The 53,406-nt window shown below is 68.0% G+C and carries 64 protein-coding genes and 1 tRNA gene (2 of these 65 running past the window's edge); 31 read left to right on the top strand and 34 right to left on the bottom strand.

The genetic code is table 11. The features are described from left to right. Nucleotides 1-229 carry the beginning of a purine-cytosine permease family protein gene (locus ACIBQX_RS32335; protein WP_397011196.1) on the bottom strand. Its footprint begins 1,181 nt before the window's first position, so the window shows 229 of its 1,410 coding nt (coding positions 1-229); its start codon is at nt 227-229; the stop codon falls past the left edge of the window. Nucleotides 230-462: 233 nt separating this feature from the next. Here ACIBQX_RS32335 and ACIBQX_RS32330 point away from each other — a divergent pair, with 233 nt between their 5' ends. Then, a complete protein-coding gene (locus ACIBQX_RS32330; protein ID WP_397011194.1) occupies nt 463-1,998 on the top strand; it encodes an MFS transporter in 1,536 nt (511 codons plus the stop codon). A gap of 108 nt (nt 1,999-2,106) precedes the next feature. Here ACIBQX_RS32330 and ACIBQX_RS32325 read toward each other — a convergent pair whose 3' ends face one another. Continuing rightward, nucleotides 2,107-3,090, bottom strand: a complete 984-nt coding sequence (locus tag ACIBQX_RS32325) for an NAD-dependent epimerase/dehydratase family protein (RefSeq protein ID WP_397011192.1) — start codon at nt 3,088-3,090, stop codon at nt 2,107-2,109. Nucleotides 3,091-3,301: 211 nt separating this feature from the next. Continuing rightward, nucleotides 3,302-4,351: an aldo/keto reductase gene (locus tag ACIBQX_RS32320; protein WP_397011190.1), complete on the bottom strand. Its 1,050-nt coding sequence runs from the start codon at nt 4,349-4,351 to the stop codon at nt 3,302-3,304. Nucleotides 4,352-4,503: 152 nt separating this feature from the next. On the opposite strand from ACIBQX_RS32320, the gene ACIBQX_RS32315 reads away from it, so the two are divergent. Beyond that, the gene (locus ACIBQX_RS32315; protein ID WP_397011188.1) at nt 4,504-5,079 is read left to right on the top strand and encodes a TetR/AcrR family transcriptional regulator; all 576 of its coding nucleotides are present in this window, start codon (nt 4,504-4,506) and stop codon (nt 5,077-5,079) included. A 204-nt stretch (nt 5,080-5,283) separates the two neighbouring features. On the opposite strand, the gene ACIBQX_RS32310 is transcribed toward ACIBQX_RS32315, so the two are convergent. Then, the gene (locus tag ACIBQX_RS32310) at nt 5,284-7,065 is read right to left on the bottom strand and encodes a bifunctional metallophosphatase/5'-nucleotidase (protein WP_397011186.1); all 1,782 of its coding nucleotides are present in this window, start codon (nt 7,063-7,065) and stop codon (nt 5,284-5,286) included. Nucleotides 7,066-7,173: 108 nt separating this feature from the next. On the opposite strand from ACIBQX_RS32310, the gene mshD reads away from it, so the two are divergent. Then, nucleotides 7,174-8,139, top strand: a complete 966-nt coding sequence (mshD, locus tag ACIBQX_RS32305) for a mycothiol synthase (protein WP_397011184.1) — start codon at nt 7,174-7,176, stop codon at nt 8,137-8,139. Here the strand turns inward: mshD and ACIBQX_RS32300 are convergent. From ACIBQX_RS32300 to dcd, 3 genes are all read right to left on the bottom strand, one after another. Continuing rightward, nucleotides 8,072-9,076 (bottom strand): anion permease, encoded by a 1,005-nt coding sequence (locus tag ACIBQX_RS32300; RefSeq protein ID WP_397011182.1) that lies wholly within the window; start codon nt 9,074-9,076, stop codon nt 8,072-8,074. The two genes, mshD and ACIBQX_RS32300, sit on opposite strands and share 68 nt — an antisense overlap. A 4-nt stretch (nt 9,077-9,080) precedes the next feature. Next, the gene (locus ACIBQX_RS32295) at nt 9,081-9,698 is read right to left on the bottom strand and encodes a DUF47 domain-containing protein (RefSeq protein WP_049567507.1); all 618 of its coding nucleotides are present in this window, start codon (nt 9,696-9,698) and stop codon (nt 9,081-9,083) included. A gap of 231 nt (nt 9,699-9,929) precedes the next feature. After that, nucleotides 9,930-10,505, bottom strand: coding sequence for a dCTP deaminase (gene dcd, locus ACIBQX_RS32290; protein WP_397011180.1), 576 nt, complete (start codon nt 10,503-10,505; stop codon nt 9,930-9,932). 103 nt (nt 10,506-10,608) lie between these two features. On the opposite strand from dcd, the gene ACIBQX_RS32285 reads away from it, so the two are divergent. Together ACIBQX_RS32285 and ACIBQX_RS32280 are read left to right on the top strand one after the other, a co-directional pair. Next, nucleotides 10,609-10,679 (top strand) — tRNA-Gly (locus ACIBQX_RS32285). 440 nt (nt 10,680-11,119) lie between these two features. Beyond that, the gene (locus ACIBQX_RS32280; RefSeq protein WP_397011178.1) at nt 11,120-11,353 is read left to right on the top strand and encodes a hypothetical protein; all 234 of its coding nucleotides are present in this window, start codon (nt 11,120-11,122) and stop codon (nt 11,351-11,353) included. A 20-nt stretch (nt 11,354-11,373) separates the two neighbouring features. On the opposite strand, the gene cutA is transcribed toward ACIBQX_RS32280, so the two are convergent. The 5 genes from cutA to ACIBQX_RS32255 all read right to left on the bottom strand — a co-directional run bounded on the left by cutA (nt 11,374) and on the right by ACIBQX_RS32255 (nt 15,092). Continuing rightward, nucleotides 11,374-11,481 carry a divalent cation tolerance protein CutA gene (gene cutA / locus ACIBQX_RS32275; RefSeq protein ID WP_397011176.1) on the bottom strand — a complete coding sequence of 36 codons (108 nt, stop codon included), beginning with the start codon at nt 11,479-11,481 and terminating at the stop codon, nt 11,374-11,376. A 240-nt stretch (nt 11,482-11,721) separates the two neighbouring features. Further along, nucleotides 11,722-12,048, bottom strand: a complete 327-nt coding sequence (locus ACIBQX_RS32270; protein WP_397011174.1) for a hypothetical protein — start codon at nt 12,046-12,048, stop codon at nt 11,722-11,724. Between the two features lie 182 nt (nt 12,049-12,230). Continuing rightward, complete coding sequence (locus tag ACIBQX_RS32265) at nt 12,231-13,433, bottom strand: Shedu anti-phage system protein SduA domain-containing protein (protein WP_397011172.1); 1,203 nt, start codon at nt 13,431-13,433, stop codon at nt 12,231-12,233. 246 nt (nt 13,434-13,679) lie between these two features. After that, nucleotides 13,680-14,168, bottom strand: a complete 489-nt coding sequence (locus tag ACIBQX_RS32260) for a hypothetical protein (protein ID WP_397011170.1) — start codon at nt 14,166-14,168, stop codon at nt 13,680-13,682. A 510-nt stretch (nt 14,169-14,678) separates the two neighbouring features. After that, nucleotides 14,679-15,092 carry a type II toxin-antitoxin system VapC family toxin gene (locus tag ACIBQX_RS32255; RefSeq protein WP_397011168.1) on the bottom strand — a complete coding sequence of 138 codons (414 nt, stop codon included), beginning with the start codon at nt 15,090-15,092 and terminating at the stop codon, nt 14,679-14,681. A 221-nt stretch (nt 15,093-15,313) separates the two neighbouring features. Between ACIBQX_RS32255 and ACIBQX_RS32250 the strand changes: the two genes are divergently transcribed. From ACIBQX_RS32250 to ACIBQX_RS32205, 10 genes are all read left to right on the top strand, one after another. Further along, the gene (locus ACIBQX_RS32250; RefSeq protein ID WP_397011166.1) at nt 15,314-15,484 is read left to right on the top strand and encodes a DUF5919 domain-containing protein; all 171 of its coding nucleotides are present in this window, start codon (nt 15,314-15,316) and stop codon (nt 15,482-15,484) included. A gap of 111 nt (nt 15,485-15,595) precedes the next feature. Continuing rightward, entirely contained in the window at nt 15,596-16,570 is a 975-nt protein-coding gene (locus ACIBQX_RS32245) for an inositol monophosphatase family protein (protein WP_397011164.1), read from the top strand. 42 nt (nt 16,571-16,612) lie between these two features. After that, entirely contained in the window at nt 16,613-17,143 is a 531-nt protein-coding gene (locus ACIBQX_RS32240) for a DUF4240 domain-containing protein (protein WP_397011162.1), read from the top strand. A gap of 170 nt (nt 17,144-17,313) precedes the next feature. Then, nucleotides 17,314-17,445, top strand: coding sequence for a hypothetical protein (locus tag ACIBQX_RS32235; protein WP_397011160.1), 132 nt, complete (start codon nt 17,314-17,316; stop codon nt 17,443-17,445). 317 nt (nt 17,446-17,762) lie between these two features. Then, on the top strand, nt 17,763-18,155 hold the full coding sequence (locus ACIBQX_RS32230) for a hypothetical protein (RefSeq protein WP_397011158.1): 393 nt from the start codon (nt 17,763-17,765) through the stop codon (nt 18,153-18,155). Between the two features lie 120 nt (nt 18,156-18,275). Next, a complete protein-coding gene (locus ACIBQX_RS32225) occupies nt 18,276-19,031 on the top strand; it encodes a hypothetical protein (protein ID WP_397011156.1) in 756 nt (251 codons plus the stop codon). A 151-nt stretch (nt 19,032-19,182) separates the two neighbouring features. Beyond that, on the top strand, nt 19,183-19,596 hold the full coding sequence (locus ACIBQX_RS32220; RefSeq protein ID WP_397011154.1) for a BCCT family transporter: 414 nt from the start codon (nt 19,183-19,185) through the stop codon (nt 19,594-19,596). Nucleotides 19,597-19,800: 204 nt separating this feature from the next. Further along, nucleotides 19,801-20,112, top strand: a complete 312-nt coding sequence (locus ACIBQX_RS32215; RefSeq protein ID WP_397011152.1) for a hypothetical protein — start codon at nt 19,801-19,803, stop codon at nt 20,110-20,112. 378 nt (nt 20,113-20,490) lie between these two features. Next, the gene (locus ACIBQX_RS32210; protein WP_397011150.1) at nt 20,491-20,982 is read left to right on the top strand and encodes a hypothetical protein; all 492 of its coding nucleotides are present in this window, start codon (nt 20,491-20,493) and stop codon (nt 20,980-20,982) included. A gap of 375 nt (nt 20,983-21,357) precedes the next feature. Further along, nucleotides 21,358-22,515, top strand: a complete 1,158-nt coding sequence (locus ACIBQX_RS32205) for a DUF4041 domain-containing protein (protein ID WP_397011148.1) — start codon at nt 21,358-21,360, stop codon at nt 22,513-22,515. Between the two features lie 34 nt (nt 22,516-22,549). Here ACIBQX_RS32205 and ACIBQX_RS32200 read toward each other — a convergent pair whose 3' ends face one another. Continuing rightward, nucleotides 22,550-22,918, bottom strand: a complete 369-nt coding sequence (locus tag ACIBQX_RS32200) for a DUF4279 domain-containing protein (protein WP_397011146.1) — start codon at nt 22,916-22,918, stop codon at nt 22,550-22,552. A gap of 168 nt (nt 22,919-23,086) precedes the next feature. On the opposite strand from ACIBQX_RS32200, the gene ACIBQX_RS32195 reads away from it, so the two are divergent. Both ACIBQX_RS32195 and ACIBQX_RS32190 read left to right on the top strand, forming a co-directional pair. Continuing rightward, entirely contained in the window at nt 23,087-23,443 is a 357-nt protein-coding gene (locus ACIBQX_RS32195) for a hypothetical protein (RefSeq protein WP_397011144.1), read from the top strand. A 57-nt stretch (nt 23,444-23,500) separates the two neighbouring features. Then, nucleotides 23,501-24,091: a DUF4240 domain-containing protein gene (locus tag ACIBQX_RS32190; RefSeq protein ID WP_397011142.1), complete on the top strand. Its 591-nt coding sequence runs from the start codon at nt 23,501-23,503 to the stop codon at nt 24,089-24,091. Nucleotides 24,092-24,316: 225 nt separating this feature from the next. On the opposite strand, the gene ACIBQX_RS32185 is transcribed toward ACIBQX_RS32190, so the two are convergent. The 3 genes from ACIBQX_RS32185 to ACIBQX_RS32175 form a co-directional block, all read right to left on the bottom strand. Beyond that, entirely contained in the window at nt 24,317-24,973 is a 657-nt protein-coding gene (locus ACIBQX_RS32185; RefSeq protein ID WP_397011140.1) for a cadmium resistance transporter, read from the bottom strand. Nucleotides 24,974-25,050: 77 nt separating this feature from the next. Then, nucleotides 25,051-25,668: a hypothetical protein gene (locus tag ACIBQX_RS32180; RefSeq protein ID WP_397011138.1), complete on the bottom strand. Its 618-nt coding sequence runs from the start codon at nt 25,666-25,668 to the stop codon at nt 25,051-25,053. Nucleotides 25,669-25,738: 70 nt separating this feature from the next. Continuing rightward, a complete protein-coding gene (locus tag ACIBQX_RS32175) occupies nt 25,739-26,326 on the bottom strand; it encodes a PadR family transcriptional regulator (RefSeq protein WP_397011137.1) in 588 nt (195 codons plus the stop codon). A gap of 119 nt (nt 26,327-26,445) precedes the next feature. On the opposite strand from ACIBQX_RS32175, the gene ACIBQX_RS32170 reads away from it, so the two are divergent. Further along, nucleotides 26,446-27,579, top strand: coding sequence for a serine hydrolase domain-containing protein (locus tag ACIBQX_RS32170; protein ID WP_397011135.1), 1,134 nt, complete (start codon nt 26,446-26,448; stop codon nt 27,577-27,579). 62 nt (nt 27,580-27,641) lie between these two features. Then, a complete protein-coding gene (locus ACIBQX_RS32165; protein ID WP_397011133.1) occupies nt 27,642-27,797 on the top strand; it encodes a hypothetical protein in 156 nt (51 codons plus the stop codon). Nucleotides 27,798-28,105: 308 nt separating this feature from the next. On the opposite strand, the gene ACIBQX_RS32160 is transcribed toward ACIBQX_RS32165, so the two are convergent. Beyond that, entirely contained in the window at nt 28,106-28,981 is an 876-nt protein-coding gene (locus ACIBQX_RS32160) for an alpha/beta fold hydrolase (RefSeq protein WP_397011131.1), read from the bottom strand. A gap of 86 nt (nt 28,982-29,067) precedes the next feature. Here ACIBQX_RS32160 and ACIBQX_RS32155 point away from each other — a divergent pair, with 86 nt between their 5' ends. Further along, complete coding sequence (locus ACIBQX_RS32155; RefSeq protein ID WP_397011129.1) at nt 29,068-29,547, top strand: MarR family winged helix-turn-helix transcriptional regulator; 480 nt, start codon at nt 29,068-29,070, stop codon at nt 29,545-29,547. A 62-nt stretch (nt 29,548-29,609) separates the two neighbouring features. Then, nucleotides 29,610-30,761, top strand: a complete 1,152-nt coding sequence (locus tag ACIBQX_RS32150; protein WP_397011127.1) for an epoxide hydrolase family protein — start codon at nt 29,610-29,612, stop codon at nt 30,759-30,761. Between the two features lie 16 nt (nt 30,762-30,777). On the opposite strand, the gene ACIBQX_RS32145 is transcribed toward ACIBQX_RS32150, so the two are convergent. Beyond that, entirely contained in the window at nt 30,778-31,296 is a 519-nt protein-coding gene (locus ACIBQX_RS32145) for a hypothetical protein (RefSeq protein ID WP_397011125.1), read from the bottom strand. Between the two features lie 113 nt (nt 31,297-31,409). On the opposite strand from ACIBQX_RS32145, the gene ACIBQX_RS32140 reads away from it, so the two are divergent. Then, complete coding sequence (locus ACIBQX_RS32140) at nt 31,410-32,120, top strand: hypothetical protein (protein WP_397011123.1); 711 nt, start codon at nt 31,410-31,412, stop codon at nt 32,118-32,120. 53 nt (nt 32,121-32,173) lie between these two features. On the opposite strand, the gene ACIBQX_RS32135 is transcribed toward ACIBQX_RS32140, so the two are convergent. Next, the gene (locus ACIBQX_RS32135) at nt 32,174-33,319 is read right to left on the bottom strand and encodes an FAD-dependent monooxygenase (RefSeq protein WP_397011121.1); all 1,146 of its coding nucleotides are present in this window, start codon (nt 33,317-33,319) and stop codon (nt 32,174-32,176) included. A 62-nt stretch (nt 33,320-33,381) separates the two neighbouring features. Between ACIBQX_RS32135 and ACIBQX_RS32130 the strand changes: the two genes are divergently transcribed. Continuing rightward, the gene (locus ACIBQX_RS32130) at nt 33,382-33,972 is read left to right on the top strand and encodes a TetR/AcrR family transcriptional regulator (RefSeq protein ID WP_397011119.1); all 591 of its coding nucleotides are present in this window, start codon (nt 33,382-33,384) and stop codon (nt 33,970-33,972) included. Nucleotides 33,973-34,093: 121 nt separating this feature from the next. Here the strand turns inward: ACIBQX_RS32130 and ACIBQX_RS32125 are convergent, their stop codons facing one another. Continuing rightward, nucleotides 34,094-34,258 carry a hypothetical protein gene (locus ACIBQX_RS32125; protein WP_397011117.1) on the bottom strand — a complete coding sequence of 55 codons (165 nt, stop codon included), beginning with the start codon at nt 34,256-34,258 and terminating at the stop codon, nt 34,094-34,096. After that, nucleotides 34,259-35,317, bottom strand: a complete 1,059-nt coding sequence (locus tag ACIBQX_RS32120) for a glycosyltransferase family 2 protein (RefSeq protein ID WP_397011115.1) — start codon at nt 35,315-35,317, stop codon at nt 34,259-34,261. It lies immediately after the preceding gene. Nucleotides 35,318-35,651: 334 nt separating this feature from the next. Here ACIBQX_RS32120 and ACIBQX_RS32115 point away from each other — a divergent pair, with 334 nt between their 5' ends. Together ACIBQX_RS32115 and ACIBQX_RS32110 are read left to right on the top strand one after the other, a co-directional pair. After that, nucleotides 35,652-36,158: a class F sortase gene (locus ACIBQX_RS32115; RefSeq protein WP_397011113.1), complete on the top strand. Its 507-nt coding sequence runs from the start codon at nt 35,652-35,654 to the stop codon at nt 36,156-36,158. Between the two features lie 295 nt (nt 36,159-36,453). After that, the gene (locus ACIBQX_RS32110; protein WP_397011111.1) at nt 36,454-36,774 is read left to right on the top strand and encodes a DUF5713 family protein; all 321 of its coding nucleotides are present in this window, start codon (nt 36,454-36,456) and stop codon (nt 36,772-36,774) included. Here ACIBQX_RS32110 and ACIBQX_RS32105 read toward each other — a convergent pair. Beyond that, a complete protein-coding gene (locus ACIBQX_RS32105; protein WP_397011109.1) occupies nt 36,720-37,559 on the bottom strand; it encodes a hypothetical protein in 840 nt (279 codons plus the stop codon). The genes ACIBQX_RS32110 and ACIBQX_RS32105 overlap by 55 nt on opposite strands. A gap of 118 nt (nt 37,560-37,677) precedes the next feature. Between ACIBQX_RS32105 and ACIBQX_RS32100 the strand changes: the two genes are divergently transcribed. From ACIBQX_RS32100 to ACIBQX_RS32090, 3 genes are all read left to right on the top strand, one after another. Further along, entirely contained in the window at nt 37,678-38,193 is a 516-nt protein-coding gene (locus ACIBQX_RS32100; protein WP_397011107.1) for a GNAT family N-acetyltransferase, read from the top strand. Nucleotides 38,194-38,405: 212 nt separating this feature from the next. Beyond that, entirely contained in the window at nt 38,406-39,002 is a 597-nt protein-coding gene (locus ACIBQX_RS32095; RefSeq protein ID WP_397011105.1) for a pyridoxamine 5'-phosphate oxidase family protein, read from the top strand. 110 nt (nt 39,003-39,112) lie between these two features. Continuing rightward, a complete protein-coding gene (locus tag ACIBQX_RS32090; protein ID WP_397011103.1) occupies nt 39,113-40,339 on the top strand; it encodes a family 16 glycosylhydrolase in 1,227 nt (408 codons plus the stop codon). Nucleotides 40,340-40,416: 77 nt separating this feature from the next. Here the strand turns inward: ACIBQX_RS32090 and ACIBQX_RS32085 are convergent, their stop codons facing one another. The 3 genes from ACIBQX_RS32085 to ACIBQX_RS32075 form a co-directional block, all read right to left on the bottom strand. Then, on the bottom strand, nt 40,417-41,445 hold the full coding sequence (locus ACIBQX_RS32085; protein WP_397011101.1) for an aldo/keto reductase: 1,029 nt from the start codon (nt 41,443-41,445) through the stop codon (nt 40,417-40,419). 65 nt (nt 41,446-41,510) lie between these two features. Beyond that, nucleotides 41,511-42,497, bottom strand: a complete 987-nt coding sequence (locus ACIBQX_RS32080; protein ID WP_397011099.1) for an AraC family transcriptional regulator — start codon at nt 42,495-42,497, stop codon at nt 41,511-41,513. A gap of 27 nt (nt 42,498-42,524) precedes the next feature. Then, nucleotides 42,525-43,163, bottom strand: a complete 639-nt coding sequence (locus tag ACIBQX_RS32075) for an HD domain-containing protein (RefSeq protein ID WP_397011097.1) — start codon at nt 43,161-43,163, stop codon at nt 42,525-42,527. A 103-nt stretch (nt 43,164-43,266) separates the two neighbouring features. Here ACIBQX_RS32075 and ACIBQX_RS32070 point away from each other — a divergent pair, with 103 nt between their 5' ends. After that, nucleotides 43,267-43,689 (top strand): helix-turn-helix domain-containing protein, encoded by a 423-nt coding sequence (locus tag ACIBQX_RS32070; RefSeq protein WP_397011095.1) that lies wholly within the window; start codon nt 43,267-43,269, stop codon nt 43,687-43,689. A gap of 25 nt (nt 43,690-43,714) precedes the next feature. On the opposite strand, the gene ACIBQX_RS32065 is transcribed toward ACIBQX_RS32070, so the two are convergent. After that, nucleotides 43,715-44,782 carry a Kelch repeat-containing protein gene (locus tag ACIBQX_RS32065; protein ID WP_397011093.1) on the bottom strand — a complete coding sequence of 356 codons (1,068 nt, stop codon included), beginning with the start codon at nt 44,780-44,782 and terminating at the stop codon, nt 43,715-43,717. Nucleotides 44,783-44,875: 93 nt separating this feature from the next. On the opposite strand from ACIBQX_RS32065, the gene ACIBQX_RS32060 reads away from it, so the two are divergent. Beyond that, nucleotides 44,876-45,577, top strand: coding sequence for a TetR/AcrR family transcriptional regulator (locus ACIBQX_RS32060; protein ID WP_397011091.1), 702 nt, complete (start codon nt 44,876-44,878; stop codon nt 45,575-45,577). Nucleotides 45,578-45,620: 43 nt separating this feature from the next. Here ACIBQX_RS32060 and ACIBQX_RS32055 read toward each other — a convergent pair whose 3' ends face one another. The 6 genes from ACIBQX_RS32055 to ACIBQX_RS32030 form a co-directional block, all read right to left on the bottom strand. Next, nucleotides 45,621-46,481 carry an amidohydrolase family protein gene (locus tag ACIBQX_RS32055; protein WP_397011541.1) on the bottom strand — a complete coding sequence of 287 codons (861 nt, stop codon included), beginning with the start codon at nt 46,479-46,481 and terminating at the stop codon, nt 45,621-45,623. Nucleotides 46,482-46,606: 125 nt separating this feature from the next. Then, nucleotides 46,607-47,926: an MFS transporter gene (locus ACIBQX_RS32050; RefSeq protein ID WP_397011089.1), complete on the bottom strand. Its 1,320-nt coding sequence runs from the start codon at nt 47,924-47,926 to the stop codon at nt 46,607-46,609. 151 nt (nt 47,927-48,077) lie between these two features. Next, nucleotides 48,078-48,917: an SDR family NAD(P)-dependent oxidoreductase gene (locus ACIBQX_RS32045; protein WP_397011087.1), complete on the bottom strand. Its 840-nt coding sequence runs from the start codon at nt 48,915-48,917 to the stop codon at nt 48,078-48,080. A gap of 5 nt (nt 48,918-48,922) precedes the next feature. Next, entirely contained in the window at nt 48,923-50,020 is a 1,098-nt protein-coding gene (locus tag ACIBQX_RS32040) for a hypothetical protein (RefSeq protein ID WP_397011085.1), read from the bottom strand. After that, entirely contained in the window at nt 50,017-50,556 is a 540-nt protein-coding gene (locus ACIBQX_RS32035) for a UGSC family (seleno)protein (protein WP_397011083.1), read from the bottom strand. The genes ACIBQX_RS32040 and ACIBQX_RS32035 overlap by 4 nt, the downstream gene beginning before the upstream one ends. A gap of 31 nt (nt 50,557-50,587) precedes the next feature. After that, nucleotides 50,588-50,812: a hypothetical protein gene (locus tag ACIBQX_RS32030; protein WP_397011081.1), complete on the bottom strand. Its 225-nt coding sequence runs from the start codon at nt 50,810-50,812 to the stop codon at nt 50,588-50,590. 336 nt (nt 50,813-51,148) lie between these two features. Here ACIBQX_RS32030 and ACIBQX_RS32025 point away from each other — a divergent pair, with 336 nt between their 5' ends. After that, on the top strand, nt 51,149-52,033 hold the full coding sequence (locus ACIBQX_RS32025; protein WP_397011079.1) for an IclR family transcriptional regulator: 885 nt from the start codon (nt 51,149-51,151) through the stop codon (nt 52,031-52,033). A 56-nt stretch (nt 52,034-52,089) separates the two neighbouring features. Here the strand turns inward: ACIBQX_RS32025 and ACIBQX_RS32020 are convergent, their stop codons facing one another. Further along, nucleotides 52,090-52,929, bottom strand: coding sequence for an SDR family NAD(P)-dependent oxidoreductase (locus tag ACIBQX_RS32020; protein WP_397011077.1), 840 nt, complete (start codon nt 52,927-52,929; stop codon nt 52,090-52,092). A 36-nt stretch (nt 52,930-52,965) separates the two neighbouring features. After that, nucleotides 52,966-53,406, bottom strand: the end of a protein-coding gene (locus tag ACIBQX_RS32015) for a phenylacetate--CoA ligase family protein (RefSeq protein ID WP_397011075.1). The gene runs 849 nt beyond the window's last position; the window shows 441 of its 1,290 coding nt (coding positions 850-1,290); the start codon falls outside the window, past its right edge; it ends in the stop codon at nt 52,966-52,968.

Raw genomic sequence — 53,406 nt, 5'->3', positions numbered from 1 at the left:
CGATCGCGACCAGCCCCACCAGCCCGAACGAGAGCACGTAGCCGATCGCACCGGTGATGATCGCCGGGAAGACGCCCAGGCCCAGGCCCACGATGTAGACGCCGAACGCCACCCCGAACAGCGACAGATTGGACCCGGCCCAGGGCCAGAACAGGCCGGACGGCCTGCCACGCCGCTCCGCCTCGGGGACCTTGTTGATGCCGTTCTGCTCGACCGTCATCGTGCCCATGATCGGACCGTACACCGCGGGTGCGCGCCTGGTAACGCCCCTCCGTCCACAGCAAAGACATCATTGTCAGCGAACGGCGATAATTCGTGATGCCTGGGGAATCATGCTCGGGCCGTGGTCGCCTGCACGGCCCTATTTCTGGTGGGGGTTTGTGCACCCCCTGCTTCTTGTAGGGGTTTGTGCACCCCCATGCTTTTCTGGGGTGGGTGTCGGGAAGGCGGATGTGATCGCTCGTGGTACGTGACCCCCGCAGGCAGGCGCTGGCCATCTGCCTGGTGGCGGCGTTCATGTCGGGCCTGGACGTGAGCATCGTGAACGTGGCCCTGCCGTCGATCCGCGAAGGGCTGAGCGCCTCCGAGGACGGCCTGCAGTGGACCGTCTCCGGGTACGCGCTGACGTTCGGCCTGCTGCTGGTGCCCGCCGGGAGGCTGGGCGACGCGCGCAGCCGCCGGACGGTCTTCATCTGGGGAGCCGTGCTCTTCACCCTGGCCAGCGCGGCGTGCGGCCTGGCCCAGAGCATGCCCATGCTGATCGCCTCCCGGCTGGTGCAGGGGCTGGGGGCGGGGGTGCTCAACCCGCAGGTGTCCGGGCTGATCCAGCAGATGTTCAGCGGCTCCGAGCGGGGCCGGGCCTTCGGCGCGCTGGGCGCGACCATCGGGGTCTCCACCGCGGCGGGCCCCCTGATCGGCGGCGCCCTGGTCACCGCGTTCGGTGGCGAGCACGGATGGCGGTGGGTGTTCCTGGTGAACGTCCCGATCGGCCTCATCCTGCTGCCCCTGGCCCACAGACTCCTCCCACCACCCGCCCGCCCGATCCCCGACCACCCACCCCAACGCCCGCCCGATCGCTCCTCCGAGCGGCGCCGGCCAGGCCGCTCGTCCGGGCGGGGCCTGCCCGGGCGGGCTCTGTCCGGGCGGGGCCCGTCAGGGCGGGCTCTGTCAGGGCGGGCTCTGTCAGGGCGGAGGGAGAGCATGGACCCCGTCGGCGTGCTGCTGCTCGGTGTGGGGGTCGCCATGCTGCTCGTGCCCGTCATCCAGCAACACCAGTGGAAGGGCGAGGCCAAGTGGCTGCTCATCCCGGCGTCCCTGCTCGTGCTGGCCGGCTTCGTCGTCTGGGAGCGGCGTCAACGCCGGGAGCCGCTGATCAACCTGGCTCTGTTCGCCAAGCGCTCCTACAGCATCGGCCTGACCATCGCGCTGTTCTACTTCGCCGGTTTCACCGGCATCTTCTTCATCTTCACCCTGTACCTGCAGAGCGGCCTGAGCTACACCCCTCTCATGGCCGGGCTGGCGATCACCCCGTTCGCGCTCGGCTCGGCGTCGGCCTCCGTGGTCGGCGGCCGGCTGGTGACCCGGGCAGGTCGGCGGGTCGTGGCCACCGGCCTGACCACGGTGATCGTCGGCCTGGGCGCGACCATGGCCGCCACCCTCCTGGTGCCCGGCCCGGACGTGGCCCTGGCGACCGCGCTGCCGCTCCTGGTGGCGGGCATCGGCAGCGGCCTGGTGATCTCCCCCAACCAGGCGATCACCCTCTCGGAGGTCCCACCCGCGGGCGGTGGCAGCGCGGCAGGGGTGCTGCAGACCGGCCAGCGCCTCGGCTCCGCCATCGGCATCGCCGCCGCGGGCTCGGTCTTCTTCGGCGCCCTGCCCGAGGGCTGGCCCACCGCCTTCAGACACGGACTCCTGGTGGTGCTTCTGTGCGTCACCATCGCCCTCACCGCCGCCCTGTACGACCTGATCCGCACCGCCACCACCCCCGACCATCCCTGAACCAGCCCGCCCCGACCATCCCTGAACCAGCCCGCCCCGACCATCCCTGAACCAGCCCGCCCCGACCATCCCTGAACCAGCCCGCCCCGACCATCGCCGACGGTGGTGTCAGGCCTGGGCGAGCAGCTTGGCCTCCACTGCGGGGGAGAGGCCGACAGCAGGACGGTCGGTACGCATGGGGGCCTGGCCGCCGATGCCGCGCAGCCACTCCCAGGTGTCCGCCACCGTCTCCGCGACCGGACGGCACCGCAGCCCGGCCGCGCCGACCTTGGACGTGTCGCCACCGTGCATGAAGCCGTGGTCCTCGCCCACCAGCCAGATCGGCAGGTCGGTCCACGGCTGCACCCCTGCCGCCAGGACCGCCTCCGAGTCCGTCCACCGCAGCTCGGCGTCGGAGCCGGTCACCCTGACGCAGGTCTCCAGCAGCTCCCGCATCGTGGTGAACCCCGGCGGGCTCACCACGTCGTAGGCCCCGCCCAGCCCGCGAGCAGCGGCGTCCAGGCACCACAGAGCCAGGTCCCGCGCGTCGACGTACTGCAGCCCGAGATCTTCGGGGCCCGGCGCGAGCACCGGCCCGCCACGCGCGATCCTGGACAGCCACCACGGCAGCCGCCCGATGTTCTCGTAAGGCCCGAGGATCAGCCCGGCCCGCGCCAGCAGCGCCCGGTCCCCGAACGCCGCCGTGGCGGCCAGCTCCGCGCCGGCCTTCATCTCGGCGTAGCCGCCGTCGCCGTCATCGGCCGACGCCGCCACGACGGGGGCGCTCTCGTCCGCCCCCTGCGGGACCGGTGGGGCGTAGACCGAGCGGCTGGACACGTACACGTAGTGGTTCGCCCGCCCGGCGAGCAGCGCGGCGGCGTCCCGGACCGCGGCCGGCGCCCATGACCAGGTGTCGACCACGACGTCCCACTCGCCCCGATCCAGCGCCGCGAGCCCGCCGGCCGCCGACCGGTCTCCCCGCAGCCCGGTCACCCCGGCGGGGGGCTGGTGCGTGCCCCGGTTGAACACCGTGACGTCATGCCCGGCGGCCAGCGCCTCCTCGACGAAGGCCCGCCCCACGAACTCGGTCCCACCCAGCACCAATACCTTCATCCCACCACTGTGCCTGGCGGCCCCAAGCCCCGGAACCCGTCCAAGCCGACAGCGGAATCGCCCAAAGCGAAACCCCCGAACGGTGATCGTGCGTGGTGCCGACGCCCGGCCCGGTGACGGTCTCCCTGCGTGGTGAGGCCGAGTACGCGATCAGCCGGGAGCAAGGATCGCTGACCGAGGGACCAGGCCGTGCGGTCGCGGCTCGTCCGGTTCAGTGGACAGCGGTGCGGCGACGGTGCTTCGGGTCGGCCAGGATCGCGGCGCTGTAGCCCGTGTCGTCGGGGTTGAGGTCGGTTCCGGGCGCCACGATGCTGTCGATGCGGTCCAGTACGGCGGGCTCCAGGACGATGTCCGCAGCGCTGAGCTGGTCGTGCAGGTGTTCGGCGGTGCGCGGACCGATGATCGCGGCGGTCACTGCGGGGTGGGTGGTGACGAAGGCCAGCGCCAGCTGAATCAGCGTGAGGCCCGCCTCGTCGGCGATACCGGCGAGCTCGGTGGCGGCGTCGAGCTTGGCCTGGTTGCCCGGTACGTCCAGGTCGTAGTGGGAGAGCGTGGTGCGGAAGGGCATCGTCCGTGTGCGGTGGCTGCTCAGGTCGGCCGCGTCGCGGCGCCAGCGGCCGGACAGCCAGCCCCCGGCCAGCGGGCTCCAGGCGAGTACTCCCATCCGGTACGTCTCGCAGGTGGGCAGCACGTCGGCCTCGACGCCCCGGGCCAGCAAGGAGTAGGGCGGCTGTTCGCAGACGAAGCGCTCGCGCTGCCGTCGCTCGGCGGTCCACTGCGCCCGCACGATCATCGAGGGGGCGAACGTCGAAGATCCCGCGTAGCGGATCTTGCCCGCGCGGATGAGGTCGGAGAGCGCGCCCAAGGTCTCGTCGAGGTCGGTGGCCGGGTCGGGCCGGTGCACCTGGTACAGGTCGATGTGATCGGTGCCCAGGCGACGCAGGCTCTCCTCGCAGGCCCGGACGATCCAGCGCCGCGAGGCGCCGCGCTCGTTGAGGCCGGGGCTCATGGGGCTCGACACCTTGGTCGCCAGGACGACGTCGTCGCGCCGCCCGGTGATCGCCTTGCCGACGATGACCTCGGATTCGCCGCCCGAATACACGTCGGCGGTGTCGATGATGTTGACGCCCGCGTCGAGCGCTGTGCGGATGATGGCGATCGACTCGTCGTGATCGGGGTTGCCCCATTCGCCGAACATCATCGCGCCGAGGCACAACGAGCTGACCTGGACTCCTGTACTACCCAGCGTGCGGTACCTCATGGCGTGGTGGTGCCTTTCGGGATCGAGGCGGTTGTGATGGAACGGCCGGCGGGCATCTGCTACCGTCCCGGACAATCGGAGCCGGATCCGTTTACCCGTCGTCATGCTAAGCGGAGCCGACTCCACATAGCAAGCCGGGGGGAAAGAGACGCATGTCTGATCCGTCTGACAGGCCGATGCGGGCCGACGCACGGGCCAACGAGGACAAGCTGCTCGCCGCGGCCGCCCTGGCCTTCGCCCGGGACGGTGCCGCCGCGACCCTGAAACAGATCGCCAAGGACGCGGGGGTCGGGATCGCCACCCTGTACCGACGCTTCCCGACCCGCGAGCAGCTCGTTGACGCCACCTACCGGTACGAGACGGCCCGGCTCGCCGGCCGGACCACGGACCTTCTCGGCGAGCTGCCCGCCGACCGGGCCTTGCGGGCGTGGATGTCCGAGGTGCTGGACTACCTCGCCGCCAAGCACGGCATGGCCGACACGCTGCAGACCCTCCTGCGGAGTGACGAAGGGCTGAGCTCGCAGACGCGCGAGCTACTGACCGGCGCGGTCGAGGAGTTCCGCCTCGCCGGGATCGCCCAAGGAGTGATCCGCGAGGACGTGCCCGCACCCGACATCCTCATGGCCCTGGCGGGCGTCACTCTCGTGACCGGAGCCGCCCACCAGCGCCCGCAGGCCGAACGGCTGCTCGACCTGTTGATGGACGGTCTCACCCGGGCGCGCTGCTAGCCGTACACGACAGTGCTTTCACCTTTTTGTCGGCAAAGGGGACTGAGGGGCTGATTAGGGGGCAGTGGCGGAAGCGGATGCGGTGATGGGACGGACGTCATGGCGGCGACGGGTCGCAAGGCGGGCGTTCTCAGCAGCGTTGGTAGGGGACAGAGAGGCCCGCTTCTCAGGTGCGTGAGAAGCGGGCCTCTTTCATGCGAGCGGTCAGCCGGTCACCGTGATGCGGTCGGTGGCGGGCGGGGCGATGGGGTTGGCCTGGCCGAGGTGCTCGACGAAGGCGTCGATGTCGAGGGGGCCGCTCCACAGCTCCGTGCCCTCGGTGAACGCCTGGAAGGCGTCGCCGCCGCCGACCAGGAAGTTGTTCGCCGCGACGCGGATCGTCTGGGTGTCCGTCACGGGCGCGCCGTCGATCTGGATGCCGGAGATCTTGCTGCCCCAGGCGGCGCTCTGGCTGTAGGTGTAGGTGAGGTTCGCCGAGGGCTGCAGGATCTTGGTGAACGCCTGGTTGTTGGGTCCGCCGGTGAACTGCTGCTCCAGCACCGTCTTCAGCTGGGCGCCGGTCAGCGTGACGACCTGCATGAGATTGTTGAACGGCTGAACGGAGAACGCCTCTCCATAGGTGACCACTCCGTCGCCCTCACCGGCGGCGGAGCCTGCGTGGGTGAGGGAGGCGCGGACGCCGCCGGGGTTCATCAGCGCGATCTGGGCGTTGCCGCCGGTCTTGGTGGCCGCGAGCTGGGCGTCGGCGATGAGGTTGCCGAGCGGTGACTCGCCGGAAGGGGCGGCGGTGTTGGTGATGTCGGCGGTGATCGTGCCGACCGCCCGGTTCGCGACCGGGGCGACGCGGTCCTTCCACGTCTGCACGAAAGACGAAATTTCGGGATCCGGGGTGACTGTCCTGGTCACGATGTGGTTGTCCGCGACGACCGAGGCGCGGTCGATGTCCCGGGTCCTCCGGTCGACCTTGAGGTCCACCTGGGTGATGACGCGGCCGAACGAGCCGCCCTGCGAGTAGAGGCGGTCCCGGTCGGCGGGGTCCTTCACCGTGCACAGGTACGCCTGGTGCGAGTGCCCGCTGAGCACCATGTCGACCTCGGCGTCGACCTGCGTGGCGATGCGGCTGCCGGCGCCCGGGACGGCGCTGCAGGCGTCGGGGGACTGCCCCGGCGTGACCTGGTCGCCCTCGTGCACCAGCACGACCTGGGCCCGCACGCCCAGCAGCTTGAGCAGCTTGGACGCCACGTTCGTGGCCTTGACCTCGTCGACGAACTGGAGATCCTTGATGCCCTCGGCGGTGACGATGTTCGGCGTGGTCTTGGTGACGATGCCGATGAAGCCGATCGGCACGCCGTTCATCCACTTGACGCTCACCGGTGGCAGCGCGGGCACGCCCCAGTCGGCCAGCAGCTTCTTGACCTGGCCGGTGTGGCCGAGCCCGGCGAGGGCGTCGGTCTTCTCGTGGCGGTTCTTGAACAGCACGTTGGCGCCCACGTAGTCGAACTCCGCGCCCTTCCACCGGCCGGCGGGCGAGCAGCCGTCCACCGGGTGGCAGCCGCCGTACATGATCCGCCGGAGCTCGGCGTATCCCTCGTCGAACTCGTGGTTGCCGACCGCGGCCACCTCCAGCCCGAGCTTGCCCATGAACTCGACGGACGGCTCGTCGTGGTAGGCGGCGGAGATCAGCGGCGTGGCGCCGATGAGGTCTCCCTGGGCCACCGCGATCGTGTTCCTGTCGGCCAGCGTCTTCATGTGGGTGGCGACGTAGGCCGCGCCGCCGGCGTCGACGGTGTGGCCGTGCTCGTCGACCACCCGGCCGGAGGACCCGGACGGTGGTTCGAGGTGGCCGTGGAAGTCATTGAGGGCCAGGAGCCGGACGGGAACGGTCCGGGGAGCCTTGGTCGCGTCCGCCGGAAGGCCGGCGAGCAGGAGTGCGCCGGTGGCGACGGCTCCGGCCAGCGTGAGCCGGAGGAGGGAACGGGACGTCATGGCCCAAGACGTTACGGCGGGAACCCGTGCATCCCATGTCGCAAAGGTAACGATTCAGGGGCCCACCGCATGGCGCTATTTGCCAGTGGTACGCCTAGAGTTCGATCTGTGAGTGCGTACGTGAAGATCAAAGAGAAGCTGGACGACCAGGAGACGGACGGCGTGCTGGCCGTCGTCGAAGCGGCGACGGAGGCCGACGGCGTCCGGCCGCTCAGTGAGCACGCGATGCTCCACCTGCGTCATGGCGGCGACCCGCGCGCCCGCTCCCTGCTGATCCTGGAGCAGGACACGCTGGTCGGCTACGCCCACCTCGACCCCGCCGACGACACTCCCGACGACACCGAGGGCCCCAGCGGCGAGCTCGTCGTTCACCCGGCGCACCGCCGCCGCGGCCACGGCGCCCGGCTCCTGCGCGAGGCGCTCGACCTGGCGGACGGCCGCCTGCGCCTGTGGGCGCACGGCGACCACCCCGCCGCCGCCGCGCTGGCCGCCTCGTCCGGCTTCGAGCGGGCGCGCTCCCTCTGGCGGATGCGCCGCGCCCTGTCCGTCCCCCTGCCCGCCTACGACCTGCCGGAAGGGGTACGGCTGCGCACGTTCGTGCCCGGCCAGGACGAGGAGGAGTGGCTCAGGGTCAACGCCGCCGCCTTCGCCCATCACCCCGAGCAGGGCGCCTGGACGATGGACGACCTGATGGTGCGCGAGCGGGAGCCGTGGTTCGACCCGGAGGGATTCTTCCTGGCCGTCCGCGACGACAGGCTCGCCGGCTTCCACTGGACGAAGATCCACGACGCCGAGGAACCTCTGGGGGAGGTGTACGTCGTCGGCGTCGATCCCGCCGAGCAGGGCACCGGCCTGGGCCGGGCGCTCACCGTCGCCGGCCTCGCGCACCTGCGCTCGCGCGGCCTCGCCCAGGTGATGCTCTACGTGGACGAGGCCAATCCGGCGGCGATCAGACTGTACGAGTCCCTCGGCTTCACCCGGTGGGACGTCGACGTCATGTACGCCGCTACTCCACGATCCAGTGCAGGACGTAGTAGGACACCGCCGCCACCGCCGCGGCAGCCGGAATCGTAAGGATCCAGGCGGTCACGATGTTGCCGGCCACGCCCCACCGCACCGCCGACAACCGCTTGGTGGAGCCCACGCCCATGATCGCCGAGGTGATCGTGTGCGTGGTGGAGATCGGCGCCCCGAATCCGATGGCCGCGCCGTACAACACTGCCGCCGCGGCGGACTCCGCCGCGAAGCCCTGCGGCGGGTCCAGCGCGATGATGCGGCGGCCCAGCGTGCGCATGATGCGCCAGCCACCGGCGTACGTGCCGAGCGAGATCGCGCCCGCGGCGGCCAGGATCACCCACTGCGGGATCGGGTCGCCCGGCGAGGCGTAACCACCCACCAGGAGCGCCAGGAAGATCACGCCCATGGTCTTCTGCGCGTCCTGAAGGCCGTGGCCGAGCGCCATCGCGGCGGCCGAGATGGTCTGCGCGTAGCGGAAGCCGCGATTGGTCTTGCCGGGTTGCGCATGGCGGAAGATCCAGTAGATTGCGATCATGATCGAGGCCGCCAGTGTGAAGCCCACCAGCGGTGAGATGATCATGGGAATGACCACCTTCGCCACCACGCCGTCCCAGTGCACGAGACTGGCCGAGGCCAGCGCCGCGCCGATGAGACCGCCGATGAGCGCGTGGCTGGAGGATGAGGGCAGGCCGAAGTACCAGGTGATGAGGTTCCAGACGATGGCGCCGATGAGCGACGCCGCCACGATCACCAGGCCGTGCGAGCCCTGGGGTGCGTCGATGATCCCGCTGCCCACGGTCTGGGCGACCTGAGTGCCGAGATGAGCGCCGATGAAGTTCATCGCCGCGGCCATGAACAGGGCGGCCCGGGGAGTGAGAGCGCGAGTGGATACGGAGGTCGCGATGGCGTTCGCCGCGTCGTGAAAGCCATTGGTGTAGTCGAAGACCAGTGCCACGACGACCACGCCGATGACAAGGGCGAGCGTGAGGTCCACTGAGTTAGCTTTCCTTGACCGCGATTGACTCGACGGTGTTCGCCACATGCTCGAAGGCGTCGGCGGCCTCTTCGAGGGCGTCGATGACTTCCTTCATCTTCATGACCGTGAGAGCGTCGTACTCACCGCTGAACAGCTTCGCCAGCAGCCGCCGGTAGACCTGGTCGCCCTGGTTCTCCAGGCGGTTGACCTCGATCCAGTACTCGTTGAGGTTCTTCATCGAGCGCAGCCGGGGCATGGCCTCCGCGGTCAGCTCGGCGGCCCGCTCCAGCACCTCGACCTGCCGGACGACATCTTTGGGGAGATGATCGATCTGGTAGAGGACGATGAGATCCGACGCCGCTTCCATGGCGTCCATCACGTCGTCGAGGTTCGAGGCGAGACGATAGATGTCCTCGCGGTCGAAGGGGGTGATGAAGCTCTCGTTGAGCCGGTTCATGATCGCGTGAGTGCGTTCGTCCCCGGCGTGCTCGCAGGCGCGCATCTTCTCGGCCAGGGCCTCGCGGTCCGAGCCGTCGCTGATGATCTCCACGAGCAATCGTGATGCGGTGACCAGGTTGTTCGCCGAATCGGCGAACAGGTCATAGTAGCTGTCCTCACGTGGCGTGAGACGCAGGCGCACGTCGTTCTCCAGATGTGCGGGGATGGTCCGTGGAAAGAGTACGGGTAACCAGGCAAAATGCGAACTTCATGTCCTCATCTCCTGATCGCTACCCCACGTATGCCTTACGACACCGTCGTCAGGTTACTCGGGGCTGCACCTCACAACGCAGGCGGGGGACTTTCAGGCCGCTACCTACACCATCTTGGTGACATCCCCCGTCCACCACCACCCCTTTCGGCCGCCTACGGTTCAGATTTTGGTCCGATGAAAGTTACGAAACGATCGCGAAGGTGTGGGCCCCCGCTGTCCCTGGTAGCGCGACCCGTACTTCTCCGACCCGTACGGGAACTCCGACGGCGAACTGAGCCGGAACACGCACAGCTGCCCGATCTTCATCCCCGGCCAGAGCTTGATCGGCAACGTGGCCACGTTGGACAGCTCCAGCGTGACGTGACCGCTGAACCCGGGATCAATGAAGCCGGCCGTCGAATGCGTCAGCAGACCGAGACGGCCCAGCGAGCTCTTGCCCTCCAGCCTGGAGGCCAGATCGTCCGGCAACGTGATGACCTCGTACGTGGAAGCCAGCACGAACTCGCCCGGGTGAAGAATGAACGGCTCGTCACCGTCCGGCTCGACCAGACGGGTCAGATCGGGCTGCTCCACGGCGGGGTCGATGTGTGGGTATCTGTGGTTCTCGAACACCCGGAAGAACCTGTCGAGGCGGACATCGATGCTGGACGGTTGGATCATCTCCCTGTCGAAGGGGTCCAGCGCCAGCCGGCCGGAGTCGATCTCGGCGACGATGTCGCGGTCAGATAGCAGCACGATGAGCAACTTACCGTGTGGGTGGTTGGGGAAGTCGGGGGCGCTTTGGCTTGGTGAAGTGGTGGTGGTTTCCGCTACAGTAGAGGCGCGGCTCGGGTCGCATGCGGGTGTAGTTCAATGGCAGAACTTCAGCTTCCCAAGCTGATAGCGCGGGTTCGATTCCCGTCGCCCGCTCTCATAACGAAAGCCCAGGTGGACCGATGGATTCGGGACCTGGGCTTTGATCTTGTCTAGGGCTGTTGATCTCTGCGTGCCATTAGCGTGCCATTGAGCCTGAGGATCATCCGGCGGGGACGCCATGAGGTCTTGGATTCCACTGGCTGGAGTACGTCCTTCCCGCCAGCGCCCTCTATCAAGGCCTGACCAGCCACCTCAACGAGCTGAGCAGCGTCCTCCAGAGCGCACCCGAGCGCTTCCGCCGCAGGCTGGCCGGTACGGCAGGGAGGCGGCGACACTGGCTTCCTAGCTGGCCTGGGACCTCAAGCAGCCCGCACAGTCCGCATCGTTCGACCGCGTCTCAGCGTCGGCCGCCAAGGAGAGCGGGCCTCCGATCATTCAGGCATGCACCCACGCCTATCGGGCGTACCCGCTGGAGCGGCGGCCATAATCGCCAGGTGATCGCAGCCGGGCAGCAAGCTCTCAGCTCTGTGGGCGAAGACGCCGACCCCAAGCGCATCGCCGCCATCTACGCCGACATAGCCCAAGCTCAGTTCCAGATCGGCGACATCCACACCGGCATCACCTACGCCCGCCGAGCCCTGGAGTCCGCCCAGCGCATCGAGTCAACGTGGGGCCTGCGACACCTGGGCGCCGTGGAGAAGACACTCGCCACCTGCCGCCACTCGTGAACTGCTCGGCGACCTGGCCTCTACGCGCCGGACCATGGGGTCGTCTCCCGTCTGATCCACTCCAGGTAGTCCGCCGTACCGGCCACCAGCGGAAGCGCGATGATCTGCGGCCCCTCGTACGAGTGCAACGTCCGTACACGCGCGGCGAGCGTCGAACCGCTCAGCAGTGGTCTTCATGAACAGAGCCGCCGACCACGACGATCGCCACATCGCGGCCGGTCGGCGTTGGTGGGCGGGGGCGATCGAAGGCTCAGGGCTTCGTTCCTCAGCTTGGCCCACCGAGCGACGTGGCTGGTCTTGAGGCTCATCCGCCGCACTGACGCGTACTTGCGCTCCAAGGCACGCCGTCGCGGATCGTGCGGGCCTCGCTACGCTTCGCGGGTGCGCCGACGCACTATGACGATCAGTCCCATCTGAATGAGGAGTAAAACCAACGCGATGACTCCCGATGCGGCGGCCATCTCTTCCTCTGAAAGCCCACCGACACATTCCGTTATGTTGCCACCCTCATATAAAAGGGTGCAGGTGGGTTCAAGGATCATGAGACCGATGTACCAGTTGGCAAGCAGAAGGGGGACTGAGCCCAGGGCAAGGAGCAGCGTGGTGTGGTTCCCCCTCCCGTTCGTCGGGTTCACCCTCGCCGGAATAGCTTCTGGACGCCCGCCGATATCGGAATCACGACTCACTTCGAACATGTAAACAGAGGGGAGCGATCACGACAAGGGCGGTACGGTGCACCTCTGATCCGGCGCATCGCCTCGCTCTGCCGGCAGGGAATGCACTTGGCATAGACCCGCAGTAGGACGTTCACGTGTGCCCCGCCCACTCAGCGACCTGAGGCGCTGGGACTCCGGCGTTGAGCCACAACGCGGTGTTCTCAGAGGTCCCCGAGGGAGCGTCTGGCGTTGTCGATGAGCTCTTTGTACGTGATGACCTCAACCCGGTTCACGTGCGTGTTGAACGTCCGAAGGGCTTCATTGATCTCCCGTTCCGGCACGCTCGGCTGGACGGCTGGATGGCCGATCAGAACGACAGCGCTTGCTCGGCGTGTCTCGATGCCGAAGTCTTCGAAGATCTGCTGACGGTTCTCATCTAGCCCGACAAGGTAGTTGACGGCTTGGCCGACGGCATCATGCACCTCAGCAGTAGGTACCCAGGCTCCGCGATGTCGCTTCACCAGACAACCCTTCATGCTCATGGCCCGCTTCAACTCGACGATGTGAAGACTTCCATCGCCGCGGATCAGAGGAATGTCTACCTCGTCACCCGACACCAACCTGCGCTGAGCGGCTTCCCCGACGAAACGCCCACCGAAGATCCAGTGCTGCCCTTCCAGCGCCCGATGTAGGTCCAGCTCCGTGGCGGTCCTGTCCTCCACCATTTTGCGCAGGCTTGCCAGACGGGCCGAGCGCTGCTGGAGCTGGGATGCCCGGAGGATCATCTGACCATCTGAATCAGCGGCTAGCAGAGCCCATGTCTCTGGTGACGCAGCAATCCGCTGAGCGGCCTCCTCCGGGTCTTCGATATCAACCCGCTCCTGGAGCACACGCTCCAGCCACACCATCGTCTCCCTCCGGCCGCGGAAGAGCGAGTATCGCCCGGGCCGACCTTCTGGTGCTCCGAGATGCCGAGCGTCATGGCTGAGCGAGTTGATATAGGCCAGCAGATCATCCGCATCTGCACCGGGGTGTTGGTCGAGGAACTCGCGCCCCGCCTCGGCGACGTACTTGAATTTGATCTCAAGCATGCTCGCCACAAACTTCCGCAACCTTTGATTGCGTATGCCGTCTTGAAAAAGTCGGTATCTCTCGTTGAAATCCGGTTGCAGGATACGTTCCTCGGCGTAATCCAGAGAGTCCTGCAGCAGTCGCACAACCTCCCACTCGCCGGCCGAGGCTGCGTGTCCGCGCGCCTCTGTCAAGAGTTGCACGAGCGCCTTCCCGCCCCTGCGGTGGCCGCCGCGTCCAGTTCGCATGTGCTGGAGCACGGAGGTGACGGCTCGCTTCACCTCGTCGCTTGCCGCCTGTCTGTGAACGTACTCAAGCTGCAGCTCCAATGAGAAGTCTGATCTGACGTCCATGGGCTGAAGTGTGACCGGCAGGTGTGACAGTTCCTTGCGAAGGTTCCAGGCAGGTTGCCTACGCCATTCAGGCACGCTAGAGGTCGTCCTACGCGGGCCCGCGAGGTCCGTAGGTGGCCGAGGTGGAAGCCTGATCACCCGCCCGCCATCGTCCCGGGCAAGGCCGGAAGGGCCAGGTTACGGGGAGACCGCCGTGGATTGGCCTGCCATGTGGTCAGTGTCGAATGCCTGAGCGCGGCCCTGAAGCTAGCCCTGGTCCTGCGTCTCAGCGGTGAACGGGAACGCATCGTTGACTAGCAGTTCCGTCACCTTGAGCAGGCGGCGATGGTAGTCGTAGGCGTCGTAGAAGGGGGAGGGGGAGCCCAGGTGGTGCCCCAGATGCCTGCGGAGTTTGCGCAGGCACTTGAGGAGGGTGGCCTTATGTCCTGGGTCGGCCGAGCCGTTGTTACGAAGGTAGGCCGATACGCAGTCGGCAAGAGTGGCATTCAGCTCGACGAGGTCGTCCCTCTCTGAGCTCGGTACATCAGGGAATGGGACGGGTACATGCTGAGCCCACAGGACGCCAATCTCTCGGACCATCACCCGATGACCTTCTGGCCCGGGCCATCTCCATCCATGCAGGTATCGCACTTCCGACGCGAGCGGACTACGGCGATGCTTTCGCTTTTCGAGGCATCGCCGGTCGGCGAAGGCGTCGATCTCCGCAAGCCAGGCGTTCCGGCTGAGCTCCAGCATGTGCAGCGCCCGGATCAGAGCCAACTCATCGCGTCGAAGGTTTCCCGCCGTGGTCAGGTATGACCAAGTCGCGTTGAAGCCGATCGGGTAGTAGCAGCCGACTGCGCACCTCAGCGCGCAGAAACGCCTCCCGAAAGGAAGATCACGGTCGCGAACGCGTCTGGCGTATGTCCCGAAGCCCACAGCACGATCATCCCTTAGCCGAGGGCTTGGTGCGTTTTCCACTTCGGCGGGTCGAGTCAGACGGGATGATCTCGGACGGGCGAGATGCGCGTAGTGCGAGAAATACCAGTCCACGGGGTGATCGCCGGGCCATTAAGAGGGGCGACGAGGGGTCAATCACGGTTCCTCATGACCGGCCCTCTGCCCAGCTAAGAGCCTCGTCAGGCCGTGATCGATGCAGTTCCCAAGCTGACAGCGGCCCAGGTAGACCGGTGGACTCGGCACCCGGGCTTTGATGTTGCCATCTCCCCCGAGCCTTGGGCGGTCACTCGGTCGCAACCAGGCAACTTAGACCTTGATGACAGTGACGCGTACGCCGCAGAAAGCGGTGAGATCGTCGGGGTCGGAGGTGAGGACCGTGACGGGACCTGGGGCAGAGAGGGCGGTGGCGCTGAGCATGGCGTCGATGGCGTACTTGTGCCCGTGCAACCCGGCGTCGGACAGGAGCGTGGCGGCGTAGCGGGCGATCGGTTCGGTGACGGGCTCGACGACAAGGCGGGACAATGTCCACTCCAGGGCCGACCGGTTGACGCGGGGGTGAACCACCTCGACGAGCGTGGCAGCAGAGGTGATGACCCGAAGGTCGTCGGCGCGGGCGAGAGCGAGCCATGGGGTGACTGTACGGTCGCGTAGGGCGGCCTTTGCCAGTCCCTCGCTGTCGAGGACGAGGGTTCCACCGGGGGCAGCGGGAGAACGAATCACGCGGCCGTCCCGCCAGCGGGCTGTCCCTTCCGGGCCTGGTGGAGTTGGTTTCGCAGGTCCTGGACCTCGTCGTCGGTGATGGGGACGTGCTCGGCCTCGGCGACTTGGATAAGTTCGTTGAGGTTGTCCGCGCTCGATCTGGCGGGCGACGGCGGCCGCCGCCTTGCTCGCGTCAGGAACGCCGCTGTCAGCGGGTTGCGCACTGACGGGAGCGGGCGAAGGTGATCAGCGCGGCGGGCCTCCTCAACATCAGCATGTTGATCAGGTTGCGCGCCCGCTTGGACAGGGAGTCAGCCCAGTGCCTTGAGCTTTATGTCTACGATGAGACGATCCGGTTATACGCCCTGATCGTGGATCGCGGACTTTGCGTGGTTCAGCCGTACTTGCCATAGGCGCGCGGGCGGATCCGCCTACGCTCATGATCGCAGACAACACCGCCGCAGATGGGCTGTTCCCGTCTTCGACCAGGTGTTCACCTCCATGTGGGAGCGGAGCAGGCCTGTATGACCCTCGACACCCGGACGCTTCTCCCGATCGCCGACCACGCTGTCACCATCGCCAGCGAGATCATCCGCACCACGGCACCTGGCGTCATCACCGCCAAGGGTGACCGGGACATGGCCACCGAAGTGGACTACGCCGTCGAGCACGCCGTACGAGAGTTCCTGTCCCGCGAGACGCCTGAGATCGGGTTCCTGGGGGAGGAGGAGGGTGTCAGCCGTACCGGCAACGGCCTGATGTGGGCCCTCGACCCTGTGGACGGCACCGCGAACTTCCTGCGCGGCATCCCGTTGTGCGGTGTCTCCTTGGGCCTGTTGGACAAGGACATGCCCAGGGTCGGCGTGATCGACCTGCCGTTCCTCAGGACGCGTTACACCGCGGCCGAAGGAGCAGGTGCTCAGGCCAACGGTGTGGAGATCCAGGCCAGCGACACCCGCGACCTTGACGCCGCTATCGTGTCCATCGGTGACTACGCCGTGGGCAACGACGCCCAGGAGCGTAACCGGCCCCGTCTCGCGCTCACCCATGAGCTTGCCGCTCGTGTTCAACGGGTTCGGATGTACGGCTCGGCCGCCGTCGATCTGGCGTGGGTGGCTCACGGCAAGACGGACGCGTGCATCATGCTCAGCAACAACCCATGGGACACCGCCGCAGGCGTCCTCATCGCCCGCGAAGCCGGAGCCGCAGTCGTGGACATCGACGGCAGCCCGCACAGCATGAGTTCCCGAGCGACCATCGCAGCCGGCCCGAAGCTCGTGGCCGATCTAGTCGAGCTCATCGCCGAGGCCCAGAAGATCGAAGCACAGCCGGAACACTGCCGAATAGTTCTTGTAGGCACCAAGGGCGGCGCTGTACGCCGCCGAGCGGCCATTCTGCCGCTCGGTGGCCGGGCATGCGGCCTGAGGACCGGTCCCCGGCCGCAAGCGCCCCGGGCCGCTCCGAGATCTCACGCTGCTCTTGCCTCGCAGGACAGCTGACAGGGTGGACGCTGCTTCGGCCGCGACGTCAGAATGCCGATCATGACTCGTGACGACTTCTGGGCGATCCTCGCGGAATGCCCTCCGCCGACCGGCCCCGACGACGACTGCGAAGAACTGATCTCAAGGCTCAGCCGATTACCCCCACCGGAGATCGTCGCATTCGACCGCCACCTCACCGATCTCCGCCTCGCCGCGCATCGGATCGACCTTTGGGGGGCTGCCTACCTGATCAATGCCGGCTGCTCCGACGACGGCTTCGAGTATTTCCGCTGCTGGCTGGTCAGCCAGGGACGTGAGGTTTACGAGGCCGCACTTGGAAATCCGGATTCCCTGGCAGACTGCGGACCGGTCCGCAGTTGCATACTCGACGGTGCTGACGAATGCGAGTGCGAGCAATTCATGTACACCCCTGATAGGGCTTACGAGCGCATCACGGGACACAGGCTGCCCGAGGGCACTGGGGAGTATCCGAGGCTCGGGGCGATGTGGGACTTCAGCGACATCGAGGAGATGCGCCGCCGTTACCCACGTCTGGCCGCGTTGCTCGATGAGGCCGAAGTGCTCGCCTAAGCGCGGTGGATCTGTTCGCCGCGCTCAACACCGCCACCGGCACGGTGATCGGCAAGCTGTCGGCCCGCCACCGCGCCGTCGACTTCCTGGAGGAGATCGACCGCTAGGTCGAGCGGGGCCTGGCGGTCCATCTCATCTGCGACAATCTGTCCACGCACAAAGCGCCGCTGGTGCATGCCTGGCTGCTGGCGCACCCGCGCTTCGTCCTGCACTTCACCCCGACCTATTTCTCCTGGATCAACCAGGTCGAACGCTGGTTCGCCGAACTGGAACGCCGCTGCCTGGAGTGCGGCAACTTCTGATCCCTCGACGCTCTGAAGACCGCGCTGGAGGAATGGATCAAGACCTGGAACGACAACTGCGTTCGGCCTCTGCCCTACGCGGTCGGCCAGCTCGAACACCCGAGGGACGGTGAGCACCGGACGCTCCTCCGAGTGCTCGTCGCCGGCCCCCCGGATCCGGCAGAGGGGTTGCGCGGGATGATGTGGTCATCCTCGGCGGCGGTCATGGCTTCCGCGTCCGGAAACCGCACCTGGCAGACGTGATCTACCAGGCACTCATCGCCGACCACCACGCCCACAGCGACGTGACATTGAGGTGTCCGAGTAGCTTGGCTCCCGTGGAGGAAGAACATCCGGGCAAACTGCGGCTGAAGTGGCCAGAGCGGCGCGAGGACGTGCTCGAGGCATTACGAGCCTTGGGTGACCGCGACTATCAGGACCAGCACTGGAGATCCGGGAAGGGATGGCCGGATCTCACCTCTGCCGTGCACTGGCTTATCGACGACACCTTCATCGACCAACACGGCGCACGAGCACTGATCCCCCATCTCTTCCTGGATCAGCGAGAAGCCGACCTCGTGCAGGTGGTGGCCGACGCCCTCTTGCTCGTACTCGATGACCTCGGCCCTACCGCTCCAGACAACGCCTATCTCGACCATCGTGGATGGACCAACGTCCTGAACTCGGCTGGAGCCGCCTACCTCGCCTTGTCGGGCAAGCCAAGCTTGTGACGAAACTTCGCGGACCTTGCACCCGCCGACTTGGCGCCGCGCCGCCGCGCCACGTGCCTTCAGTTTCTGGCCAGCCAGCGGCCCACCGTGCCAAGGACGTTGAGAGGGGAGGGCCGTGGCGTGACCCATCCTGCGCGCGTGATGCTCGACCGGCTGCGCGCGATCGACTGGTCCGACATGGACCGCGCCTTCGACCAGGCGAACTCCCGGGCCCTCCTGATGCGGGAGTATCTGCGCCGGGCGGCTCTGTGGGCCCGGCACTGCGGTGCCGGAGGTTGGCCGTTCTTCGCCATCTCCCAGCATGTCGAGCCGGCGGATCGGTTGCCCGGCGACGTCGCCGCCGACCTCGAGGAGTTCATGCTGAGCGGCGTCGGCCCGCGCTCCATCGCGACGACGTGCCGGGACGCGGTGAACTGGGCGGCGCTCCCCTCCGAGACCAAGGCCGGCCTCCCCGACCCGTACGAGCCGCTGCTGACCCTGTACGAACGAGGCGGCGGATTCTTCATCGAGGAGTTCATCGACCTGAACGGGGTGATGATCCGCCTGGGGACCGTGGAGAGCAACGCCGCCGCCACCCCGTTCCTCACCCTCGCTTCCGCGACCCTCGACGCCCTGGACGCCGAGGGGGAGATCACCTACTACGCGAAGGTCGGTAACGGGTACCCCCGGGCGCAGCCGCGCGGCATCGTACGCCGCCGGCTTCTTGACGGGCGGACGTGTGACGAGGCCTTCACCCGCAACCTCCGCTGGGAGCGGACGGAATACCTCAGGCGGTACGACTTCGGCCACAACGACGTCGGTCACGTCGCGATCAGCGAGGTCGAGGCCGCCATCTTCATGGAGTCGGTGACGAACGAGCTCACTGGGAAGGAATAAAGTCCAGGTCAAAGCCCCTACGAGCCAATATCTCTGCAATTCCCAAGCTGATAGCGCGGGTTCGACTCCCGTCGCCCGCTCTCCTGACGAAAGCCCAGGTAGACCGATGGATTCGGCACCTGGGCTTTGGTGTTTTTCATCTCCCCGAGCCTTGGGTGATCACTCGGTCCCACTCCTCGACCAACTGCCGCTCAGCTTGCTCACCACCGTGGTGGCGGCGGTCCTCGTGGCCGTCTACTTCGTGACCAGCGCGGACTCGGCCGCTTTGGTGCTCGGCTCGCTCTCCAGCCGGGGCTCGCTGCATCCCTCCAGGCTCCTGGTCGTGATGTGGGGCGTGCTGGTCGGGTCGGTCGCGCTGGTACTGCTGCTGGCCGGCGGGCTGAAGGCGCTGCAGCAGGCTACGATTCTGGTCGCGCTGCCGTTCGTGGTCGTCCTGTTGTTCCTCTGCGTGGCGCTGGTGAAGGAACTGCGCGACGATCCTGGCGCAGGACCACCGCCCCACCGCCACTTGCACGGGTTGCCGGACGCCCTCCGCCGGGTCGGCGGGGAGGACGATCCTGAGTGAGTTTGCGTCCGCTCGCGGAGCTGTAGTGGTCCTTGAAACGGAGGCCCATACCACCCTGCGAGCTGATAGCGCGGGTTCGATTCCCGTCGCTCGTTCTCATGGCGAAGGCCCAGGACACGGTTTCCGAGACCTGGGCCTAGATCTTGTATGGGGTTGTTGATCTCCGCGTGCCATTAAGCGTTCTCTGAGTGCGATCATGGTCACGTGGTTGATGTGACCTTAATGGAGTCCGACGACTCCGTAGCCGTGGTGAAACTGCAGGCCGAATCATGGGAGCTCAACATATGGGCGCCGATGGCTGACTTGTTCCGTCTCCGCGAGATTGGGGAGGCGGATTGGGACGCGCGCCGCTCACTCCCAGTCGGGACCTGCGCTGACGCCCGCGTGTTCTGGGCAGCAAGTGAGGGGCAAGCAACGATCCTTGTCGGCCAGGACGACGAGACGTGGGACATTGCCGTCACGGTGCCGCTCGGAACCGTCGACGAGATCGCACGCCTTGCCGAGGAACACATGTGATCCATAGTGATCACCTGACGGAGTGAGTGAGCCAGTCGACGGCAGACGGGTTGATCAGGCCGGATGGGCTGCGCGCAGTGTGCGGCATATCCAAGTCGCAGGTGGCCGGCGTGGGTGGTCAAGCTGTACACCGGCGAGACCATAGAGCTGGGTGCCGATGGCTACACGAAGCCGAGGGGTCACGGGCTGCGAGTTGCCTTGCGGCATGAACCCACAGCCCACAACTTTTCCGAGGTCTCCCGCGTCTGACGGACCATGACCTCACCTACTGAGCGCACGAGTCACGACAGAGCCCGCCGATACGAAGCCAGGATCAGCGTTGCCTCCCTGACCGCCTGCCTGACGGTCTTGGGTGGAGGTGTCGCCAACGCGGCCACCGTGGACAGTGCAGCGGCACAGGGCGCCACCACCATTGCGGGGAATGCCGGCCATGCCGCCGACCGGCAGGACCAGGTTGACTGGGCGTCCGTAGTGGAGCCGGATCTGAACTGCCCCAAACAGGGTCCGCAGGCCGCCGGGTACGTCGTGCGCACCCGCGTTGCGGCTGTCGGTGACCTTACCCGTGACCGAAGGCGTGAGACCGTCGTCGTGTCGTCGTGCCCGAGCTCGACGTCAAGCAATCCCTTGATTGCCTTTGTCTACGACGAAGCCTCCTCATCCTCGGCCCCGCGCTTGCTCGGGAAACTCGGGGAGAACCACTACTTCAGGTCCCTGAAAATCACGATCCGGGGCGGGCATGTGCACCTGTACGGCAAAGCGGTCAGCGACCGAGCCCCCAGATGCTGTCCGGACCTGATCGTCAGCCAGACCTACAGGTGGGACGGCGCGGAGTTCCGCAGGACGGCGGAAAAGGCGAATCGCATCTCATGAGCACGCATGCGGCTGACCTGGCCCGCATACTTGCGGCTGCTTGCTTGATGTAACTCTTTTGGCGCTCACAGCTATCTCACCTGTGTACGCCTTGTTGTGTGCAAGTGAGGAGCGCTCATGGCCGAGAACCGGTTCAACTCTCCCCCTGGTTGGCCGGTCCCGCCTCGCGGGTGGAAGCCGCCGCAGGGATGGCAACCGGATCCGTCGTGGCCGCCGGCTCCTCCGGGCTGGGAATTCTGGGTTCCGGAAGAGAGGCCCGTTGCACCGGCAGCACCACAGCCACCAGAACGTAAGGGGGGTGGACTCTTCGGAGGTAAGAAGCGACTCGAAGAGGAGAACTCCCAGCTACGCCAATGGGTGGAGCGATTGGGTGGGATGGACGCCATGCGCATCGCGGCGATGACCGAGGCTCTGCATGGTGAGCACGCGGGACTGCGAACCGCCATCGACGATGCCACCCGACGCCTACGTGAGATTGAGCACCGAATCGTGCAGACCGAGGAGACCGTCCTTCTTCAAGAGGTGGGTGTCTACGAGTACCGGCATCCACTGAGCGACGCCGTGGCTTACAAGGACCAACTCGTACGGGTGAAGGCTCGGATCAAGGAGATGACAAAAGAGGGACAGGCTGTCGTCGGCGCCACCAGTTGGCAGGTGAACGGGTCGGCGGCCGAGGGACGCAAAATGGTGCGAGACTTTTCCAAGCTGATGCTGCGCGCGTATAACGCCGAGGCAGACAACTGCGTACGAACGATGCGCCCGTACAAGCTCCAGTCGTCAATCGATCGCCTGGAGAAGGTCGTGGAGACGATCGTCAAGCTGGGGCGGACCATGCACATCCATGTTCACCCCGACTATCACCGCACGCGTATCCAAGAACTGGAGCTGACTGCCGACTACCTGGCCAAGCAGGAGCAGGAGAAGGAGCTCATCCGCGCCCAGCGCGAGCAGCAGCGTGAGGAGGAGGCCGCACGCCGCGAGTTCGAACGTGAGAAGGCGCGCCTCCGCAAGGAGGAGGCGCACTACCGGTCGGCGCTGGCCAAACTGCTGAAGAACGGCACCGCGTCCGCGGAAAGCATGGATGAGCTCAAGGCCAAGTTGGAAGAGATCGGGGCGGCGGTCGCCGACGTCGAGACTCGCGAAGCGAATATCAGGGCGGGATACGTGTACGTCATCTCCAATCTCGGCGCTTTCGGCGAGAACGTCGTGAAGATCGGTATGACACGGCGCCTGGAGCCGGAAGACCGCGTTCGCGAGCTGGGTGACGCTTCAGTGCCGTTCAGGTTCGACACACATGCATTGATCTTCAGCGAGGACGCGGTGGGACTCGAGGGACGACTGCACACGGAATTGAGCGATCGTCGGCTCAACAAGGTGAACCTGCGACGAGAGTTCTTCCACGCCACTCCAGCCGAGGTGCGCGATCTGCTCCAGCAGATCGCTGGGCAACACCTCTTGGAGTACCGCGACACAGCCGAAGCCCTGGAGTGGCGGCAGTCCGTCGGGGCGACGGAAACCGTTTCGCCAACTTAGCTCCATCCGGGCGGGACGACGGCTCACGAGATGATCAGGCTGGCGGCGTATGCGCGTCGCGCTCCCAGTCGACGTCGTCGTATTCGTCGATCCACACTTCGGCGCCAACCTCGGCCAGAAGCTTGATCACCGAGGCGTCCAACATGAAGCACAGAGCACCCGCACCAGGCCCCAGCAAGTCCCGCGTAAGGTGCAGCTCGATCGTTGCTCCCTGCCTGGCCAGTGTGCCGAGCCTGTCCGCAACTCCAAGCAGAGGGCCGGTCACTGTCCTGATGAGCTCCTCTAACGAGGCCTCGTTGCCTTGGGCAGATGCTTCGAGCTGCCAATCGCCCGAATGAGTGACCTCTGATGGGTGCATCCGTAACGCTTCCGAGATCTCGGTAGGGCTGTGCACGTCACTCATGATTCGAAGCGTTGCGCTGTGTTCGACTCTCACCGCGCAAACGCTAAGGCTCTGCTCCCGCGTCATGGGTCTCAAACGGTCATCAGTTGGCTTCCCGGCATAGGACCATCGGGATGGTAGGTCGGGCGAGGGCTTGTGCAGTGCGCACATCCCAGAAACCCTACGGTCATGCTCACCGTACGGCAGCTTATCGACTACCTCGCCGGCCTCCCCGATGACACCCCCGTCGTGATTGACGTTCACGACGGTGACAACTGGTCGCTGCGGGTGGAGGAGCTCATTGTGACCACTGCCCAGGACGCGACCCCCGGTGGTGATCCTTGGGAAGGCGACGAGGTTGAGATCTTCTGGGAACCCGGCCTGAGCGGCTGGACCATGAACGGCCCGTCCAAGACGCTTTTCACCCTGGACGACCTGGAAGAGCTGCTCACCGAACGCGATGCGCTTCGCCGGGAGCTGGCAGACCTCCGAGCCGGCCTGTGCTTCCGCAAGGAGCCGAAGACTGTGACAGGGCCGGCAGGTTGATGCGGTGGTGCGCCGGCTCTCGAGGCGGAGTCAGTCGCTCGTGCCATGATCCCCCCCATGGACGAGGATGCCTTCTGGGTACTCATAGAGCAGTCCGGCCGGGAGAGCGACACCAAGAAGGCGCGCTTGCAGTGGCTGGAGGAGCGACTCAGCGGACTTTCTGTGGACGACATCATCGACTTTCAGAAGTGGTTCAACATCTGCGAGTACCGCTCCAACACCTGGGACCTGTGGGTTGCCTATCACGGCGTCTTCCCCCTGGGCTCAGAAGACGGCTTCCTGTACTTTCGCAGTTGGCTCATCAGCCTCGGACACGAGACCTTCGAGCATGTCGTCACCGACCCCGACACCCTGATCGAGGTTCCCGAAGTTCTCCATCTCCAAAAGCTCACGCGGCGACGCAAGAGCGGCTTGTGGACCAATGAGGAGTACCCAGAATTCCAATTGCTCGCCGCTGTCGCGTGGGGGCCCTACAAGAAGTGCACCGGCCTGGAACTGGAGACTCTGCACGACTGCGCACACGCCCGTACCGGCCTGGACGAAGGCTGGTACAAACTGCGCGACGAGCAGCCGAACCCCATCAGTGAAGAAGAGTTCGCTCGAAGGTTTCCGCGGATCATGCGCTACTGGGGCGGGATGCCCGGATGAGAGCCGGGCAGAAGCGGGGCGTGGCTCGAAAGCGCGTCAATGCCTGAGAACGGTAATGGCTGACGAAGCGGACGTTGATCCCGCCCGCCGCCCTGGCGGATCGCGTGGGCGCCGACCAAGACGTGACCATGCCTCGGCGAAGGGTTCGGTTGCCGCGAACGTCATTGCCGCAAGCACAGCCCAGATCAGGGTGAGACCCGCAAGGCGAAGTAGGTACGCCCACGATCATGACCTTGACAAGGGTGGCGCCGAGGTTGGGATCGCAGCGTCGGACGAGGCATCGATCGCGCCGAGGAGTCCGGATTCGGCGATGATGAGGGCGCCGATGGTGATGAAGACGGCGGGGACGAGCCACTGGCCGTGGCGTTCGACGATTTCGATGATCTTCTTGTGGGAGCCGAGCCAGGATCCGGCCAGGCACCACAGGGCGACGCCGACGGCGAAGACGCCGATGGTGAGGAGGGCGGGGGCGGTGCCGATGGTGCGGAACACCGGGGTGTAGACCGAGATGTTGTCGGCGCCGTTGGCGATCGTGATTCCGGCGACCGAGATCAGGCCGGTGGCCACCGCGGGGGAGGCGTCGTCCGCGGGGCCGTGGGCTCGGGCCGCGGCGATGAGGCCCCGGACGCCCAGGGCGATGGGGAGCAGGCCGAGCAGTCCGACGTAGTCGTCGGGGACCAGGGTCAGGCCGAGTGCGGCGATCACCGATACGACGACGAGGACGGCGATGCCGGTGTACTGGCCGGCCCAGATCTGCCAGGCCTTGGGCGGCCCACCGGCCCGGGAGGACAGGAACAGCACGGTCAGCACGATGAGGTCGTCGATGTTCGTGCCCACGAACATGGCGGCCGCCGTACCGAGAATGCCGAGGATCCCGTCCACAGGCACTGAACCTATCCCGCCTCTCTACGGGAAGGCGGTGCGCGCACAGTCCTGGTGGCGCCTGCCAGGGCCTCTGATCATGCGGGAGAACGGGCGAGGCGGTCGTGGACCATGCGCCGGCGTTCCGCCGAAAGACCGCGAGCTGTCATCGCCCTGTGCAGCAGATCGGCATCGCACCCCTGCGCCGCCATGTGGTCGAGGAGAGGTTCGTATCGATCGGACCGGTCGCGCAGGAGTTCTGTGGCCAACCGCAGTTCCAGGCGCACCACCGGAACACGATGCGCGCCACACGGGATCAGGACGTAGTGCTGCCACGGGCCCCGGCCGATGCACTCCATCTCATCGGAGTCGGTCTCCTGCTCAACCGTGCTGATCTCTACGTGCACCCCGTTCACCTCGTACCTGGCGAAATACTGCGAACTCTCGGGGAGCCAAGACGCCGCATACAGACAGGGAAAGGACGATAGAGCGGCAGCGACCGTGTCCACGTCCTCCCGCCGAGCCACCAAGAGGTCGACATCTCCGACAGGAAGGTGAACGCCTTGCAGCAGGGCCGCGCCTGTGCCGCCCATGCGGTACATCGGGTCGGCCCCCGCAGCCCTCAGGGCGGTGAGGGTCGTATCCAAGGCGGACGTTACGTCATGCAGTCGTAGAGATGCCTCACCCATGCCCATGTCGATCAGCGTAACCATCATGGAGCTCCAAGGTCAGGCCCCTGGCTGCCGGGTCCTGAAATCTGCATCGGCCAAGGTGGCGAGGGGTCGATCACGGTCGCGCACGGACTTGTCCGCCGGAGCCGTGACCTGCGTTCCCCGCTGGATTCGGTGTCTCGTGCCGGTCGATGTGATCGCGGAACCAGTCGAGCATGAAGCGGTGTGCGGCGATGCCGTAATCGAGCGTCGCTCGCTGATGAGTGGCGAGGTCGCGGTGCTCTTCAGGGACGTCCACGGTATCGAGGTGCGTGTCGAGGGCCGTGAGCGTCGCGAGGCCGGTCTCGATGCGCGCCGTGATGCGGCGGAGCACCGGTACGCGTTCGGCCGGTTCCAGCAGACCGAGGAAGTAGAGCCTGGACAGCGCGGCGGTCTCCAGATCCGGCCCAGCCAATTCCCCTGTCATCCACGCGCGGAAATCCTGACGACCGGCATCGGTCAGGCGGTACACCTTTCGCCCCCGGCCGCCGGCCTCGACGCTGGCGACCTCGATGGACCCCCGCGTGAGCAGGGTGTCCAGCGCGCGTTTGATGCTGCCGGGGCTGGCGCTGTAGAAGAGCGCGACGCCGGCCTCGAACACTTTGATGAGGTCGTAGAAGGTGCGTGGGGTGATCAGGAGCAGACCGAGGATCACATGGGCCATCGCCCAAGTCTAAGGCCGTTGACTCTCATGGATATGTCTAGTAGATATGTTGACCCATCAGAGCCCTCGCCCGTTCGTCGACGGGGCCCGTTGAGGGGACGGAGACAAGGGACATCCACGTGACATCGCCGCTCACCACGACCTCCGCTCATGACAATCACGTGCCCGACGACGTTGACGCGCGGCTGACGGGCCTGCTGGCGAGCCTGGTCGCGCAACGCGGCGTACACCATGCCAACCTCGCCGTCACCAGCGGGGACGGAAAGCAGCGCTGGTCCGCCGCCGCCGGCCCCGCCGATCATCCGCTGCGTCCCGATACCCCGTTCTTCATCGCGAGCGTCACCAAACGTTTCATCATCACCCTGGTGCTGCAGGCGTACGAGCGCGGCGAGCTCGACCTGGCCGCGCCGATCAGCAGCTACCTGCCGGCGGAGGTGAGCACCGGACTCCATGTCCTCGGGGGAGTCGACCGGACGTCCGCGATCACGGTGCGCCACCTCGCGAGTCACACGTCTGGATTGCCCGACCACTTCGAGAAGCGTCGTGACGGCCCCAGCTTGTATGATCACCTCGCCGCCGGTCAGGACCGGGCCTGGACCTTCGAGGACACGATACGGACTACGCGCGAGCAGCAGCGCCCTCATTTCGAGCCGCAGGACCTCGCCGCCGCCCGGCAGAAGGCCCGCTACTCCGACACCGGCTTCCAGTTGCTCATCCGCATCGTGGAGACGGTGACCGATCGGTCGTTCGCCGATCTGCTGACCGAACGGATCCTCGGTCCGCTCGGCCTGACGCACACCTGGCTTCCGGGACATCGCCCGCCAGATCCGGCGACCCCGCCACCCTCACCGCTTTACGCGAGACAGCGTCGCGTGGAGCTGACCTCGATGATCGAGTCCTGCAACGACCTGTTCAGCACCACCGGCGATCTCCTCACCTTTCAGCGAGCGCTCCTTGACGGTCGGCTCTTCGGCGAACCTCGCTCAGTGAAGTTGCTCACCGAGCGGCGCAACCGGCTGCGCAACATCCCCATCCTCCGGTACGGACTGGGCACGATGTTCTTCAAGGCCGGTCGGCTCATGTCACAGGGCCGCCGCCCTGTCACGCTCGTCGGCCACTCCGGAGCCACCGGGACGTGGCTCTTCCACTGCCCGGAGCTCGACCTGCACCTGGTCGGCACCGTCGACCAGACCAAGGGGCAGGCGATCCCCTTTCGGTTCATGGCGCGTTGCCTGGGCGTCTGGCGAACCTGAGGGCGAAAGGCGGGCATGCGAGGGTCCAGCGCCCGATCATACGGTTCGCCTAGATTGACCTGATGGACGACAGCCCCCCACGAGCGGACGGACGCCATGCGGAGCTCCGCAGGCTCGGCGAGATCGAACGCCGGATGACGCTGGAGCTTCGCGACGTCCGCAAGGAGATCGCCGACCTTGTCCAGCAACTCCTCCCTCACCATGCCCGCGACCATTGAAGAGGTCATCGAGGCGAGCGGCTACAGCCGGACTTTGATAGACGCCCTCCGCTACAAAGATCATCCTTGGCAAGGAACTGCCGGAAAGGGAACGTGAGCCGCAGGACGAGGCCCCGTTCTTCGGCGCCTGGTGTACGAGGTCCAGGGGTGCCGTTCTCCCGGACCGCCGAACGTCTGGTCGTTGAGGCGGAAGCCGCCGGACTGGCGCTGAATCGCCTGGTCGCCGCAGATTTCGTACGAATCGTGCTTATGTGCCGACCGGAGGAGAGCTTCCCCGCTGGTTCGATCGGCGCTGCGCAGCTTGGGCGTCAGGCGGGGTCGATGGTCGCGGTGAAGTCGCGGATGGCCTTGGCCAGTTCTGCGGGGGCCTCCATCGCGGCGTAGTGGCCGACGCCGTCGAGTGACACGGACCTGACCTCGGTCGACGTGGCGGCCTGGGACATGGTGCCGGCGGTGAACGGGCCGCCGCCCGCGCCGACCGCGAGCACGGGCACCCTCAGTCCAGGGGCCTCCGCGAGGGTCTTGATCTCATGGCCTTCCTTCAGCATCGACTGGTAGAGGCCGATCGCGCCGCGCCAGCCATGGGGGCGTGCATAGGTGCGGGCGAACTCGTCGATGTCGGCGTCGGTGATCGCGCCCGGGGTGGCGCTCATGGCGGGGAAGGCGAATCGGCCGAGGAACTCGCGTTCGCGGCCGGCGAGCAGCAGCTCGGGGATGCCGGGCGCGGCGAGGACGCCGATGTGCCAGGCGCCGCCGCGGGTGACGTCGGCCAGCGCTTCGAGGCCGAACCCGGGCAGGCCCATCTCGATCGCGGTGAGGCTGAGCACATCGTCCGGATGGGTGGTGGCGAGGCGGAAGACCGTCGCGCCGCTGATGTCCTGACCGGTGAGGTGGACGGGGCCGACGTCGAGTCGCGCGATCAGCTGGTGCAGGTCTTCGGCCGAGGTCGTGCTGTCGTACGCGCCCGGCTCGTTGGCGGAGTCGCCGAAGCCGCGCAGGTCCACGGCGAAGACGCGGTGGTCGGCCGCGAGCAGCGGGATGAGCTTGTGGAAGGTCCACCAGGTCTCGGGGAACCCGTGGACCAGCAGGATCGGCGATCCGTCGGCCCCCGCGGCGACGTAGTGCAGGGTGGTTCCGTTGACCTTGGCGCGGTGGTGGGTGACTTCCGGCACGGTGGCGGTCATGTCTCTCCTCGAATTCGACAGTCAAGGTGTCGAACAATAGACACCTAGACTGTCGTTTGTCCAGGGGCTGCTGTAGCGTGGTGCCCATGTCCCGCTCTGGTGCCGATCTGGCGCTGCTGCTCCTCGGAGGCTTCCGCACACTCGTCGACGCGGCGACCGCCGAGTTGGCCCGGCGCGGCTACGAGGACGTACGTCCCGTTCATGATTTCGCCATGCGGGCCATCGCGGCAGGAGCCGACAGCGCCTCAGAGCTGGGCCGCCGTCTGTCGATCTCCAAGCAGTCAGCGGCGCGGACCATCGCGGTGCTGCAGGAGCGCGGCTACGTCGCACGCGACACCGACCCCCTCGACGCCCGCCGCAAACGCCTTCAGGTCACCGCACTCGGCTACGACGTCATGCGGCAAGGTGAAGCGATCTTCGACGAGCTGCGCGATCAGTGGGCGCGGCAGATCGGCGCCGCCGAGCTCAAGACCGTCGAGACGCAGCTGGCCAAGCTGGTGGGCGCGCAGCCGGTGCGCTTCGACAACCCCGGCTGGATCGTCCGAGATCTCGGCGAGTCGGTATAGAGCTGGATGAGGGCGAAGGGCCGGCGGCCCCCGGTACGACCGAGTAGAAAGTGGTCATATCCATGAAACCCTGGCGTATCCCCGTGGACGATGCGGCGGTCGACGACCTGCGTGCCCGGCTGGGCCGGGTCCGCTGGCCGGATGAGATCAACGACCTGGCCTGGGGTTGGGGCGTCGACCGGTCCTACCTCCGGCACGTCGTCGACGAGTGGGCTCGTTTCGACTGGCGCCGCAAGGCGGACGAGCTCAACGAGGTTCCGCAGTTCGTGGCGGACGTCGAGGGTCAGCAGCTGCATTTCCTCCACATCGTGGGCGCATCGGAAGGCGCCGTGGCCGCGCGGGTGCCGCTGCTGCTGCTCCACGGATGGCCGGGCTCGTTCGTCGAGCTGCTCTCCGTCGTCCCGCCTCTCACGGCCGCCGCGGCGTCGCGGGGGCTCGTGCTCGACCTGGTGATCCCGTCGCTGCCGGGGTTCGGGTACTCCTCCCGTCCGACCGCCCCGGGCACGTCGCCCGAGGTGGCCGCTCGGTTGTTCCACACCCTGATGAGCGGGCTCGGCTATGCGCGGTACGCCGTCCAGGGCGGGGACATCGGTGCCGGCATCGCCATGCGCATGGGACTTCGTGAGCCCGGCGCGGTCATCGGGGTCCACCTCAACTTCGCGTCGTTCCTGTTCGAGGACGGCGCTGACGAGGCCCCCGACGGGCCCGGGGCCCGCTACGACGCCCGCCGGCAGGCCTGGTCGCGCGAGGAAGGCGGCTATCTGCACGTGCACGCGACACGTCCGCAGACCCTCGGCTACGCGCTCGCCGATTCGCCGGTGGGCATGGCCGCGTGGATGGTCGAGAAGTTCCATGCTTGGACGGACCGTAGCGCGACGGGCGGCGCGGTCCCCGTGGGGCTCGACGAGATCCTGACCAATCTCAGCGTGTACTGGTTCAGTGAGACCATCACCTCGTCGATGCGGATGTACAAGGAGAGCGCGGCGGACCCGCTGGTGCTCTCCCCCCGACGTCGCATCGAGGTTCCGGTCGGTTTCTCCGCGTTCCCGTACGAGTTGCCGATCCAGCCGCGCGAGCGGCTGGAGCAGGTCGCGAACCTCGTGCGCTGGACCGACATGCCCCGGGGCGGCCATTTCGCCGCCATGGAGGCTCCGGACCTGCTGGGTGAGGACATCGCCCAGTTCCTGACCGGCCTGCCGGCCGCGCGCTCCTGACAGGGATCGCTCCGGCTCAATGAGAGCGTTCGAAGTCCAGCCAGCGTTGGAGGGATGCACTCGCGGTTTTCAGTACGGCTGGACCACCGGGCGGCGCAGGCCATATCTGCAGAAGATAATGCTCGGTCACCGTTTCGCAGTCCTCCTCATCCATTCCTCTGGCGTGGTACCGCAAGCGATATGTTCCGGGGCCGGCGGAGAGGGGAGGAAGAGCATGCGCCCTCGCTCCTCCCCATTCCTCCAGCGAGACCCGGCCCGATGGTGAGTCGAAGCCGATCTCGACGATGTCTTCGTAGCCATCGAGGTCAGCGCCTGGATCCCGATCGGAAACAGCCACCGTGAACCCCACCGTCCCGTACTGAAGACCTACGAACAGGAGGGCCTTGCCTTTTTCCACTCGGACGATCCCGGCAGGGTCGCTCGGCACGCCATTGAACTCGCCGGCAGAGCTGCACGCGTCGTCCACGAGATAGGTCTGGCCGTAATCCACCTCCAATTGCTGGATGTGCACGACGGAGGTCTCATGAATGCTCATGGGCGGGAAGCATAAACACCGTCGGCGACAAGATCGCACCTGACTTTGGACAGGGGTATGAGTTGACGATCGGCGGATGAATCGCCTGCCTCACCCGCGGCAGGCTCGCCCCCATGGAAACATCATTTCCCGGGCGGTGGATCGGCGGCGTGACGCTCGTCCTGGGGCCGGTCGTCCTGTGCGCCGGATACCTGCTGCGTCACCTGAGCTCCACCACCGTCCTCACCTCTCAGCAGCAGGCGTGGGCCGAGGCGCAGCCGTTCGCCGCCTACGGCCAGCTCCTCGCCTACGCCTCACAACCCGCCCTGCTCACCCTCGCGTACGCGGTGTTCGCGCTGGGGGTGGTGCTGCTCTTCCCCGCCTTCATCGCTCTGGCCCAGCGGGTCGGCGGCGGCCTCGCCTCCTGGGGTGCCGCGCTGCTGGTGGCCGGGCTCTTCGCCCGCCTGTACTTCGCCGGCGCCGATCAGACCGCCTTCCAGCTCACCGAGGTCCTCGGGCTGGACCAGGCCACGAACGCCATCATGAAGGAGTACGTCGACATCTCCTACGGGCCGTGGCGGGTGCCGGTCTGGGCTTCGGTCGGTCAGTACGCGGGCTCGCTCCTGCTGGCCATCGCCGCCTGGCGTTCGGGCGTCCTCGGCACCGCCCGCGCCGTGATGCTGCTGCTGGCGGGAGGCACCTGGATGGGCGTCCTGAAGGCCGCCTCGGTTCCCGATGTGCTGGTCACCGTCCTGCTCTGCGTGGCTCTGGTCCCGCTGGGCGTACAGGTCCTGCGCGAGCGGTCGCCGGCCCCGAGCGGGCGACCGCAGGTGCTGAGCTGGTGAAAACGGAGGACTGTTCGCCCAGGACAGGTCCTCATGCGGCTGGGCGGACACTGTCAGGCGTGCCAGAGGGCGGCGAGTTGCCGGGTGGCCAGGCGGGACGGCACGGCGCGCAGCAACAGGTCCCGCGCCCAGGCGGCGATGCCGGTCCGGGAGGTCAGCCGTGACTGGCGGGACGCCGCCCGCATGATGCGGTTGGCGCTGGGCCTGCGGTCGGCGTCGTAGCGCAGGAGTCGCTGGGCGACGTCCGCCGGCTCGGCGCCGGTCAGGTGGCGGGTCAGCGCGGCCGCGTCCTCGAAGGCCTGGCTGGCGCCCTGGCCCAGGTCGGGCGGCATGGCGTGCGCGGCGTCGCCGAGCAGTGCGATCCTGCCGAACGCGTACGAGGGCGGGGGTTCGGCCAGGCAGGCGATCGGGTCGACGTAGATGTCGGCGGGCGGGGTGGCCTCGATCAGCGCCGTGACCAGGGGATGCCAGTCGGCCATCAGGGCCAGCATCCGCCGGCGTGCCTCGTCCGCGCCGGGCGGCGGGTCCTGCAGCTGGGAGTCGGTGAACCAGTACAGGCGGTGCTCGCCGACGGGGAACAGGCCGAACATCGCGCCGTTGCGGCGGTCGACCAGCTGGCAGGCGAGCAGGTCCGGGTCCACGCCGGGCGGGCGGGGCAGCATGCCGCGCAGATCCATCCTGCCGGTCCGCCGCAGCCCCGGATGGCCGGGGACGAGCTGTCCGCGCAGCCTGCTGCCGATGCCGTCGGCCGCGATCACGGCGTCCGCGCGGGCGACGGGGGCGCCGTCGCTGATCACGGTGACTCCCGTGGGGTCCGGTTCCAGGCGCTCGACCGGGATCCCGGTGCGCACCAGGCCGGCGGGCAGCGGGGCGCGCAGGGCTCGGTGCAGGTCCGCCCGGTCGATGATGGCGGGCGCCCCGACCTCCTGCTGCGCCGTGACCGCGTCGGTGACCAGCAGCGGCCGGCCGCGCCGGTCCCGTAACCCGGCGCGGGCGGCGAGCATGACGTGCCCGCGCACGTCGTCAGCCAGGCCCAGCGCGTCCAGCGCGCGGAGCCCGTTCGGCATGACGACGATCCCGGTGCCCGCCTCCCGGAGCTCGGCGCCCCGTTCGAAGAGCGTCACCTCGTGGCCCAGGCGATGCAGCCCCACCGCAGCGGACACTCCGCCCAGCCCAGCGCCGACCACCACGATCCGCATGGGACCTCCTCATTCGATTCACTACGATCGTACTAGTACGGCTATTGGTTTAGCATGGCCGTATGCCGCCCACGAATCCGGCCCGTCGCCGGGCCCTGACCGATGCGGCCATCACGCTGCTGGCGTCGTCGGGCGTGCATGGGCTGACCCATCGCGCCGTGGAGAAAGAGGCGGACCTTCCGCCGGGAACGGCCTCCAACTACTTCCGCAGCCGGGAAGCCCTGCTGGTGGCCGCCGCCGAACGCGTCGCCGAGCTGCACCACGCCGACACCGACCGGGCCACCGACCAGCCCGCGACCCTGGTCGACCTGCTGACGGAGTCCCTGATCACGGCCGCGACCACACAGCGCGACCGCTACCTCGCCGTCTTCGAACTCCAACTGGAGGCCGTGCGCCGGCCGGTGCTCGCCGCGGCGCTCGCGGGCCTGGGGGACGCGGCGTTGCAGATCACCGCCGGCCACCACGACAAGCTCGGCCTCGCCATCCCGCGCGAGAAGATCCCCACCCTGATCGCCCTCTACGGGAGCGCGCTGTTCACCCTGGTCATCGCACCACCGGGCAGCGTCGGGAGGGAATTTGTCCGGGACATGGTGCACGTCATCGTGTACGGCAGTGCCGTACAGAAAATCTCGGTATTGCCCAGTAACGGGTAGAGGTTTGCAGCAGGCGCACGACGAGGCCGCGAAGCGGCCCCGCTCGCGTGCCGAGGTCGGCGCCATCGGCGATCTTCCGACGGGCACCGGCCTCACCGACATCAAGGCCGGCTGGACGATGTCACCCTTCGCGCTTGGGCAGCACCCGCTTGACCGCGACCACGGCTGAGATGAGGGTGAACACCGCCAGGCCCACCCATAGTGCGTTCATGCCCATGAAAGGCGCGCTGGCGGCGGCGCCTCCGAAGCCTGCGGCGATGGAGCCGATCGGGGGGTTGTTGTACATCTACCATTTCCTTTCCTTGCGAAATGCCGCTTCCCAGAACGCTTTCGCCTGGGCGGCCTGAAGAAAGACGTCGAAGACCATCTCGATGACGATCAGCGCGGCGATGGCCATCTGCACCCGCCCGCGGCTGCGTACCGTCACCACGCGTTCGAGGACGAAGATGGCCGTGATCCCCACCCACAACGGGTGCAGGGCGAGGCCGCCCATGATCAGCACCGTGTACGTGAGCGAGCCGAGGTAGGCGACGATCACCACGATGCCGACGAACGACAGGGCCTGCCGCCCCCAGTAGGGGTAGGTGACCCGGGTCCAGCCGTAGTCGGCGAGGTTCTCCAGGGCGCCGCGCTTCCAGCGCAGCCGCTGCCGGAACAACTCGCCCCAGGTGGGCATCACCTCGGTGGTCAGCGTGCACTCCGCCGGGCAGAGAATGCGCAGGTCGAGGTGGAGAATCGCGAGGGTCAGCTCGTTGTCCTCGGTCAGTACGCGCACGTCGTAGACATGGTTCCCGCCGGGCAGACGTCCGCATCGCCGGGCGGCCACGACTTCCTGCAGGGTGATCGCGCGGAACAGGGTCGCCGTGCCGGTCAGGACAAGCGCCTTGCCCTGCAGCCGGCGGACATCCCTGGCGTAGCGGGCGTACTCGTTGCGCTGGAACATCCCGACCAGGCCGCCCCCGCGTTTGCCGGAGAAGGTCCCGCCGACGGCGGCGAGGCGGCCGTCGGCCAGCCGTAGCACGCCGTGGTGGATGAAGCCCAGATCGAGAGCGGAGTCCGCGTCCATGACGAGGATCGCGTCCGTGACCTCCAGCCTGGGCAGCAGGTCGTCAAGGACCTGATTGAGCGCCCCTGCCTTCTTGTGCCGGTTGCCCCTGGTCTCGACCACCTCGGCACCCATCAGGAGCGCCAGCCCGGCCGTCCCGTCGGTGCAGTTATCGGCGATGACGACGATCCGGTCGGGAGGGCGGATCTGCTGCGCCAGCGATGCGATGGTCTCCCCGATCTGCGCGGCCTCGTTGTGCGCGGGGATCAGCACCGTGACCCGCATCTGTGAGGGATCCACGAGTGGCAGGCTGCGCCGGCCATCCTTGTCGCGTCGTCTTGGAACGGTCCAGCGGGCGGCGATCGTAGCTGGGTTGTGCACGGATTGTCCTGAGAAGAAGCGAAGATCCTGCCCTATCGGGACAGGAGTGCCCACTGTGGTGTCAGTGGCAATACAACACTAAAATGCCCAAATTGCGCTAGTTGGGGCTAACATGAGCTATGTCACGAGATTGACAAGATATGGCCGACTTTTGGTCTTTTCGGGTGTTGTTGTGCTCCTCGGCGGCGGTGTGATCGGATACGCCTCCCTCTCGGGAGGAGACCTGCCGGTGCAGGGGCCACCGCAGCCTCCGATGAGCACGAGCGCGAGCCGTCCGCCGGTCAAGATCAAGCCTGTCCGGGCGCTGCCCGCCTCGCGGCCGGTCCGGCTGGAGATCCCCAGGATCGACGTCCGGACCTCTCTCATGACGCTGGGCAAGAACCCCGACCAGACCATCGAGGTCCCCCCACCGGCCCGAGCGGGCATCGCGGGGTGGTACCGGTTGGGGCCCACACCGGGGGCGAAGGGCGCGGCGGTGATCGTCGGCCACGTCGACACGACCACGGGGCCGGCCGTGTTCTACCGGCTGGGGCAGCTACGCGCCGGCGACAAGGTGCGGGTGAGCCGGCGAGACGGCAGGGTGGCGCTCTTCCTGATCGACGCGGTGGAGAGCGTCGACAAGGATCACTTCCCGACGGACAAGGTGTACGGCGACCCGGGCTATCCGGCGATCCGCCTGGTCACCTGCGGTGGGGCGTTCGACAGGCAGAGCGGGCACTACGAGCACAACATCATCGCGTACGGTCATCTCGCCCGCTGAGACGAGCCGCTGTTCACATCGACGTGGCGCCGCGGACGAGGGCCGCCGTGGCCGGTGATCGGGACTGTTGCGGCCAGGCGATCGCGAGGGTGACGGGCGGGGCGTCCGGGAGGCGGAGGTAGGCGACGCCCGGCCGGGGGTAGCGGGCATCGCACCGGATCTCGCCCGCCTGATCGGGCGGTCACCGGAGTCGCTGCGTGAGGTTCTCAGGCCGGCGATCGCGTAGGGCCTGCCTTGTTGTCGGTGGCGTGGTGCAGGATCGGCACACCGGATTCACCCCGACAAGGAGCTCAGATTGCCGCCCACCAACCAGCGAGTAGCCGGCCACGCCTTCCTCAAGGGCATGGCCCGGGACAGCTTCTTCCCTGACCATGTCGTCGACAAGGGCAAAGAGATCCTGCTGCGCCTGTGCGAGCGGATCGAGGCCGAGCAGCCGCCGGACCTCGCGGCGCTGTACGTCCTCACTCATGCGGCGACGGAGGAGTTCAACGAGCTTGACGCCGATATCGAGACCACGGCGCGGGAGGAGATCGCCGAGGACTTCTGGTTCGTGGCGTCGGCCTACGGGTTCGCGGACGTGGACGTCGAAGAGTTGATCGCGCCCCGCGACTGGTGACGCACCGCTTCACGGGCCTGTCCCGCGACACCGGGATGAGGATCCTCGGCGAGGATCCGTAAGACGGCTTCCGGTGTGGTGGGCAGGGCGGCGAGCCACCACCGGACCTGTATCGAGCGATCGTGGGCCAGACGCGGCAAGGTGTCGTGCGGAAGCCGATCTGACTCCATGGTGACCATGCGTACGGCCTCGATCCTGTCGTCGACGAGCAGGCGGAGTTGATCCAGGGTGAGGTGGGGATTGCGAGCCGCACCGACCCGGACCTTGGGATCGGGGTCGCGTATCGAATCGGCGAGAAGGTCTGGATCGTCGGTGTGCGCGGCCAGGCCCGCTCGGACATCTGGGGAGGCGTCTGCGGCGAGTGTCGCGTTCGTCTCCTCATCCAGCCCTGGCCTCTCAGCGAGCAACCGGCGCAGGACCTCGTCCGTGGACCGGCAGATGGCGCGGCGGACCTCGACACCGGCGGCCGGATGGTCCGGCAGGGACCAGCGGACCGACCAGTGAGGATCTTCGACCAGGGCGGCCAGGACATCCGGGGGACAGGCGGGATTCTCGACCAGGAGCTGGCGGGTCTTCAGATCCGGGTCGCCGGCGAGCGCGCGCAGTGATCCGTACGGCGCGTCGCTCCGGGCCGCCAGGGCGCGTCTGACCGCGCGGGAGGGGTCCGCCGCCATGGCTTCGAGGATTTCCGCGGGGGTGCCGGGGTCGCTCGCCACCGTAAGCCGGTCCTGGACCTTCGGTTGCGCGTATCCCTTACCAGAGGTCACCGATCTTTTGGCAAGCACGCGAGCGTCCTTTCTGGGGAGAATGTGCATCACGGCGTTCAGGAGTGCGCGAAGCTCGGCCGGGTCACTTCTTCCGACGGCGGTGGCGGTGGCACAATCCGGTCGCATGCGCACCATCATGAGTGATCGCCTTCTGCTGCGCCCCTGGCGCGTCGACGACGCGGATTTTCTCCTGGAGCTTGAGTCGGGCAGGGAGAACATCGGGCCTACGGGGGTGCGTACCACCATGACCACCCGCGAGGACGCGCTGGCCTCGATCGCGCGGCGTGCTCTCGATCACCCGATCCACGGAGTTTGGGCCATCACCACAGCCGTGGACGGCAAGCTGGTGGGAAACCTCCTGTTCAAGCCGGTCCACCTGTCGGCCGGCGAACCATCCGACGGGCCGGAGGACGTCGAGATCGGCTGGCACTTGCATCCGCACGCCCAGGGGCGCGGCTACGCCACCGAAGCGGCCCAGGTCGTCATCGACGACGCGTTCAGCCGCGGGCTGACGAAGGTCATCGCCGTCACGGATCCCGGCAACCACGCCTCGCAGGCGGTCTGCCGACGGCTCGGTATGCGGCATCTGGGCCGCACGATGAGGTATTACGACTGCCCGAACGAGCTGTTCGAGAAGCGGGCTCCGGTCTGACTCCGGGGGCCGTGAGCGAGCGTCGCCGCGCACTCGATCTGCGCACCGCTGTCCAGGAGCAGCGTCAGCTGATGGCTCACCCGGATCTGAGCCACCCGCGACCCCCGGTAGGGGAGCAGCCAACGATCGTCCAGCTCCGTCGGCGCACCTGCTATGTCCACAGTGTGGAATTTTATGCCGCAATGGGAGATATGCGGAGATAATTCGGCGATATGGGAAAAAGCTATGAACGTATCGACGGGCGGTTGCGGGAGTTCATCGAGGCGCAGCCCATGTTCTTCACCGCGACCGCGCCGCTCTCACCCACCGGTACGGTCAATCTGTCGCCCAAAGGGTTGACCGGGTCCTTCGCGGTCATCGACGAGGCCACCGTCGCCTACCTCGACTTCGCCGGCAGCAACGCGGAGACCGTCGCCCATCTGCGGGAGAACGGCCGGATCACCCTCATGTGGTGCGCCTTCCAGGGTCCGCCGAACATCGTGCGCGTCCATGGGCGCGGCGAGCCGGTCTTCCGGGACGACCCCCGGTGGAACGAGCTGATGGCGTACTTCCCCGACATCGACTCCGGTCTGCACGGGCTGCGGGCGATCATCGTCGTCCACGCCGAGCTCATCCGGGACACCTGCGGCTACGCGGTGCCGCTGATGACGTACGAGGAGGATCGAGACCTGCACAGCCGGCGCTTCGCCCGTGAGGACGACGCGTCCCTGAGCGCCTACTTCGAGAAGAAGGACCACGTGGCCGTCAGCATCGACGGCCTGGCCGGCCTCCCGCTGCCGCTGCCGCCGACCCCGCGGGCGGATAAATAATAAGTAAACCTTCTTATTGACAAGCGTGGTGACCGGGGTGTTACATCCTCTTAATTTAGGCGGCCTCCGGTAGCACAGTGCCCCGGCAGGGCCACAGACCGGAGGTCCACATGCGCAAACCCCGGCTACTCCTCACCGCCGCGGCCATGCTCCTCGCCCTGACCGGCGGCCTGGTCGCCTTCACCAGCGACGAACCGGCGGCAGCCGACATCGGCCCCATCACCTGGTCCGACGAGTTCGACCGGGGCGCGGGGGCGCCGATCGACGACACCAAGTGGAAGTTCGACATCGGTGGCGGCGGCTGGGGCAACAACGAGTTGCAGTACTACACCAACTCGACCCGCAACGTGCAGCACGACGGACAGGGCCACCTCGCCATCACCGCACGCCAGGAGAACCCGTCCAACCTCCAGTGCCATTACGGCACCTGCCGGTACACCTCCGGCCGCATCCTGACCGCCGACAAGTTCACCCAGGCGTACGGTCGCTTCGAGGCCAGCATCAAGATCCCCCGGGGGAAGGGCATCTGGCCGGCGTTCTGGATGCTCGGCGGCGGCGACTGGCCGAACACCGGCGAGATCGACATCATGGAGAACGTCGGCCACGTGCCGAACACCGTCCACGGCACCGTGCACGGTCCCGGCTACTCCGGCGGCGAAGGCATCGGCGGCAGCCGCACGATCGGCGCGCCGCTCGGTGACACCTTCCACACGTACGCGGTCGACTGGTCGCCCAACCTCATCGTCTGGTACCTGGACGGCTCGGAGTACTTCCGCATCACGCCGGCCAACCTCGGCGGCGACCGGTGGGTCTTCGACCACCCGTTCTTCATGATCCTGAACGTGGCGGTCGGCGGTAACTGGCCGGGCAACCCGGACGGCAGCACCTCGTTCCCGCAGACGATGCTGATCGACTACGTCCGCGTCTCCGCCTGGACCAACGACAACCCCGGGACCGGCACCGCGCTGCGGTCCAACCTGAACGGCCGCTGCATCGACATCCCCGCCGCCAACCCCGTGGACGCCGCCCGGCTGCAGATGTACGACTGCAACGGCACGGCCGCCCAGCAGTGGTCCGTCAACGGCGACGGCACGGTCCGCGCGATGGGCAAATGCATGGACGCGGCAGCGGCCGGCACCGCCAACGGTACCCCGATCCAGCTCTACACCTGCAACGGCACCGGCGCCCAGCGCTTCACGCTCAGCCCGGCGGGCGACCTCGTCAACCTCGCCGCCAACCGATGCGTGGACATCGTGGAGCGCAACACCGCCAACGGCGCGCAGCTCCAGCTCTGGGACTGCGCCGGCACCCCCAACCAGAAGTGGACCCGTTCCTGACCGCGAACCCGCCCAGCGCCTCCCCGTGAAACCCGGGGAGGCGCTTCCCCAGGCGGTCAGAGCAGGGCGTTGCTCGGTCAGGGGTGGAGGGTCGTGGGGAGTCGGTCGGCGGGGCGGCCCTGGGCCCAGTCCGGGTAGGGCGCGGGGAGGGCGCTGGCCGCGTTCAGTTCCTTCAGGTCATCGTCGGTCAGGTGGATGTCGACGGCCGTCAGGGTGTCGGACAGCTGGCCGGGGCGGCGGGCGCCGACGATCGCGCTGGTGATGCCGGGCTGGGCGAGCGTCCAGGCGATGGCCACCTGGGCGACGGTGGCGCCGTGCCGGTCGGCCACCACGCGCAGGGCGTCGACGATGTCGTAGCCGCGCTCGGGGTCGACCGGCGGGACGTCGGCCTGCGCCCGTCGGGCGGCGGCGTCGCTGGCGCCGGTACGGTCGAACTTCCCGGACAGGAAGCCGCCGGCCAGCGGGCTGTAGACCAGTGTGGCGAGTTCGCGGTCCACGGCCATCGGCAGGATCTCCCGCTCGATGTCCCGCCCGGCGAGGGAGTAGTACACCTGCTGGGAGACGAACCTGCTCAGATGGTGGAGGTCGGCGGCCCCGAGGTACTTCATCATCTGCCAGGCGGCCAGGTTCGACGCGCCGAGGTAGCGGACCTTGCCCTGCCGGACCGCGTCGTCGAGCGCGCTCAGGGTCTCCTCGGGCGGGGTCAGCGGGTCGAAGCTGTGGATCTGGTAGAGGTCGATGTGGTCGGTGCCCAGGCGGCGGAGGCTGTCTTCCAGCGCCTGGGTGACCCACGACCTGGACAGCCCGACCTCGTTCGGGCCCGTGCCCATCCGCCCGAAGAGCTTGGTGGCCAGGAGGACGTCCCGGCGGCGGGCGCCCAGCACCCGGCCGAGGATCTCCTCGCACTCACCGCCCGCGTAGATGTCGGCGGTGTCGATCAGGTTGACCCCGGCGTCCAGGGCCACGCCGACGATCTCGTCGGCGGCCTTGTCGTCGAGCCCGCCGATGATGTTCCACGGCGGGGTCCCGCCGCCGCCGAAGGTCATGGTCCCCAGCGCGATGCGGGAGACGAAAACTCCCGTGGCGCCCAGTCGCTCGTACTGCATGAAATGCCTCCCCCTACGGTTTACCTGCGTCAACGCTAGGCTTCGGCGGTGGGAGGGGACCATCCTCAGGCGTCTGCGAAACTTACGAGATGCTCTGCGGGCGGGCCCTGCGGCGGCGGAGCGGCCGCCATCGGGTTCGCCCGGTATCGTCCCGGCGGCACCCCGACGACCCGCTTGAAGGCGGCGCTGAACCCGGCCTCCGAGGCATAGCCCCACTCGGCGGCGACCGACGCCACCGTACGGTCTCCGGCCAGCAGCGCCCGCCCAGCCGTGTGCATGCGCCAGCGCAGCAGATACTCCAGCGGCGGCATCCCGACCATCTGCCTGAACCTGGCCGCGAACGTCGCTCTCGACATGCCCACCGCGTGGCCGAGATCGGCGACCGTCCACCGCCGCGCCGGCTGCCGGTGCATGAGCACCAGCGACCCGCCGATCTGGGGATCGCCCAGCGCGCCCAGCCAGCCGTACGGCGTCGTCCCGCCGGACTCCTCGACCAGGGCCCGGACAGCTTGCAGGAACAGCATCTCGGCGAGTCGTTCGATCATCACCGGTGCGCCGATCCGGACCCGGTCGGCCTCTTCCAGGCAGAGCCGGAGCAGCGGCTGGATCGCCCGGGCGGGTGCCGTACCGGCTCGGATCGCTGTCAGGACCGGCAGCCCGGACAGCAACGAGGCGACGGTGGGGTCGAGGAAGTGGACGCTGGCGCCGAGGAGGAGCGTGGGCTCCGCGCCCGGTTCGCCGAGCTGGACGATCCGGGTCCGGGACGCCTGATAGACCCGCTGACCGTCGTCCAGCGGCGTGGACCGCTCGTCGGCCACCTGGAACCAGTGGAAGCCGGACAGCAGGAAGCAGTCGCCGGCCGAGAGCCGCAAGGAGGGTTCGCCGTCCGCCCCCAGAACGCAGGAACCGGTGAGCACCGCGCCGATCTTGATGTGTTCATGGGCGTCGAAGCGCAGTCCCCAGTGACCCGTGGCCTCGACTCCCGACAGGTGACCGACGCGGACGTTGAGCGCCGCCAGCACGTCGAGCAGCGGGTCCGGCATCCTTTCCATGCGCATCGAGAATACTGTCGCCGCCCTCTACTCCGGCCAGGCGGAGTTCTGGATGACCTCGACGAAGTCGATGTGCCGGAACCCCGGGACGAAGTGTTCCAGCACGTCGCTGTTGACCGTGCCGAAGGTGCTGTCGGGGCGGTGCCGGAAGCCCTCGGTGAAGGCGGCGAGGATCTGCCGCTTGAAGTCGAGCCGAGGATGGGCGGCCGTCACGGCCTCGATGTCGCCGGCGGACAGCTTGTCGTGGCCGATGCCGAGCACGTCGGTCTCGACCCCCGCCGTCACCAGCGCCACCTCCGGCTCCAGCCGCCACGGCACCTCGGGCGTGGTGTGCAGGGCGATGCCCTCCCAGACCTTGCGGATGTCGGCCTCCGGCACCTTGTGCGCGGCGAGGAAGCGCCGTGCCTCGTCCGCGCCGTCGAGCTCGAAGCGCTGGTCGTCGCGCCGGTACGTCTCGGTGAGCCCCAGGTCGTGGAACATCGCCCCGACGTAGAGCAACTCCGGGTCGGCGACGAGACCGAGCCGGCGGCCCTGCAGCATGCCGAAGAGATAGACCCGGCGGGAGTGATGGAACAGCAGCGGCGGCGCCGCCTGGCGGACGAGGTCGGTGGCCTCGGCGGCCAGGGCCGAGTCCGGGATCCGTACGCCCGCGATCGTCTCTGTCATGGTGGTGTCCTTCCCGTGATACAGCCGTTCACCTGGACCAACACTGCCGGACGGCCGGGCGGGGCACACCGCGCCGTGGGCCATACTGTCCACAGATACGGACATGAGCAGGGCGGCCCTGGTGGTCTTCCTGCAACGTCCGGGAGGGCAGTCGCAGTTCTCGCCGTCGCTGCGTGGCCCCCGCCCGCGCACGCCCCTGCTGCGCGCGGTGTTCGACGAGGTGGCGGCCGATCCTGCGGGCGACCACTCGGTGGGGCGGCTCGCCGCCAGGGCGAACGTCAGTCCCCGGCACCTGTCGCGCCTGTTCAAGGAGGAGCTGGGCATGACCCCGGCCAAGTACGTCGAGGCCGTCCGCTTCGACGCGGCGAAGTCGATGCTGGACGCGGGCCACTCGGTGACGCACGCCGCCGAGCGGGCGGGCTTCGGCAGCTCGGAGTCGCTGCGGCGGGCGTTCGTCCAGCACCTGGGCATCCCGCCGCGCTCCTACCAGCAGCGTTTCCTGTCCACCGGCCGCGCCTCCGGCTGAGCCGCAGGCGCGGCGGCGAGGCCGCTCAGCGGTGGCGGGGGCGGAAGGCGTCGATGACGTCCATCGGGGCGGCGCCCGCCGCGTCGCCGCCACCGGGGATGTAGATCGTGCCGCCCACCGCGACCGCCGCCGTGCCGTGCCGCGGCACCGGCATCGGCGCGAGCCGCTGCCAGCGGTTTCGCTCCGTGTCGTAGGCCTCGGTCTGGGCGAAGACGCCGTTGGAGCCCTCGGCCGGGTTGCCCTCGCCGCCGAAGGTGTAGATCGTCGAGCCGACGGCCGCGGCGGCGATGCCGCCACGGGCGGTCGGCATCGGCGCCCGCTCGGTCCAGCGGCGGGCCCGCAGGTCGAAGGCGTAGACGGTGTCCCGGACGTTCACCTGCCCCCGGTCCCGGCCGCCGAGCACGTAGAACGTCCCGCCGACGATGGCGCCGCCGACGTGGTCGCGCGCCTGGGGCAGGCTGGGCAGGCTCTCCCAGCGGCCGGTCACCACGTCGTAGGAGGAGACCGTGGCCACCGTGTCCTGAAGGCCGCCCGGCCCGGGGGTCAGGGTCCGCATGCCGCCGGCGAGGTAGATCTTCGTCCCGCGGACGCCCATCGCGGAGCTGCCCCGCTCGGTCCCGGCCGGCATCGGCGCGAGCTCCGTCCACCGGTTCGTCCCGGGATCGTAGACGTAGCTGTCACGCAGCGCCTGCCATGAGCTGCCACCGGACAGGGCGCCGAGGACGTAGATCTTGCCACCGACCGCCGCGACGTTCGGGTGGTTCATGGCGACGGGCAGGGGCGCGCTCGGCGACCAGGAGTTCTTCCGGGTGTCGTACACCTCGACGCTGGTCGTGGTGACCACGGTGCCTGCGGCGTCGCGCTGGATGCCGCCGATGACGTACACCTTGCCGTTGAGCGCGACGACACTGTGCTCCTGCCGTACGCCACCGGCGATCGGCGCGAGCGGCTTCCAGCCGTTGCCGTAGACCGGGTCCGAGACGGTGGCGGGTTTCGTGACGGCCGGCTCCGGGTGTTCGGGGTGGGCGTGGGCCGGGGCGGCGGGGGCAGCCATCAGGGCGACCCCGAGTGCCAGGGCGGTCCATCGTCGCATTGCGACCTCCAATGTAATGGCGTTAAGATCAACCTATAACGACGTTACAAGACTCTTTATAACGGTGTCAAGCCATGGCTATAATGGCGTTATATGGAAACGTACGAAACCCAGGCTCGTCAGCGCATCCTCGACTCCGCGGCGGACCTGATCGCCGAGTCCGGCATCGAGGGCACCTCGATCCGGGAGATCTGCGCGGCCGCAGGCGTCACCGCGCCGACCGTCTACCACCACTTCGGCGACAAGAACGGCCTGATGGACGCCGTCGTCACGGACGGGTTCGAGCGCTATCTCGCGGAGAAACGCCGCCGCCGCCCGACCGCCGACCCGGTGGAGGACCTGCGCCGGGGCTGGCGCGGGCACGTGGAGTTCGGGCTCCGCCACCCCGCCTTCTACCGGCTGATGTACGGCGGAGCGCGGCAGGAGCAGCACCCCGCCGCCGCGGAAGGGGCGCGTATTCTGCACGGCATCGTCACGCGGATCGCCGAGGCCGGGCTGCTGCGGATGCCGGTCGACGAGGCCGTCCAGACGATTCACGCCGCCACGGTCGGCACCACGATCCTTCTGATCACCGACGCGGACGCGCCCGGCATCGAGGGGCTGTCGGAGCGGGTCCTCGACGCCGTGATCAACGCCGTCCTGGTCGCCCGGCCCCGCACGGAGGCCGACGGCCTGCCCGCAAAGGCCGGGACACTGCGCGGACTCCTGGCGCAGACCCCCGACGCCCCGCTCACGGCGGGGGAGCGCGCCATCCTCCTCGAACTCCTCGCCCGGCTCGCTGACCGGCGAGGGTAGGCCCGCCCCGGTCAGCGGGAGCCGCGGCCCATACCCGACCGATCTAGACGAGTCCCAGGAGGCGGGCCGCGTTGTCCTTGAGGATCTTGGGGCGGACCTCCGGCTTGATCTCCAGCTTGTCGAAGTCGGCCATCCAGCGGTCCGGGGTGATCACCGGGAAGTCGGAGCCGAAGAGCACCTTGTCCTTGAGCAGCGTGTTGGCGTACTGCACGAGCTGCGGCGGGAAGTACTTCGGCGACCATCCGGACAGGTCGATGTAGACGTACGGCTTGTGGGTGGCGACCGACAGCGCCTCGTCCTGCCAGGGGAACGACGGGTGGGCCAGGATGATCCGCAGCTCGGGGAAGTCCACCGCCACGTCGTCGAGCAGCATGGGGTTGGAGTACTTCAGCCGGATCCCGCCGCCGCCGGGGACGCCCGCGCCGATGCCCGTCTGGCCGGTGTGGAACAGCGCCGGCACCCCGAGCTCCTCGATGGCTTCGTACAGCGGGTAGGCGGCGTGGTCGTTGGGCGCCATGCCCTGGATGCTCGGGTGGAACTTGAAGCCGCGCACACCGTACTGCTCGACGAGCCTGCGCGCCTCGCGCGCGCCCGCCTTGCCCTTCCACGGGTCGATGCTGGCGAACGGGATCAGCACGTCGGCGTGCTCGGCGCAGTCCTCGGCGATCTCGTCGTTCGGGATGGGGGCGTGGCCGGTGGCCTGCTCGGCGTCCACGGTGAACACCACCGCGGCCATCCGCCGCTCGCGGTAGTAGGCGGCCATCTCCGCGATGGTCGGCTTCGGGTGCTCCTTGAAGTACTTGGCGGACGCGCCGAACAGCTCGGGGCTCAGCGACCCCTTCCCGTCCCGGGAGACCTCGGCGTGGGTGTGCACGTCGATCGCGACCAGGTCTGCGACGTTCATGACGGGATCTGCCACGAGCTCGGGCCTCCTGTGTGTCTCGCCACGGCCTGCGCCGTGGATCGGTTAGGGGTACGGTGCCGCGCGGGCCGGGGCGCACCTCGGCCCGCGCGGGCGTGATGGGGATACTAGGGCTCGGTCGTCACGGGCACCACGGCCGGCTCCTCGGGCTCCGACGTCGGCGGGATGACCCGCTTGACGCCGAGCACCGCGATGAGGCTCACCACGCCCAGCCCGGTGATGAGGGCGGCGACCGCGTTGGACGAGCCGGTCGACAGGTAGAGGGCGGGGAACGCCGGGGTGATCGCACCGGAGACGGTGGCGCCGATCGCGTAGGCGATGGAGATGCCGCTGTAGCGGACCTTGGTCTCGAACAGCTCGGTGAACAGGCCGCCCTGCGCGCCGGCCATGATGCCCTGCACGATCGCGGCGATCAGGAAGGCGACCACCGCCCCGCCGATGGTGCCGGTGTTGACCAGGGCGAACATCGGGAACGGCCAGATCACCGCGGTGACCGCGCCGATGGCGTAGAGGAGCTTGGGGTTGTAGCGGTCGGACAGCAGCGCGGAGACGACGATCGCGAGGATCCACACCGACGTGGAGGCCAGAATGATCGCGAGCAGCGCGTTACGGGTGTAGCCGACCTGGGTGCCGTAGGAGAGCATGTACACGGTCACCGCGTAGCCGATCGCGGGCGGGGCGATCGCGGCCAGGCTGGCCAGGATGAGGTTGCGCGGGTGGTTGCGGAGCAACTCCCTGAAGGGCACCTTGTTGATCGCCTTCTTGGCCTTCACCTGCTGGAACTCCCGCGACTCCGACAGCCGGACGCGGATGACGAAGCCGACGATGACCAGCAGCGCGCTCAGCAGGAAGGGGATGCGCCAGCCGTAGGAGAAGAAGTCCTCGTCGCTCATGCCGGCGACGAAGAGGAACGCCAGGTTCGAGGTCAGCACGCCGATCGGCACACCGAACTGGGCGAAGCTGCCGAAGAAGGCCCGGCGGCCCGGGGTGGCGCTCTCGGTGGAGATGAGCAGCGCGCCGCCCCACTCGCCGGCCACGCCGAATCCCTGGACGAGGCGGAGTGCCACCAGCAGCATCGGGGCGCCGAAGCCGATGGCGGCGTACGTGGGCAGCAACCCGATGGCGAACGTGGCTCCACCGGTCAGGAGCAGGGTCATGACCAGCATCGACTTGCGGCCGATCCGGTCACCGAAGTGGCCGATGACCGCGGCGCCGATGGGGCGGACCAGGAACCCGGCGGCGAATGCCGACAGGGACGAGAGGGTGGCGATCTCGGGGGAGGCGTCCGGGAAGAACAGTCTGGGGAACACGATCGCGGCGGCGGTGCCGAAGATGAAGTAGTCGTACCATTCGATCGACGTGCCGATGAAACTGGCGGCGAAGATGCCCTTGGTCGATGAGGCTTTCGTCGTGCCGTTGTTGGCCATGGATTGTGCTCCTCAGAGCGGGGGGTGAATGTACTTGAGCCGGGGGATCTCACATTTGCTGATCTTGTGAGGAACGTTACGGATTTACCTTTCGGAACGTAGTTTGGCCAATGCCTCCTAGTCTTGGGTCTTCTGCGGTGCCCGGCCTACGTCATATGTCGCGGTTGCGGGCGGTCGGGCTCGCGATGGGCGCCACCTGGCGGGGCGGCCCGCCCTCGACGGTCAGGGTGTGTCCGGAAATCCACCTGGCCCGGTCGCTGAGCAGGAACAACGTCGCGTGGGCGATGTCCCAGGCGGTGCCCTCGGTCTTCAGCGCGGTGCTCTCACGCCGCGGCTCGCGCCGTTCTTCGGGCATGTTCGCCGCGGCGAACGCGCCCCAAATCATGCCCACTCGCACGCAGTTGACCCGAATGCCCTGCGGCCCGAGGGTGGTGGCCGCGCCGTCGGTCATGTTCTCCAGCCCCGCCTTGGCGACGGAGTAGACCATCCCCGGCCCGCGCGCCACCACGGCCACCGAGGAGATGTTCACGATCGAGCTGCCGCGCGGCAGCACGGGGACGGCGTGCCGGGTGACCTGCCAGGCCGAGCCGAGGTTGACCGCCATCAGCTCGTCGAACCGTTCGGGAGTCACCTCGAACAGGCCGGCGGGGTCGCCCGACGCGACATTGTTCACCAGCGCGTCGAGCCCGCCCAGGTGCTCCACCACCTCGGCGACGGCCTCGGCGCAGGCTCGGTCGGAGGTCACGTCGGCGACCACGGCGATGGCTTCGCCGCCGGCCGCGACGATGGACTTCACGGTGCGCTCGGCGGCCGCCGCGTCGCGGTCGAGCACCGCGACCCGCGCGCCCTGCCCGGCCAGGACCCGGCTGATGGCGTAGCCGACCCCCGGCAGCTCGCCGTTCTGGCCGGCTCCGGTGACGAGCGCGGTCCGACCGGCCATCCACCGTGGTCCGGCGTCGGCGAAGGGGTCGATCAGCGGGTCATCGGGCATGGTCGTCATCCTCCGGCGCGGCCGAGCGGCGGCTCGATGCGGGCGGCGATGCCGGCCCAGTTGGAGAAGACCCGGACGACCATGGAGATGCCCGCGTTACGGGCGCCGGCCACGATGATCGGCAGGTTCTTGGGTGAGTTGTCGGCGAAGAACCGATCGAAGTCCCCGGTGTCGGTGTCGTCGCGCACGGCCCCGATGTTCCCCGCCCGGACGGCCTTGCCGGCCCGCGCCAGGTCGGCCTTCGGCCGCCCGCACCGCTCCAGCAGCCAGGTGCGCACGTCGTCCTTGCTCATCCCGGCCTTGGCCAGCAGCTGCGCGTGCTCGGGGCAGAACACCACGCCCGCGCTCGCGTGCTTGAACAGCCAGCTACCGGTGCGCGAGATGGTGTCGGCGAAGTCGCCCAGCAGCAGCTCGGGATCGTCGGTGTTCCGGTTGTCGACGAACTCGCTGGTCCTGAGCAGCGTGGTGGACACCGCGTCGGAGCCGGCGGCCACGCCGCCGTCCACCGAGAACGGCTCCCACGGGCTCTCTTCCTCGTTCTCGGCGATGCACATCGCCCAGCGTCCGGGGATGCCCTGGGTCGCCTGCTCCAGCACGTGCGGCACCACGCCGAGCGCGTTGCGGACGATCAGCCCGATCGCCCTGGCCACGGTGGCGTTCGCCCGGAATCCGGGGCCGAACACCCCGCCGGTGCTGTTGAAGCCGAGGCGCCCGCGTACCGGACCGTTGACCACGATCAGCGGCGCGGGGCCGCTGGTGCTCTGCCAGCCGCCGCCCACCGTGGAGCGCTCCGCCATCAGCGCGTCCCAGGCGGCCAGCACCACCGGGAAGTACTCCGGCTTGCAGCCGGCCATGACCGCGTTGACGGCGGCCAATTCGACCGACACCTGCCTCTTGAGGTGCTCGAGCTGGCCGATGACCTCGTCGGCGGGCCGGGAGGTGGTGGCGAGGAACCGGTCGACGAGCTCGCGCGTCGCCGGCACGACGGGCAGGCCGTCGGTCCAGCCCCGCTCGTACATGTACTCGATGGACTTGTGCGCGGCGTCCAGGGCGTCGGTGACCTCCATGGGCGCCTGGCTCGCCGTGTCGTCGACCGTGGTCATCGAGCGGCCTCGCACAGCCGCTCGGCCACGACGGCTGCCAGGTCCTCGGCGCGCTGGGCGACCTGCGCCTCGGTCAGCACCGCGACCGGGTGCGGCGTCAGCAGGAACTCGAAGTCCTTGTCGCCGTGCACCTCGGCCATCGCGCGCGCCGTCACCTCGAAGGCGTCGCTGCAGATCACCGCGGTCGGCAGGCCCGCACGCTCGAACGCGATGCCGTCGGCCGCCGCCGAGGCGCTGCACGATCCGCAGTCGCCGACCCCGGCGACCACCACGTCGCTGACCGCCTTGATCTCGTTCAGCATCGGCTCGTCCACCGGCCAGGCGACGTTCGGCTTGGTGCGCTGGATCGTCACCACCGCGCCGTACCGGGCCTCCAGCACCTTGCCGATCTCGGTCAGCATCTGGGCGGCGTTCTTCTTGGTGTTGCACAGCAGACCCACCCGGGCGCCGGCCAGGGTCGGCACCCGTCTCGCCGACGTCGCCACACTTACGGGACCTGCCGACAGGCCGGTCGGGTCAAGGATTCGATCGAACATCACACACCTCTTCTCATCCCCGTCGCCGGGGTCAGACGTCGCTGGGATAGGAGAGCCGGATGCCGTCGGCGGCCACGCCGAGGATCGGCTCCAGCATGCTCACCATCACGGTCTTGGGGACCAGGCAGTCGGCGCAGCTCTCGGGGTCGGCGGCGATCCGCACGTCGAATCCGGTGCCGCGTTCCTCGACGCTCAGGTGATAGCCATCGACGGCCAGCGTGGACCGCATCTGCTCCAGGCGTGCTTCGTCTCGCATCTTCGCCTCACTCACATCGTGACCGGCGGTCCGCGGGGGACTCTCGCGGGACGGGCCCGCGAGAGCGGCCGTTGGGCGGGCCGGGGGGCCACTACGACCCTGCTCAGAGCAATGTAAAACGTGGTTCAGACGAATGAACCAGGTCTTTCGTGAGGCGGAAGGGCTACTGACAATTCGCGTGCGTGCCCTGGTAGCTTCCCGGAAGGGAAGGCTGACTTCCGTAGAGCGGAAGGCTTTTTCAGCCAGTTTGGGCTACTATTGAAAGACTGTCCGTTTGTGTAGCCTGGTTAATGCCCATGTAACTCAGGTCACGAAAAACGACGGGCAGGTGAATAGATGACTGTCCTGGCAGACAAGTCTCTGGAACCCCATCGCCTGACATCGGCCCAGCGCGTCCTCTCGATCCTCGGGGTCTTCGACACCGAGAACCTGGCGCTGTCCCTCAGTGAGATCAGCCGCAGAACCGGTCTCACCCTCAGCACGACCCACCGACTACTCAACGAGCTCCGCTGCTGGGGCGCGCTGTCCCGGCACAGCGACGGCAAGTACAGCATCGGCCTGCGCATCCTGGAGCTCGGCACGCTCGCTCCCCAGGGCGGCCAGCTTCGCGAGATCGCCCTCCCGTTCCTGCATGACCTGCAGCACGCCACCCATGGCAACATCCATCTGGCGGTGCCCGAAGGGCATGACGTGATCTACGTCGAGTCACTCCGGGCCCGGGACACCGTTCCGGTGCCGAGCAGGCTCGGCGGGCGCTGGCCCATGCACGCGACCTGCACCGGGCTGGTGCTGCTGGCCAACTCCTCCCAGGAGTTCCAGGAGGAGGTGCTCTCCTCGAAACTGCGCCAGTACACCGTGAACACCCTGACCGACCCTGACGCGCTGCGGCACTTCCTGGCCGAGGTGCGCAAGTCGAGCGTGGCCATCATGGAGAGCCAGCTCACCTACGACGTGATGGCCGTCGCCGTGCCGATCCGCGGCCCGCGGGATCGCGTCGTGGCCGCCGTGGGCATCACCGTGCCGAGCGCGTCGATCACGCCGCACTCCCTGGTGCCGGCGCTGGCGGCGACCGCCCGCAGCATCTCCCGTGCCCTCGGCGCGCCGTCGGCCGTGGCCGAACCCGCGGGGCAGCGCCCGCCGGCGCCCTGGCAGGCGCGCGAGGTCAAGTACACCGCCCCGACGGCACGTCAGACCCCACGGGTGGCCGGCGGGGTGGCCTGACCGGGACGCCGACGGCGCGGGTCCGATGAGGGCCCGCGCCGCACGCGTACGTTCGCTTACTCGCCCATGGGGACCGAGGTGACCGGCTCCATGTCGTAGCGGTGCGGCGGGCCCCCGTCCACGGCGACGATCTGCCCGGAGACCCACCGGGCGCGGTCGCTCAGCAGGAACAGCCCGGCATGCGCGATGTCCCAGGACGTGCCCTCGGTCTTCAGCGAGGTGCCCAGGCGGCGGGTCTCGCGCATCGACTCGGGCATGCTGCCCCGCGCGGCGAACGCCCCCCAGATCGCGCCGACCTGGATGCAGTTGACCCGGATGCCCTGCGGCCCGAGGGTGGTGGCCGCGCCCTCGGTCATGTTCTCCATCCCGGCCTTGGCGATGCAGTAGACCAGGGCGGGGCCGCGCCTGGAGACGCCGACCGACGAGATGTTCAGGATCGAGCTGCCGCGCGGCATCACCGGGACGGAGTGCCGGGTGACCTGCCACGCCGACTTGAGGTTGATGTTCATGAGCTTGTCGTACTCGTCCGGAGTGACGTCGAAGATCCCGTTCCTGCCGCCGGCCGCGACGCTGTTGACCAGCGTGTCGAGGGTGCCGAAGCGGTCGACCACCTCGGCGACGGCGTCCGCGCAGGACCGGTCCGAGGTCACGTCGGCGATCACCGGGATCGCCTCGCCGCCCTCGTCGGCGATCATCTTGACGGTCCGCTCGGCGGCCTCCACGTCCCGGTCGAGGACGGCGATCCGGGCGCCGTGCCTGGCCAGCACCCGGCAGAAGGCGTATCCGACACCGGGGAACGAGGTGCTCTGGCCGCCTCCGGTGACGAGCGCGGTGCGCCCGGCCATCCACTGCGGGCCTGCTTCGGCGAAGGGATCGATCATCGGGTCGTCGGACATTACCTGCTCCATCCTGGTGTAGCTGTACAAGTGAGGTCAGCTGGAGATTCGGGTCAGGCGGGACTTCATCTCGCTGCGCTCCAGAGAGCCGGGCGGGACGATGGCGACCGAGGCGCGGACCGTCAGCCTGGCCCGGATCAGGTCCTCGATCTCGTGACGCAGCCCGTCCTGGTCGCCGGGCTCCTCGCCGACCTCGACCTCCACCCGCAGCGGCGGCTCCACGCTCGGGCCGGGGCCCGGCAGCACGATCTGCACCACGCCGTTGGTACGCGGGTGCAGCGTCTGCACCAGATCGCGGATCGCCGTGGGGAACACGTTCACGCCCCGCAGGATCAGCATGTCGTCCGTACGCCCCACGCAGCGGATGAGCGGTGCGCCGTCGTCGGCGAGCCCGGTGACGAGCACCCGGTCACGGGTGCGGAAGCGGACCAGCGGGCAGCACTCACGGTCCACCGAGGTGTAGACGAGCTCGCCGGA

The sequence above is a fragment of the Nonomuraea sp. NPDC049714 genome (assembly GCF_044465295.1).
GTDB lineage: Bacteria > Actinomycetota > Actinomycetes > Streptosporangiales > Streptosporangiaceae > Nonomuraea.
Note: the sequence above shows the minus strand (reverse complement) of the source record. Positions and strands in the feature narration are given on the sequence as shown.

Excerpts from the sequence above, each read along its gene's own strand:
- ACIBQX_RS32325 (WP_397011192.1), bottom strand. The coding sequence starts at position 3,090 with ATGAAGGTATTGGTGCTGGGTGGGACCGAGTTCGTGGGGCGGGCCTTC.
- ACIBQX_RS32320 (WP_397011190.1), bottom strand. The coding sequence starts at position 4,351 with ATGAGGTACCGCACGCTGGGTAGTACAGGAGTCCAGGTCAGCTCGTTG.
- ACIBQX_RS32315 (WP_397011188.1), top strand. The coding sequence starts at position 4,504 with ATGTCTGATCCGTCTGACAGGCCGATGCGGGCCGACGCACGGGCCAAC.
- ACIBQX_RS32310 (WP_397011186.1), bottom strand. The coding sequence starts at position 7,065 with ATGACGTCCCGTTCCCTCCTCCGGCTCACGCTGGCCGGAGCCGTCGCC.
- ACIBQX_RS32270 (WP_397011174.1), bottom strand. The coding sequence starts at position 12,048 with ATGTTCGAAGTGAGTCGTGATTCCGATATCGGCGGGCGTCCAGAAGCT.
- ACIBQX_RS32265 (WP_397011172.1), bottom strand. The coding sequence starts at position 13,433 with ATGGACGTCAGATCAGACTTCTCATTGGAGCTGCAGCTTGAGTACGTT.
- ACIBQX_RS32260 (WP_397011170.1), bottom strand. The coding sequence starts at position 14,168 with ATGCTGGAGCTCAGCCGGAACGCCTGGCTTGCGGAGATCGACGCCTTC.
- ACIBQX_RS32245 (WP_397011164.1), top strand. The coding sequence starts at position 15,596 with ATGACCCTCGACACCCGGACGCTTCTCCCGATCGCCGACCACGCTGTC.
- ACIBQX_RS32240 (WP_397011162.1), top strand. The coding sequence starts at position 16,613 with ATGACTCGTGACGACTTCTGGGCGATCCTCGCGGAATGCCCTCCGCCG.
- ACIBQX_RS32205 (WP_397011148.1), top strand. The coding sequence starts at position 21,358 with ATGGACGCCATGCGCATCGCGGCGATGACCGAGGCTCTGCATGGTGAG.
- ACIBQX_RS32200 (WP_397011146.1), bottom strand. The coding sequence starts at position 22,918 with ATGAGTGACGTGCACAGCCCTACCGAGATCTCGGAAGCGTTACGGATG.
- ACIBQX_RS32195 (WP_397011144.1), top strand. The coding sequence starts at position 23,087 with ATGCTCACCGTACGGCAGCTTATCGACTACCTCGCCGGCCTCCCCGAT.
- ACIBQX_RS32190 (WP_397011142.1), top strand. The coding sequence starts at position 23,501 with ATGGACGAGGATGCCTTCTGGGTACTCATAGAGCAGTCCGGCCGGGAG.
- ACIBQX_RS32180 (WP_397011138.1), bottom strand. The coding sequence starts at position 25,668 with ATGATGGTTACGCTGATCGACATGGGCATGGGTGAGGCATCTCTACGA.
- ACIBQX_RS32175 (WP_397011137.1), bottom strand. The coding sequence starts at position 26,326 with ATGGCCCATGTGATCCTCGGTCTGCTCCTGATCACCCCACGCACCTTC.
- ACIBQX_RS32165 (WP_397011133.1), top strand. The coding sequence starts at position 27,642 with ATGGACGACAGCCCCCCACGAGCGGACGGACGCCATGCGGAGCTCCGC.
- ACIBQX_RS32160 (WP_397011131.1), bottom strand. The coding sequence starts at position 28,981 with ATGACCGCCACCGTGCCGGAAGTCACCCACCACCGCGCCAAGGTCAAC.
- ACIBQX_RS32155 (WP_397011129.1), top strand. The coding sequence starts at position 29,068 with ATGTCCCGCTCTGGTGCCGATCTGGCGCTGCTGCTCCTCGGAGGCTTC.
- ACIBQX_RS32150 (WP_397011127.1), top strand. The coding sequence starts at position 29,610 with ATGAAACCCTGGCGTATCCCCGTGGACGATGCGGCGGTCGACGACCTG.
- ACIBQX_RS32145 (WP_397011125.1), bottom strand. The coding sequence starts at position 31,296 with ATGAGCATTCATGAGACCTCCGTCGTGCACATCCAGCAATTGGAGGTG.
- ACIBQX_RS32140 (WP_397011123.1), top strand. The coding sequence starts at position 31,410 with ATGGAAACATCATTTCCCGGGCGGTGGATCGGCGGCGTGACGCTCGTC.
- ACIBQX_RS32135 (WP_397011121.1), bottom strand. The coding sequence starts at position 33,319 with ATGCGGATCGTGGTGGTCGGCGCTGGGCTGGGCGGAGTGTCCGCTGCG.
- ACIBQX_RS32130 (WP_397011119.1), top strand. The coding sequence starts at position 33,382 with ATGCCGCCCACGAATCCGGCCCGTCGCCGGGCCCTGACCGATGCGGCC.
- ACIBQX_RS32125 (WP_397011117.1), bottom strand. The coding sequence starts at position 34,258 with ATGTACAACAACCCCCCGATCGGCTCCATCGCCGCAGGCTTCGGAGGC.
- ACIBQX_RS32115 (WP_397011113.1), top strand. The coding sequence starts at position 35,652 with ATGAGCACGAGCGCGAGCCGTCCGCCGGTCAAGATCAAGCCTGTCCGG.
- ACIBQX_RS32100 (WP_397011107.1), top strand. The coding sequence starts at position 37,678 with ATGAGTGATCGCCTTCTGCTGCGCCCCTGGCGCGTCGACGACGCGGAT.
- ACIBQX_RS32095 (WP_397011105.1), top strand. The coding sequence starts at position 38,406 with ATGGGAAAAAGCTATGAACGTATCGACGGGCGGTTGCGGGAGTTCATC.
- ACIBQX_RS32090 (WP_397011103.1), top strand. The coding sequence starts at position 39,113 with ATGCGCAAACCCCGGCTACTCCTCACCGCCGCGGCCATGCTCCTCGCC.
- ACIBQX_RS32085 (WP_397011101.1), bottom strand. The coding sequence starts at position 41,445 with ATGCAGTACGAGCGACTGGGCGCCACGGGAGTTTTCGTCTCCCGCATC.
- ACIBQX_RS32080 (WP_397011099.1), bottom strand. The coding sequence starts at position 42,497 with ATGGAAAGGATGCCGGACCCGCTGCTCGACGTGCTGGCGGCGCTCAAC.
- ACIBQX_RS32075 (WP_397011097.1), bottom strand. The coding sequence starts at position 43,163 with ATGACAGAGACGATCGCGGGCGTACGGATCCCGGACTCGGCCCTGGCC.
- ACIBQX_RS32070 (WP_397011095.1), top strand. The coding sequence starts at position 43,267 with ATGAGCAGGGCGGCCCTGGTGGTCTTCCTGCAACGTCCGGGAGGGCAG.
- ACIBQX_RS32065 (WP_397011093.1), bottom strand. The coding sequence starts at position 44,782 with ATGCGACGATGGACCGCCCTGGCACTCGGGGTCGCCCTGATGGCTGCC.
- ACIBQX_RS32060 (WP_397011091.1), top strand. The coding sequence starts at position 44,876 with ATGGAAACGTACGAAACCCAGGCTCGTCAGCGCATCCTCGACTCCGCG.
- ACIBQX_RS32055 (WP_397011541.1), bottom strand. The coding sequence starts at position 46,481 with ATGAACGTCGCAGACCTGGTCGCGATCGACGTGCACACCCACGCCGAG.
- ACIBQX_RS32050 (WP_397011089.1), bottom strand. The coding sequence starts at position 47,926 with ATGGCCAACAACGGCACGACGAAAGCCTCATCGACCAAGGGCATCTTC.
- ACIBQX_RS32045 (WP_397011087.1), bottom strand. The coding sequence starts at position 48,917 with ATGCCCGATGACCCGCTGATCGACCCCTTCGCCGACGCCGGACCACGG.
- ACIBQX_RS32040 (WP_397011085.1), bottom strand. The coding sequence starts at position 50,020 with ATGACCACGGTCGACGACACGGCGAGCCAGGCGCCCATGGAGGTCACC.
- ACIBQX_RS32035 (WP_397011083.1), bottom strand. The coding sequence starts at position 50,556 with ATGTTCGATCGAATCCTTGACCCGACCGGCCTGTCGGCAGGTCCCGTA.
- ACIBQX_RS32030 (WP_397011081.1), bottom strand. The coding sequence starts at position 50,812 with ATGCGAGACGAAGCACGCCTGGAGCAGATGCGGTCCACGCTGGCCGTC.
- ACIBQX_RS32025 (WP_397011079.1), top strand. The coding sequence starts at position 51,149 with ATGACTGTCCTGGCAGACAAGTCTCTGGAACCCCATCGCCTGACATCG.
- ACIBQX_RS32020 (WP_397011077.1), bottom strand. The coding sequence starts at position 52,929 with ATGTCCGACGACCCGATGATCGATCCCTTCGCCGAAGCAGGCCCGCAG.